Genomic DNA, 54,598 nt, shown 5'->3' with positions numbered 1-54,598 from the left:
CGCCCTCGATCACGGTGTCCTCGCCGATCACGAGCTCCACGCCGCGCTCCCCCGCCTCGGCGGACTTGCCGAGCAGCAGCGCGGCCAGCACCGGCTCGCCGACCGAGCCGACGACCCGGTCGGTGAGCCGCTGCGCGCTCGCCAGCTCGGCGGTCGCGAACTCCACGGCCTGCCCGGGACGGCCCAGCTCCACCAGCGACACCACCGTGTGCAGGCGGTTCGCGGCCTCGTGCGCCTGCGAGCGCAGCGACTCGGCGAACCCGCGCACCGTGTCCAGCTCGCCCGTCAGCGCCTGCAGCTCGGTGTGGTCCCGCAGGGTGACGACGTTGCCCATCACCCGGTCCCCCGACCGGACGGGCGAGGTGTTCACCACGAGCACCCGCGTGTCCCCCACATGGATCTCGTCCGACCGAGGCTCCGCGGACACCAGCGTCGCCACCAGCTCCTCCGGCAACCCCAGCTCCGCGACGTCCCGCCCCTGCGGCTCCCCCCGCGCCCGCCCGGGGATCGCGGCGGACGGGAAGGGGCCGTGGGGGGCGTCCAGGTCGAGGAGGTGTCTCGCGGCGTCGTTGCAGAGGACGACGCGGCCGGTGCGGTCGAGGATGAGGAGCCCTTCGCGGACGGCGTGCAGGATCGCCTCGTAGTACTCGAACATGCCGCGCAGCTCGTCGGGGGCGACGCCGCGGGTCTGGCGGCGCAGGCGGGCGGAGACGAGGTAGCTGCCGGCCATCCCGACGGCGAGGACGGCCCCGGCGACGGCGCCGAGGGCCAGCAGGCGCTGGCGGAGCTCCGCCGAGATCGCCTTGACCGTGATGCCGACTGCGACCAGGGCCACCACGCGGCGGTCGTCGCCGAAGACGGGCGCGACGGTGCGCACGGACGGCCCGAGCGTGCCGGTGTAGGTCTCGGTGAACGTCCGTCCGGCGAGCGCGGGGGCGGTGTTGCCGACGAACGTCCCGCCGATGCGCGCGGGGTTCGGGTGCGTGTAGCGGATCCCGGCCGGGCTCATGATCGTGATGAAGTCGACGCCGGTGTCGTGCCGGACGCGTTCGGCGTAGGGCTGCAGGAGGCGGGTCGGGGCCGGGTCGGCCAGCGCGGCCCGGACGGTCGGGGCGTCGGCGATGCTCGCCGCGACCGCCGAGACGGTCTGGGCGGCGCTGTCGTCCACGGCCCGGCCGGAGTCGAGGAAGGCCAGCGCCGCGCCGGCCGCCACGAGGAGCCCGACGATCGCCGCCTGGAGCACGAGCAGCTGCCGGGCCAGGCTCCAGCGGCCCGGCGCCGCCCATCGAGGACGCACTCCCGCCCCTCCCCCTCGCATCTCGCCGCCACCCCGTCGCACCTTGCCGTGAACGAAATGTACACAAGGGTGACCCCGGTCACAGAACCGCGCATAGTCACGTGGGGACAGACCCCCAGCCCCCGCCCGACCTGCGAGCTCACCTCCAGAGCGGCGCCCACGGTGTGCATGCTCCGGCTCCGGCCGGAGGATGGGCGCCGCCGCGGGGCGGCGGCCCGCCCGCGGATCCGACCGGACCGGGCGGGCGCCGCCCCTCGCACCGATGCCGGGGTCCTGAGCCGAGGAGGTCCCCCGTGGCCCCGTCCGCCTCCCAGCCGGCGCGCGACCGCGTCCACTACCTGTACCTCGCCGTCGTCGCCGCCGTGGTGGCGGGGGCCGTGGTCGGCCTGGCCGCGCCGGACTTCGCGCAGGAACTGAAGCCGATCGGCACCGCCTTCGTCAACCTGATCAAGATGATGATCTCGCCGATCATCTTCTGCACCATCGTCCTCGGCATCGGCTCGGTCGCGAAGGCGGCCGAGGTCGGCCGGATCGGCCTGGTCACCATCGCCTACTTCCTGGTGATGTCGACGCTGGCCCTGGCCATCGGGCTGGTGGTGGGGAACCTGCTGCACCCGGGCTCCGGGCTGCACCTGGACCCGTCGTCCGTCGCCGAGGCGAAGTCGCAGGCCGAGGGCGGCGAGGGCACCACCGACTTCCTGCTCGGGATCATCCCGGACACGCTGGTGTCGGCGCTGACGGAGGGGCAGGTGCTGCAGGCGCTGCTCGTCGCGCTGCTCACCGGGTTCGCGCTCCAGGGGATCGGCCCGGCGGGCGCGCCGATCCTGCGGGGCGTCGAGCACCTGCAGCGGCTGGTGTTCCGGATCCTCTGGATGATCATGTGGGCGGCGCCGGTGGGGGCGTTCGGCGCGATCGCGGCGGTGGTCGGGTCGAGCGGCTGGGACGCGCTGAAGAGCCTCGCCGTGATCATGCTGGGCTTCTACGCGACGTGCGCGGTGTTCGTGTTCGCGGTGCTCGGCGCGGTGCTGTGGGCGGTCAGCCGGATCAGCGTGTTCGCCCTGCTGCGCTACCTCGCCCGCGAGTTCCTGCTGATCCTGTCGACGTCCTCGTCGGAGTCGGCGCTGCCCCGGCTGATCGCGAAGATGGAGCACCTCGGGGTGAGCCGCCCGGTCGTCGGCATCACCGTGCCGACCGGGTACTCCTTCAACCTGGACGGCACCGCGATCTACCTGACGATGGCGACGCTGTTCATCGCGTCCGCGCAGGACCAGCCGATGTCGGTCGGCGCGCAGATCCCGCTGCTGCTCTTCATGATCGTCGCGTCGAAGGGCGCGGCGGGCGTCACCGGCGCCGGGCTCGCCACCCTCGCGGGCGGCCTCCAGTCGCACAAGCCCGCGCTCGTCGACGGGGTGGGGTTCATCGTCGGCATCGACCGGTTCATGTCCGAGGCCCGCGCGCTGACGAACTTCGCGGGAAACGCCGTCGCCACCGTGGTCATCGGCACGTGGACGAAGGAGTTCGACGCCGAGCGGGCCCGCGGCGTCCTGTCCGGCGAGGACCCGTTCAACGAGGACACCCTGCTGGACGACCACGGTCCGGCCGCCGAGCCCTCCGGTTCGCGGAAGGAACCGCTCCCCGCACCCGGCGGCGCACCCGCCTGAGAGGCCCGGCCGCCCGGCGTCGCGCGTCCCCGCTCCGGCGCCGGGCGGCCGGCTCAGGCGGACTCGGGCTGCGGACGGCGCCCGCGCGGGCGCCTGCGGGGCCGCTCGGCCTCGGGCCAGAAGCGGATCACCACCGGGAGGTCGGGCATGCCGACCGCGCGGCGGTACCGCTCGACCGGGCCCGCGCCCAGTTCCCCGTACACCTCGCTCACGAGGGCGTCGCCCGCGCAGGCCACGTTCAGCCGCAGGCGCGGCCGGTCGGCCGTCCCGGTGAGGCGGGCGCGGGCGTCCTGGACGCCGGGCAGCCCGCGCGCGTCCCGGTGCAGGACGTCGGCGGCGGCGCGGGCCCGGGCGCGGGTCTCGGGGTCGAGGTCGGGCCACCGCTGGTGGACGACGGCCCGCACCTGCATGACCAGCCACAGCTGCCCGGCGAGCGCGAGCACCTCCGCGGCGCCCGCCGCGGAGGGCAGGAACCAGCCGGTCTCGCGGGCGAAGCGCGCCAGCGCGGGGTCGAGCAGCGGCCGCCCCGACAGGGCGCCGAACGCGTCGAAGGCGCCGAGGCCGAGGGCGAGGCCGGCCGCGCCGGCCAGCAGCAGCACGGCCCCGGTCACCGCGATCGCGATCCTCATCGTCAGTCCTTCCGTCGGCACCGTCGGTCGTTGCGCAGCACTGCCGGACCTCCCGCGTGCGTGGGCGGCCCTCCCGCCGGCACCTCAGTCCTTCCGCCAGCCGAGGCGGACGTCGACCGGCGGCCGGCGCATCGGCTCGATCCGGTCCAGGCGCGCGTCGACCGCGTCGTGGACGAGGTCGGCGAGGTTCGCCGGGTTGCGGTAGTGGGTGGCGGCCCGCACGAGCAGGCCCCGGCGGAAGAACCCGAGGCCCCGGACGCGGGCGCGCTCGATGCCGGGCACCTCCATCGCCGCGGCCGCGAGCGTGCGGCGCAGCGCGGCGCGGCCGATGACGCCCGCCAGCCGCGGATCGGCGCCCGCCAGCGGCACCCCGCGCAGCTGCCCGGGCAGCGCGGACCAGATGAAGGCCGCCCCGAGAGCGGCCACCGCGCCCGACGCCGCCAGCACGTCCGGATGGTTCCACGCGTGCCGCCGCAGTGCCTCCACCACCGGGGCGACGCCCGGCACCGGGTGGACGGCCGAGCCGAGCGCCCCGGCGAGCAGCTCGATCGCGGCCGTCCCGCCGAACGCGGTCACCAGCAGCGCCGCGGCGAGCCCGGCGAGCGCGCGGCGGGGCCGCAGCTCGCGGACGGCGAGCCGGCGCGCCAGCCGCCTGCCCTGCGCCTCCTCGATCAGCTCCTTGACCAGCGTCTCGGCCATGGCCACCCCCCGTGAGCCTCGGCACCTACGGCTTCGTCACCCATGGTGCGCGAAAGTCACGCGGAGTGAAACACGCCATGCCGACATCTCACGCGTTCATCGGCCGGGAACCCGCAGGTCAGCGGAAGACGACCGTCCGGTCTCCGTTGAGCAGCACGCGGTGCTCGGCGTGCCAGCGGACGGCGCGGGCGAGCGCGAGGCACTCCACGTCGCGTCCCACGGCCACCAGCTCCTCCGGGCTGTGGGTGTGGTCGACGCGCGCGACCTCCTGCTCGATGATCGGCCCCTCGTCCAGGTCGGCGGTGACGTAGTGCGCGGTCGCGCCGATCAGCTTGACGCCGCGCGCGTGCGCCTGGTGGTAGGGGCGGGCGCCCTTGAAGCTCGGCAGGAACGAGTGGTGGATGTTGATGATCGCGCCGGGCAGCTTGGCGCAGAAGTCGTCGGACAGGATCTGCATGTACCGGGCGAGGACGACGAGGTCGGCGCGGTAGTGCTCGACCAGCGTCAGGATCTCGGCCTCCTGCGCGGCCTTTCCTCCCGGCCCGACCGGCAGGTGGTGGTAGTCGATCCCGTACGACTGGGTGAGCGGCCGCAGGTCGGGATGGTTGGACGCCACCGCGACGATGTCGATGTCGAGCAGCCCGGACCGCGTCCGGTACAGCAGGTCGTTGAGGCAGTGCCCGCCCTTCGACACCATGATCAGCACGCGCGGGCGCTCGGCCAGCGGGTGCAGCCGCCACTCCAGCCCGAGCTCGGGCACCAGGGACGCGAAGGCGCCGCGCAGCTCGTCGGGGTCGGTGTCGGCGAGCGCCGCGAACTGCACCCGCATGAAGAAGGTGCCGGTCTCGCCGTCGCCGAACTGCTGGCTCTCGACGATGTTGCACCCGCGCTCGGCCAGCAGCCCCGAGACGGCGGCCACGATGCCGGGCCGGTCGGGGCAGGACAGGGTCAGCACGTACTCGTTCACGGGTTCGCTCACGGGTCTCATTCTTGCCTCGGCGCGGGAAGCGCCAGCTCACGACGGGTCCCTCCCGAGCTTACGCGGCGGCGTCCCCGTCCCGCCGCCGTACCGGCCGGTCGGCCCGGCCGGACGCCGCCGGCCTTGTCTACCCGTGAGTAGTTTGAAGCCCCGCCTTGGGGTTACCTTTGCCCGCATGCGGCGAATCGCGCTCGTGGCGCTGGCGGTCACCCTGGCCCTGGCGGGCTGCACCGACAAGACCGGCGGGAAGGGCGGCGAGGGCGGGAAGGGCGGTCGTCGCCCCGCGACCGTCGACGGCGTCCCCACCTCGGAGGGGACGCACAAGCAGAAGCTCGACGTGGGGACGGTCGGGCACCGCGAGTACCTGCTGCACGTCCCGTCCAAGGTCGCGGACGGGAAATGGAAGGACGGCAGGCCGGCCGACAGGCCCGCGCTGGTCATCGCCCTGCACGGCGGCCTGGCGACCATGGCGAAGATGCGGGACCTGACCGGCTTCGACAAGCTGTCGGACGAGCACGGCTTCCTCGTCGCCTACCCCGACGGGTTCATGACCACGTGGAACGCGGGCGACTGCTGCGGCGCGGCGAAGATCGGGAAGGTCGACGACGTCGGGTTCCTCGGCAAGCTCATCGACAAGCTCACCGGCGCCGGGCTGGCCGACCCGAAGCGCGTCTACGTCACCGGCTTCTCCAACGGCGCCGGGATGGCGTACCGGATGGCCTGCGAGAAGCCGGGCAAGGTCGCGGCGATCGGGGTGGTCGAGGGCGCGCTGGTGACCAGGTGCGACCCGGGCCGCCCGGTGTCGGCGATGATCTTCCACGGGACGGCGGACGGGAACGTCCCCTTCAACGGGGGCGGCGACCGCGACTTCAACGACAAGCGCCCGTTCCCGCCCGTCTCGGACGCGGTGGACTTCTGGCGCAAGGTCGGAGGGCTGCCCCAGCCGCGCGAGCGGGTGAAGGCGCTCAGCGGCGACACCCGGTGCGAGAGCACGGGCAAGGGCGAGCGCGGCGTCGCCGTGACGTTCTGCAGGATCGAGGGCGGGCGGCACCAGTGGCCGAAGGAGGCGAGCCCGATGCTGTGGAGCTTCTTCGCCGCCCATCCGCGCACCGGGACGTGAGATCTTTTCACATTCCCCCGGTAGTGTGGCATCGTGACGAGCATGAACCTCCGGGACCGCTATGACGCCGCGACCGCCGGGCTGGAGGCGCCGTTCGCCGTCGTCGACCTCGCGGCCTTCCGCGCCAACGCCGCCGACCTCGTGCGCCGCGCCGCCGGCAAGCCCATCCGCGTCGCCAGCAAGTCGGTGCGCTGCCGGGCCCTCCTGGAGGACGTCCTCGCGATGGAGGGCTTCGCCGGGGTCATGGCGTTCACCCTCCCCGAGGCGCTCTGGCTGGCCGCCGAGGGCGTCAGCGACGACATCCTCGTCGCCTACCCCACGGCCGACCGCACCGCGATCGCCGCGCTCGCCGCCGACCCCCGCGCGGCCCGCGCCGTCACGCTGATGGTCGACTCCCCCGAGCACCTCGAGCTGATCGAGTCCGCCGCGGGCGACCAGCGCGTGCGGGTCTGCGTCGACATCGACGCCTCGTACCGCACGCTCGGCGGCCGGGTGCGGATCGGCGCGCTGCGCTCCCCGCTGCACACCGCCGCCGACGTCCGGGCCTTCGCCGAACTGGTCCTCAAGCGGCCCTCGCTCGACCTCGTCGGGCTGATGGCCTACGAGTCGCAGATCGCGGGCGTCGGGGACGTGCCGCCCGGCCGGCCCGCGCGGGGCCGCGTCATCCGCGCCATGCAGCGGCAGTCCCGGGCGGAGCTGGCCCGGCGCCGCGCGGCGATCGTCCGGGCCGTCCGGGAGCTGACCGACCTGGAGTTCGTCAACGGCGGCGGCACCGGCAGCGTCGAGACGACGGCGGCCGAGCGCGCCGTCACCGAGGTCGCGGCCGGCTCCGGCCTCTACCAGCCGCACCTGTTCGACCAGTACTCCAACTTCGCCGGACGGCCCGCCGCGCTGTTCGCGCTGCCCGTCGTCCGGCGCCCCGCGCCCGGCGTCGTCACGTGCCTCGGCGGCGGCTACCTGGCGTCCGGGCCGGCCGACGCCGTCCGCCTCCCCCAGCCCTACCTGCCGACGGGCCTGTCCTACAGCGGCGAGGAGGGCGCGGGCGAGGTGCAGACGCCGCTGCTCGGACGCGCCGCCGACCTGCTGTCGGTGGGCGACCGCGTCTGGTTCCGCCACACCAAGGCCGGGGAGCTGTGCGAACGGTTCGACGCGCTGCACCTCATCGAGGACGGCCGGCACGTCCGCACCGTCCCCACCTACCGGGGCGAGGGCCGCACGTTCCTGTGAGCGCCGCCCCCCGACCGTCTAGGTTGGGGGCATGAGCGACGCTCCCATGATCAGTGTCCGCGGCGAGGCGGTGCTGGAGGCCGAGCCGGAGATCGCGCGCCTGTCGGTGCACGTCGAGTCGCAGGAGTCCGACCGGCGCGCGGCCCTCGACCGGCTCACCGAGCGGAACCAGCAGTGCCTCGACCTGGTCAAGTCCTACGGCGAGGCCGTGGAGAAGCTGGAGACGGGCGGCCTGTCGATCACGCCGCTGCTGAAGTACCGGCGGCGCGAGGGCGACATCCGCGCCTACCGCGGCACCGTCTGGATCAAGATCACGGTCAGCGACTTCGCGGTGCTGGGCGAGCTGGTCGCCCGGCTCGGCGACCTGGAGCGCACCTACGTCACCGGGCCGCAGTGGGAGCTGCGGCACGACAGCGAGGTGTACCGGCGGGCCGCGCGGCAGGCGGCGAACGAGGCCGTCGAGCGCGCCCGCGGCTACGCCGAGGCGCTCGGGGCCCGGCTCACCGGGCTGGTGGAGCTGTCGGACGAGGGGCTCGGCCGCGACGGCGGCTCCGGCGGGCCCGTCGCGCTCGCCGCGGCCTACGGGCGCGCGCCGGGCGGCGCGGCCGAGGAGCCCGAGCCGATCGACCTGGAGCCGGAGACGCAGATCGTCCGCGCCACCGTCGAGGCCAGGTTCACCGCGACGGCCCCCGACCTCGGCTGACCCGGCCCCCGCTGAACGGCCGGGCCGCCGCGCCCGTACTCCGGGACGTGGGAGGAACGGAATGCGGGGCGTACCGGACCGGGCTCGGCGTCTACGCCATCGGACGGCTCGCCGGCGCCGAGGCGGACGCGCTGTCGGCGCACCTGGGCGGCTGCCCGCAGTGCCGGGACGAGCTCGACCGGCTGCGCGGCGTCGCCGAGCTGCTCGCCCGCTCCGCCCGGCAGTGGAACGCAGCCGCCCCGCAGCATTCCGGCGGCGCCCCGCCGCGCCCGGGCCCCGCCCGGAAACGCGGAAGCGCCGGCCGCGGACCGCGGACCGGCGCCTCGGGGACGGGGCTCAGCGCCTCCTGCGCCTGCGGCGCCGCAGGACGAGGGCGGTCACGATGACCGCCGCGCCGACTCCGGCGAACACCAGCCGCCGGTCGATCTGAGGACCCTCGCCGTCGTCGTCCTCGGAGGGGCGCACCATCGCGCCGAGGGCCTTGGCGACCTGGTCGGCCTCCTCCTTCAGCCGCTCCGCGCCCCGGTGCGCGACGTTCCTCGGGCTGACCCGGTCGGCGAGCTCGTCGATGGTGCGGGCCAGTTGCCGCCGGCTGCGCTCTATCTCCCGTTCCAGCGCCTCCGGGTCGCGGCTCTTGTCAGCCATGCCGTGTCCTTATCGTGTCGGGCGTACTCGCGCGGGCCGGAACCGTGACGAGCCGAGCGTGATCCGCACAGTCTTGCAGGTCTTCCCGCCGGATGCCCGCCGCACCCCAGCCGGTACCGTTGGACCCACCATCCGAGCGAAAGGCGGGACAGGGTGTCCGAGCGGCTGCAGCCGGGCGACGTCGCCCCCGATTTCGAGCTACCCGACGCCGACGAGACCGCGGTGTCGCTGGCCTCGCTGCGCGGCAAGCGCGTGATCCTCTACTTCTACCCGGCGGCCATGACCCCCGGCTGCACCAAGGAGTCGGTCGACTTCGAGGGAAGCCTGCCCGAGCTGGAGGCCGCGGGCGTCGCCGTCGTCGGCGTCTCCCCCGACAAGCCGGCCAAGCTCGCCAAGTTCCGGGACAAGGAGGGGCTCACGTTCCCGCTCCTGTCCGACCCGGACGCGGAGGTCCTGCAGGCCTACGGCGCCTACGGGGAGAAGAAGCTGTACGGCAAGGCCGTCGTCGGGGTCATCCGGTCGACGTTCGTCATCGACGCCGACGGCCGGATCGAGAAGGCGTACTACAACGTGAAGGCGACGGGGCACGTGGAGCGCCTGCGCCGCGACCTCGGCCTGTAGGCACCGCGCCGGCCCGCGCTCGGCGCGGGCCGGGGTGGGCCGGGGTGAGACCGGTGCGGGCGGGGGGATTCGAACCCCCACGGTGTCACCACCAACAGGACCTAAACCTGCCGCGTATACCTGATTTCGCCACGCCCGCCCGCGCCCTCGTCCGGGCTCCCGTTCGGGCTTCCCTCTGAGGGCGCGTTCAGCTTAGCGTCCTGATCGGCGGGCGCGGGGACGGATTCCGCCGCCTCCCGGCGGGGCGTGCGGTACAGGGCGGCGACGACGACCGCGGTGACGGCGAGCGCGACCGACGCGGTGAGGAACGCCGTCTGGAGGCCGTCGCTGAAGGCCGTCCGCGCGTGCTCGGCGGCCTGCGGGCCGAGCCGCACCGCCGCCGCGACCGACGTCCTCGCCTGCTCGGCGGCCGGGCCCGGCAGGTTCCCGAGGTCGAGGTTCGCGCGGTAGGCCGACTGCAGGAGGCTGCCGAGGACGGCGATGCCGAGCGCGCCGCCGAGCTCCCGGGCCAGGTCGTTCATCGCCGACCCCACGCCCTGCTTCTCGGCGGGCAGCGCGTCGGTGATCGCGGCCGTGGACGGGGTCATGGCGAGGCCCATGCCGGCGCCGAACGGGACGAGGCCCGCGAGCAGCAGCCAGTAGGTGCTGTCCTCGTCCAGCAGCGAGAAGACCAGCATCCCGACGCCGACCAGGAGCAGGCCGGCCGTGATGACGCGGCGCGGGCCGAGCCTCGCGGCCAGCTTCGGCGCGGCGACCCGCGCGGACGGCATCATCGCGAGCGCCATGGGCACGAGGCTGAGCGCGCCCACGAGGGCGCTGTCGCCCTTCACCAGCTGCAGGTACTGCAGGATGATGAAGACGAAGCCGAAGAAGGCGAAGAACTGCACGGTGACGGTGAGGGAGCCGGCCGAGAACGCCCGGATGCGGAACAGCCGCGGGTCGAGCAGCGGGTTCGGCCGCTTCAGCTCCCACCCCACGAACCCGGCGAGGACGACGAGGGCGGCGGCGAGGCCGAGCAGCGTCCGCGCGGAGGCCCAGCCGTGCGTCGGCGCCTCGATGATCGAGTAGACGCCGGCGCCGAGACCGGCCACGGTGATCAGCGCGCCGGTCACGTCGAGGCGCGGCGCGTCCGGCTCGGCCGACTCGGGGACGAACGCGAGCGTCGTGACCAGGGCGACCGCGGCGAGCACCACGTTCATCCAGAACACCGAACGCCAGGTCCAGAACTCCAGCAGGGTCCCCGACACCAGGAGGCCGAAGATGGCGCTGGCCCCGGCGACGCCCGCCCAGGCGCCGACCGCGCGGGTGCGCTCGGCGGCCGGGAACGTCGAGGTGATCGTGGACAGCGTCGCCGGCATGACCAGGGCCGCGCCGACGCCGAGCACGCCGCGCATCGCGATCAGCCATTCCGGGTCGCCGCCCAGCGCCGCCGCGGCCGAGCCCGCGCCGAACACGAGGAGCCCGGCGGTGAGCGCGCGGCGCCGCCCGTAGCGGTCGCCGACGGCGCCGCCGAGCAGCAGCAGGGCCGCGAAGACCAGCGCGTAGGCGTCGATGATCCACGACAGCTCGGTGAGGCCGGCGCGGGTGTCGCGGGCGATGGAGGGCACCGCCGTGTTGAGGGAGGCCACGGCCGACACCACCGTGGCGAGGGACAGCATCACGGCCGGCAGCACCGCTCGGTGGACGGCGCCCGGCCCCTGCTTCGTGGTGTTCATACCTCGACGGTGGCCCCGGCACGCACTATATTTCAACCTTGATGAATAAATCCGGGGGCGGGCGGGGGCGGCGGCGCGGCGGCCCCGACACCCGCGAGGAGATCCTCGCGGTCGCCCGCAGGCGGTTCCTGGCCGACGGGTACGGGCCGGTCACGATGCGGTCCCTCGCCGCCGAGGCGGGCGTGGACGCCGCGCTGATCAGCTACTTCTTCGGCTCGAAGAAGGGCCTGTTCGGCGCGGTGCTCGGGCTGGTCGCCAACCCGCCCGAGGTGCTGGCGGGCGCGCTGCCCGGCGACCCCGCCGAGCTGCCCGAACGCGTCCTGCGCGCGCTGGTCACCGCGTGGGACGACCCGGAGAACGGCAAGCAGCTGCTGCTCATGGTGCGCGCCGCCGTCCAGGACCCGGACCTGAGCCGGCTGGTGCGCGACCTGGTCGAACGCGAGATCGTCGGCCGCATCGCCGACCATCTGGGCGGCCCCGACGCGACCGCGCGGGCCGGGGCGCTGGGCGTCCAGCTCTCCGGGCTGATCTTCGCCCGCTACGTCCTCGCGGTGGAACCCGTCGCCTCGATGCCGCCCGATGAATTAATCCGGTACCTCTCCCCGGGCTTCCGCGCCGCCGTCCACGGTCCTCCCCGCCGCCCCCGGACGCGCTGACCCCGGTAGCGGACATGCCCGCGGCGGGGTTGCGGACGACACTTCGGACGAATCGGGCAGAGAATCCCGGCGCCGCGGGGGCGGGCGTCCTAGGCTGGCCGCGTCCTTTCGCCACGCGCAGCCGGTGACATCATGACCACACGTCTGGCGGTCCCCTCGTGAGCGCCGCCCCCGGGAGCCCCGGCTCCCCGGGCGCCGGATTCACGCACCGCCTGCTGCCCTTCTCCGGGGCGGAGGAGTTCCTCGGCGGCGCGGTGCCGTTCCTGCGCGCCGGCCTCGACGCGGGCGACCGCGTCCTCGCGGTCTGCGGGCCCGGCCGCGAGGCGCTGCTGCGCGACGCCCTCGGACCCGCCGCGGCGGGCGTCGAGTTCACCGAGGCCGCCGCCTGGTACGCGCACCCGTCCCGCACGCTGGCGGACTGCGTGGGCGACGCCTTCGAGACCGCGCGGCGCGGACGCCGGCTGCGCGTCCTCGGCGAGCCCGTCTGGGCGACGCGGCCGCCGCTGGAGGTCGTCGAGTGGCAGCGGACCGAGGCCGTGCTGAACGAGGCGTTCCGCGGCACCGGCGCCGCGATCATGTGCCCCTACGCGGCGTCGCTCCCCGCGTCCGTCGTCGCGGCCGGGCGCAGGACGCACCCCGAGACCGTGCGCGGCGCGCGGGCCCTCCCCAACCCCGGCTTCCTGAGCCCCGCGGCGTACTGCGCCCGGTGCGACGGCGAGGCGCTGCCCCCGCCGCCGGACGGCGCCGAGACCCTGGAGATCGAGCGCCCCGACCTGTACTGGCTCCGCGTGTGGGTCACCGACTTCGCGCGGCGCACACCGCTGCCGGACGGCGAGAGGCAGCGGCTCCTGGTCGCGGTCACCGAGGTGGTCACGAACGCGTTCCGGCACGGCGAGCCGCCCGTCGTCCTGCGCATGTGGACCGACGCCTCGCCTGGCGCCGCCGCCCTGGTCTGCGAGGTCACCGACGGGGGGCGGTGGGAGCCGGGCGGCGGGTTCGGCCTCGTCCCGCCGAAGCCGGACGGCGGTCCGCCCGGCGACGGGTTCGGGCTGTGGGCGGTGCGCCTGCTGTGCTCCTTCGTCCAGATCCGGACGGGCCGGAACGGGACCGCCGTGCGGCTGCTCATCGCCCTGCCGGGCGCGACCACGGCGAACCGGCGAGGCGGCCGCGGCGGCTCGGACGGAGCGTGAGGAACTCCATGCGTTGGGCTTCCAAAGGCACCGGACCGGCGTACGCTGAACAGATCCGCCTCACACCGATGGGCAGGCCATGGACACATCCTGGTTCGCCGAACGCCCCGTAAGCGAACTCCGTCCCGGAGATCACGGCTGGCTGGCCTACAGCAGTCAGGAGGAGCGCGACCGCGTCATCGGGCCCTTCGTCCGGGAGGGTCTGGAGACCACCGAGAAGGTCGTGTACGTCACCGACGTCCCGGTCGAGCGGCTGCCCGGCCTCGGCCCGGGGCGGCCGATCGACGTGGACGCCCTCGTCAGGTCGGGCCAGCTGCGGGTCATCCCGCCGCGGGAGGCGTGCCTCGACCGCCGCGGCTCGTTCGAACCGGCCCGGATGGCCGACACCGTCGCCCGCGAGCTCGGCGCCGCGTTCGGGCAGGGCTTCCGCGCCGTGCGCCTCACCACCGACCACAGCTGGCTGCTGAACGGGCCCGGCGGGCCCGACCTCGGCCCGATGCTCGGCTGCGAGCACCGCGTCGGCGACACCGTCTCGCCGAGCACCATGGCGATGGCCATCTGCCAGGTCGACCGGCGCTCGTGTCCGCCCGCCGCGCTCGCCGCCCTCCGCGACACACACGAGGTCCTCGTGGAAGTGAACCCCGAATTCGACGACGGGATACTGAAGATCGTGCGCACGTTCGAGCCCGACGGGCTCCGCGTCGAGGGCGAGCTGGACGCCGCGCGGCACTCGGTGTTCGCCGAGCAGCTCCGCCGGCTGCGGCCCGGACGCAGCGTCCACCTCGACCTGTCCCGGCTCGGGTTCATCGACCTCGGCGGGCTGCACCTGCTGGCCAAGCACGCCACCCGGCTGCCCGCCGACGCCGCGCTGATCCTCGACCACCTGTCGCCCGACGTCGAGAGCGTCATCGACATGGTCGGCTGGCACCGGCTGCCCGGCCTCGCCCGCGGGCGGCGGCTCGCGGAGACGGAGGGCATCGCCTGATGGCACTGGAGCACAAGGCGTTCATGTACCGGGGCACCGAGGACTTCCTGTCCGTCACCGTGCCCTACCTCGAATCGGGCGTCCAGCGCGGCCAGGTCGTGATCGCCGTCGCCTGCGAGCCCAACCTGACCGCCCTGCGGGACGTCCTCGCCCCGCACGGCGACGCGGTCACCTACTTCGACTCCGCCGGCTTCTACAAGCACCCCGTCCACACGCTGCGCGACTACCAGACCATCGTGAAGCAGAGCGCCCCGCGCACCGTCTGCGCGCTCGCCGAGCCGCTCTGGCACGGGTGGGACGAGCGCCAGACGCTCGAATGGGTCCGGTACGAGTCCCTCATCAACGTGGTCTTCGGCGACTCGGGAGCGCGGGCCCTGTGCCCCTACGACGCCGAGGAGCTGCCGCCCCGCATCCTCGACGAGGCGCGCCGCACCCATCCCCTGCTGCTCGCCCCGGACCACGACGGCGAGAACGGCGACTACATCGACCCGGTGAGGTTCGGGTCCAGTTGCGACGGCCGGCTCCGCTCCGACCGCCCGGCCGGCGCCGAGTACTTCTCCATCGACGGCGACGACCTGCACGCGCTGCGCAGGTTCGTCGGCGAGCGCGCCCTCAGGCACGGCCTGGCCAAGCAGAAGGCGCAGAACCTCGTCACCGCCGCCAACGAGGTCGCCGCGAACGCGCTCCAGCACGGCACTCCGCCGATCGGGCTCTGGACGTGGCAGGACGGCGCCGACCTCGTCTGCGAGATCGGCGACCACGGCTTCTGGCGCCCCGGGCCCGACCCGCTGACCGGCTTCATCCCGCCCGACTCCGCCCTCCAGCGCGGCTTCGGCCTGTGGACCGTCCGCCTCCTGGTCGACCTGATGGAGCTGCGCGCCGGCTGGGACGGCACCTTCGTCCGCCTGCGCTGCGGCTGACCGCCCCCGCGGGCGGGGGTCAGGCCAGGCCGGCGGCCCGGAGGGCGTCGGGGACGATCTCGGCGAGCGCGCGGAAGGCGCGGCCGCGATGGCTGATCGCGTCCTTCTCGGCGGGCGCCAGCTCCGCGGTCGTGCGGGTCCCGCCCTCCGGAAGGAAGATCGGGTCGTAGCCGAAGCCGCCGGCGCCGCGCGGCTCCCGGATGACGGTGCCGTGCATCCGGCCCTCGACGCAGTGCTCGGCGCCGCCCGGGACGACCAGTGCGGCCGCGCACACGAACGAGCCGCCGCGCCGGTCGTCGGCCACGTCGGCGAGCTGGTCGAGGACGAGCCGCAGGTTGGCGGCGTCCTGGTCGCCGGCGCCGAACCGTCCCGACCAGCGGGCCGACAGCACGCCGGGCATGCCGTTCAGCGCGTCCACGCACAGGCCGGAGTCGTCGGCGACGGCGGGCAGCCCGGTGAACGCGGCGATCGCGCGGGCCTTCAGCAGCGCGTTGCCCTCGAAGGTCAGCTCGGTCTCGGGCACGTCGGGGGCGCCGGGGAAGGCGTCGAGGCCGACGACGTCGAGGTCGCCGAGGATCCGGTGCAGCTCGGCGACCTTGCCCTGGTTGCGGGTGGCGAGGACGATCCGGCTCATCGGCCGAGGGCCTCGTTCTGGATGCGGGTCAGCTCGGCGCAGCCGGCGGCGCCGAGGTCGAGCAGCTCGTCCAGCTCCGCCCGGTCGAACGGGGCGCCCTCGGCGGTGCCCTGCACCTCGACGAACCGGCCGTCGCCGGTGCAGACGACGTTCATGTCGGTCCCGGCGGCCGAGTCCTCTTCGTAGCAGAGATCGAGGCGGGGCTCGCCGTCCACGACGCCGACGCTGACCGCCGAGACCGAGGTGATGAGCGGGTCCCCCCGGAGCAGGCGGCGCTCGCGCATCCAGCTCACCGCGTCGGCCAGCGCGACGTAGGCGCCGGTGATCGCGGCGGTGCGGGTGCCGCCGTCGGCCTGCAGGACGTCGCAGTCGAGCTGGACGGTGTTCTCGCCGAGCGCCTTGAGGTCCAGGCACGCCCGGATCGACCGGCCGATCAGCCGGGAGATCTCGTGGGTGCGCCCGCCGATCCGGCCCTTGACGGACTCGCGGTCGTTGCGGGTGTTCGTCGCGCGCGGCAGCATCGCGTACTCGGCGGTGACCCAGCCGAGGCCGCTGTCGCGCCGCCAGCGGGGCACCGAGTCCTGCACGGACGCGGCGCACAGCACCCGGGTCGCGCCGAACTCGACGAGCACCGACCCTTCCGCGTGGTCGAGCCATCCGCGCTGGATGCGGACGGGACGGAGCCGGTCGGGTGCACGATCATCGGGGCGAGCCATGCGCCCACCCTAGCGGGCGGGCCCCCGCCGGACCCGGCCTACCGCCGGTGACGCCGCACTCACCGCGGCGGGCCCCGGAAGCGGACGGCCCCCGGAAGCGGCGGCCCCTCAGAACTCGTAGACGGCGCCGACCTCGGCCAGCTCGACCGGGCCGCGGAACCCGCTGGCCTTCGCCTCGGAGAGCGTCTCGGACGGGTCGTTCCACGGCAGCAGGTGCGTCAGGACCAGCCGCCCGACCCCGGCCCGCTCGGCGTGCTCGCCGGCCTCCCGTCCCGTCAGGTGCATGTCCGGCGGCAGGTCCGGGCGGTCGGCGAACCCCGCCTCGCACAGGAACAGGTCGGAGTCGCGGGCCAGCCGGACCAGGTCGTCGCTGTGGCCGGTGTCGCCGGAGTAGGTCATGACGCTGCCGCCGTGCTCGATCCGCAGGCCGTACGCCTCGACCGGGTGGTTCATCAGCGCGGTGGTGACCGTGAACGGGCCGATGGGCACCGGCCCCGGCTCCAGCGGACGGAAGTCGAAGGTGGCGGTCATCTCCGGGTTCGGTTCCAGCTCGTACGCCTTGATCATGTGGTCCGCGGTGTCGCGGGGGCCGTACACCGGGATGCGCGGCGCCGGGCCGTCCGGGCAGTACGTCCGCGCGATCCAGTAGACGGTGAGGTCGAGGCAGTGGTCGGGATGCAGGTGCGAGATGCAGATGGCGTCGATGTCCAGCAGGCCGTGGAAGCGCTGGAGGCTCCCGATCGCGCCGTTGCCGATGTCGACGAGCATGGAGAAGCCGTCCGCCTCGACCAGATAGCTGGACGCGGGGCTGTCCGGCCCTGGGAAACTGCCGGAACAGCCGATCACAGTGACCCGCACGCTCACTCCTCCTCCGCGGTCCGAGGAATCAGGTCGTCAAAGCCTTGCTCAACGTGCTCTCCACCGAACCGATCTCCGGCCCGAGGAAGCGTCGGCCGAGCTCGGCGAACACGGCGGGGTCGCCGGTGGCGCGGAACCGGTGCCGCGGCCGGGGCGTCGCCTCGGCGCGGGCCAGTCCCCGATCGTGCAGCACTCGGTACACGTCCTTGGCGGTCTCGTCGGCGCTTGAGACCAGTGTGACCCCGTCTCCGACCACATACGAGATGACGCCGGTCAGAAGCGGGTAGTGCGTGCAGCCGAGGATCAGGGTGTCGCAGCCCGCGTCCACGATCGGGCCCAGGTACTCGCGGGCGGCGTCGAGGAGGTCGTCGCCCATCGTCACGCCCGCCTCGACGAAGTCGACGAAGCGGGGGCAGGCGGCGCTGACCAGCTCGATGTGCGGCGCGGCGGCGAACGCGTCCTCGTAGGCGCGGCTGTTCACGGTGGCCTCGGTGGCGATGAGGCCGACCCGCCCGTTGGAGGTGGCGCGCGCCGCGCGCCTGGTCGCGGGGTTGATGACCTCCACGACCGGGACGTCGTAGCGTTCGCGGGCGTCGCGCAACATCGCCGAGCTGGCGCTGTTGCAGGCGATCACCAGCATCTTCACGCCCTCGTCGACCAGCTCGTCCAGCATCTCCAGCGCGAACGCGCGGACCTGGGCGATCGGGCGCGGGCCGTACGGCTGGCGGCCCGAGTCGCCGAGGTAGACGATCGGCTCGTTCGGCAGCTGGTCGAGGATGGCGCGAGCCACCGTGAGGCCCCCGAAACCGCTGTCGAAGATCCCGATGGGCGCGTCGGGGAGGCCGTCCCCCCGGGATGGATCTGACATGGTGCACAAGGCTAGGCGACATGGCCCCGCCCGGGTGTGTCATGCGTTGGACATCACACCGTCACACGCTGGAAAACCGTCCAGCTCACGCCGCCGGCGCATGATCCGGTGGTTCGGCGGTCCGAAACGCCGGTGCGCCGCGCCGGCTAGGAGCGGGCGAGGGGGACGCGGGCGATCTGCCGGCTCTGTGCCACGAGGCGCCCGGCGGCGTCCCACACCTCGACCTCCTCGTCGAACCAGCCGCCGGCGAGGAGCCGTCCGGTGCCGTGCACGGCGAGCCACCCGGGCGCCGGGACGGCCCGCATGTGCCAGGTCAGCTCGACGGTCGGGGCCCAGCCCTGCGCGCCGAGGTTGAGCGCCACGGGCGGCAGCGCGTCCACGGCGAGGGCCAGGGAGTAGCCGTCGGGCTCCTGGCCGCAGCCGTGCCGGAACCAGGCGCGGATGTCCGGGCGCCCGCTCGGCCGCCCGTCCAGCCAGCCCATCGTCTCGGGGTCGAAGCGCATGTCGACCTGGTCGGCGAACCCGCCGCCGGTGGCGGCGGGCGGCCGGAACCCCGTGCACTCCTCCAGCGGCGGCAGCGCGGCGGGCGGCCCCGCGGCGAAGTCGGGCTCGGCGGACGGGTCGAGCGTGCCGGTGGTGATCAGGGCGTCCACGACGGGACGGCCGTCCTGGACGAGGGTGACGAACGACGAGGCGGCCGTGCGCCCCACCTTGCGGGAGTCGACGACCAGCTCGGCGGGGCCGGCCTTGGCGACGCGGTGGAAGTTCGCCGCGGTCGAGACCGGGTGCTCGTGCGGGGAGGCGTCCACGGCGGCGCGGGCGAGCACGGCCATCAGGTAGCCGCCGTTCAGCGCCTGGGCGATGCCGTAGCCCCCGTCCAGGACGGCCTCGTACCGGCCCTCACCGACGGGCTTCACCGCGGTGGAGTCCCCGAACCCGCTCATCCGCACTCTCCCGGGACGATTCTAGAATCACGTTCGAGTACGCACTCTACCCCGGCCGCCTGGGGCGTGCGTGAACCTGGCCGTCCTCGCCGGGCAGAGTCCGAACCTCGTGCAGCGCAGTAAAACGGTATCGCGGCCCGGCGCCGGCGATTACCGGCCGCGAACTGGCGCGCCTTATCAGTCGGCGTTCAGTTTCCGCAGGGCCCGGTTTCGTTCTGTCGCCCCTGCGCCTGTCGACGCTCCACCCTCATGTGAAGCTTGGTGGGCACAAGGGTCGCCGAAGGACGCACCGCCGTCTCGCCCGCCGGGAGAAGGCGATAGCGTTCAGCGATCGTCTGGACGACCGCGACCATTTCGGTAGTGGCGAATCTGGCGCCGATACAGTTGTGCGGTCCTGCGCCGAACGTGAGAAACGCGTACGGAGAGGGTGCCGGAGACGCCCCGGGTTCCCACCGTTCAGGACGGAAAGCATCAGCTGATTCATAGATCTCCGGAGAACGATGAAGCAGGTACGGGCTGAAGAACACGAGGGATCCGACGGGAAGTTCACAAGGCCCCAGGTTGAGAGCCTTCACGACGCGACGCGGAATGAGCCACGCCGGTGGGTAGATTCTCAGCGCCTCCTTGATCACCCACCCGAGGTACTCGCCGTCTCCTTCGGTGGCCGCGAGGTGGACCCTGGCTTCGACCTGCGGGTGCCCGGCGAGCAGGTGCCAGACCCAGCACAGAGCGTTGCCGGTGGTCTCGGTGCCGGCGAGCAGTAGATTGATCGCATCGTCACAGACCCGCGCCTGTGCCTCCGCATCGTCGCCGTAGGCGCGAATGAGAAGGTGGATCAGGTCGTCGCCAGATCGATCCTGGCGCGAGCGCTTCGCCACCAGTTCGGCGATGCCCGTGCGCAGCCGACGGGTCGCACGACCGAACTCCTGGTTCGCGGGAAGCGGTATTCGCTCCAGTACGGGAAACGGGTTCAAGGCTCGCCACGTCAGGCCGTTGAGAATCCGTGGCAGATCCTGCTGAACCGTCAGGGTGGTCCGTTCTCCTGGAACTGTCGAACAGAGGGTTCGTGCGGCGACGTTCAGGGAGATGCTGCGCATGGCATCATCGACGGCGACGATCTCGCCGTCTTTCCAGCCATCGATGGCTTCCAACGTCGCCGCTCGCATCAAAGTGGTGTACGAGTCCACCCGGTCGTGATGGAAGACGGGCTGAAGCAGACGGCGACGATCTCTGTGCGCCGGGCCTCTGGCGAGGGAGACGGCATCGCCCAGCAACGGTCGGAGCCTGTCATATTGGGCGCCCTTGTCGAAATGCGCGACATCACGGATCAGTATGCGGCGGATCAGTTCCACATCGTTGACCACGAACACCGAGGGCCCGGGCAGGTTGATCCGGCTGACCGGAGCGCCGGCCGACTCACGGGAAAGATATGCCAGAGGATCTCGAACGAAGGAGGCGAGGTTGGCGAGCTGGCGCAGCTTTCCCGGCAGTGCGGCCACGGCCTTCATGATTGCTCCGCAGCGACCTGAGCGCCTGCGTCCTGCCGTTTCAGGCCAAGGCTCGCGAGCGCATTCGGTTGAATGCTGTCCGCGCCAAAGCGTGCCTGTGCATAGCGTTCGTTGTCGGTGGACCAGGCGAAGCTGCCGCTGATCCAGTCATGCATTCCCTGGATGAAGTTGCGAAGATCAAGGGCCTTCTCATCGGAGATGCCGCGGTGAGTTCGCCACTGGTCGAGGCCGGAACGGTATCTTTCGAAGTCGGCCACCCGCACGGCAACCATGTCGATAACCTCGTTCCGGCAGGCGTCCATTGTGCCGCCGCGCTCGGCATGGAGCACGACGATGAGGTTCGGCGTGCGTTCCTGCACGTCCACCTCGAAGGAGAAGACGTCGTTTCCCCAAAGAGCGATGTCACCCAGTGCATCCATCAGTCGGACCACGTAGGGGTCTTCGTGAAGCGTGACCGGCAGTTCGAAGTCTCGGCTCACCTCCACCAGCGCCATCGCCTCCTTGATTCCGCCGTACGCCCTACGGCGTTCGATGAAGGTCGCGACGTCGGGCGGCCTCTCGGCCTGGCGCATGGCCGCCTCCCAACGGCAGCCGTCCAGGTAGTCGGCCACCGTGGACACGTACCGCCGCCGCCAGTCGATGGACCGCGCAGCGGCCATCTGGTGCCAGACTTCAAGGAATGCGGCGCCGAACGGCTGCAAATGAGCAACCGCCTGCGTCGCGGCGGCCGAATCCGTCGACAGTGTCGAGAGCAGCGCCGCACTGGCGTTTTCGAAGGCGGCCGGGTTCTCCAGGGGCAGTTGTTCCAGCTGATCGTCGAAGATCGCCCAGGTGAGGAGCCATTCGGCCAGCAGTGTGAGCGTGGTGCGACTCGAGTGCGGATAGACGCGGGCGGCGAGATCGCCGAAGTTCGACCGATCGTAATGGCGCATCGCCGCCGGCGTGCTCAGAAGGCCGTGACGGCGCGCGAAGCTGCGCACCTCCCGCTCAGCATCGGGTCCGTAGGGGCTGGGCTGTGAAGGGAATCGCTGGGCGATTGCTGCGAGGGCGGAATGCATGATGGCCCCTCGAAAGAATGTGACACAAAAACGATCGTGATGTTTCCGATTCCGAACGTCGAAACCCAGGAGTCGAGGCGCATTCGACTGACCGCACGGTGCAACGCACCTGCGATCCAGGCGATGATCTCGTTACAGGAAGCCTGCGGTTACCCAATTAAGCTGTTGACTAGGAAGGCCAGTGCGTCGCGGTGGGTCACGCCGCCACCTCCTCCGCTTGGGCGGTCCGCTGGTCATTCATCTACCGACCGCTGGACGGCAGGGGCCCGCGTTCTCGAAGTTCAGGCCTCGGTGTCCGGCTCTGGGGGGATGAATGCCGATGTGAGGGCGCGACCGTCCGGAATCACGAAGCTTGCAGGGACTTCATGATCTTTGGGGGAGGTCATGCCCCTTCTGTCCATCATCGTTGATTGAGCCGTTGCCGACAACCCCTGGCAGGGCTCGCTCCGGTGGATCCAGGGGGCAGGCGGGGCGGGTGTGGTCGCCCATCGTGCTCGCGTTGCCCGGCCCGCAAGGAGCGGCCGCGACCCGTCAGGCCCAGAGCTGGCCTTCGAGCCGGGCCTCGGCCTCCTCCAGGGTGCCGCCGTACGCGCCGGTCGACAGGTACTTCCAGCCGCCGTCGGCGACGACGAACACGATGTCGGCGCGCTCCCCGGCCTTCACCGCCTTGTTCGCCATCCCGATCGCCGCGTGCAGCGCCCCGCCGGTCGAGATCCCCGCGAAGATGCCCTCCTGCTCCAGCAGCTCGCGGGTACGGCGCAGCGCGTCCAGCGACCCGACCGAGAACCGGGTCGTCAGCACGGAGTCGTCGTACAGCTCGGGGATGAAGCCCTCGTCGATGTTGCGCAGCCCGTACACCAGCTCCCCGTACCGCGGCTCCGCTGCGACGATCTTGATGTCCGGCACCCGCTCGCGCAGGAACCGGCCGACGCCCATCAGCGTCCCCGTCGTGCCCAGCCCGGCGACGAAGTGCGTCACCGACGGCAGGTCGGCGAGGATCTCCGGGCCGGTCGTCTCGTAGTGCGCGAGCGCGTTGGCCTCGTTGCCGTACTGGTACAGCATCACCCAGTCGGGGTTCTCCTTCGCCAGGCCCTTGGCCACCCGCACGGCCTCGTTCGAGCCGCCCGCCGCCGGGGAGGAGATGATCCGCGCGCCCCACATCTCCAGGAGCTGGCGGCGCTCGGCCGAGGTGTTCTCCGGCATCACGCACACCATCGAGTAGCCGCGCAGCTTGGCGACCATGGCCAGCGAGATGCCCGTGTTGCCGGACGTCGGCTCCAGGATCGTGCAGCCGGGCGTCAGCAGCCCCTCCTTCTCCGCCTTCTCGATCATGTGGAAGGCGGGCCGGTCCTTCACCGAGCCGGTGGGGTTGCGGTCCTCCAGCTTGGCCCAGAGCCGCACGTCCTCGCTCGGCGACAGCCGCGGCAGCCCGACCAGCGGGGTGCCGCCGAGCGAGTCCAGCAGTGAGTCGAATCGCATGTGGCGCTCGTCCCGACCGGCTCAGCCGCCGGCGACGGCCGGCAGAATCGTGACGCTGTCGCCGTCGGCGACCTCCGTCTCCAGCCCGCCGAGGAAGCGCACGTCCTCGTCGTTCAGGTAGACGTTGACGAACTTGCGCAGGCCCTTGTCGTCCACGAGCCGGTCGCGCAGGCCGGCGTGCCGGGTGTCCAGGTCGGCGAACAGCTCGTCGAGCGTGCCGCCCTTGCCCTCGACGGCCTTGGCGCCGTCGGTGAGGTTGCGCAGGATCGTCGGGATCCGGACCTCGATCGCCATCGCGATGATCTCCTTAAACGTCGTACGGGACTGCCCGCCCCTGGTGGTGGAACCGGGCGGGCGACGGGATGATTCCAGGCGTGATCAGCGCGTCAGCGACAGTCGTAGACGACCTCGGCGCGCGAGTGCCCGAACAGGAAGCTCTGCACGGGCGGCACCGCTGGGGCCCCGGCGCGGCGCCCGGCGCCGCCCGTCCCATGCCCGCTCGTCCACATGTCGACCAGTTTACCGGCCGCGAGGCCGCCGATCCCGCCCGCCTCCGCCCCTCCGGCGTCGCGTGTCCCGCCGTCAGGATCCCTCGACGACGGCGACCTCCTCCTCGGTGACCTCGCCGTCCACGATGCGGAACGAGCGGAACTCCGTCTCGCCCTCCTCGCGGGTCGAGACGAGGACGTAGTGCGCGTTCGGCTCGGACGCGTAGGAGATGTCGGTGCGGGAGGGGTAGGCCTCGGTCGCGGTGTGGGAGTGGTAGATCACGACGGGCTCCTCGTCCCGGTCGTCCATCTCCCGCCACACCTTCAGCTGCTCCTGGGAGTCGAACCGGTAGAACGTCGGGGAGCGCTCGGCGTTGACCATCGCGACGAACCGGACGGGCCGGTCGGAGCCGACCGGGCCCGCGATGATGCCGCACGCCTCGTCGGGGTGGTCCGCGCGCGCGTGCGCGATGATCTGGTCGACCAGGGCCCGTTCAATCGTCAGCATGGCCGCAAGCTTAGGCGGCGCCTACTCCAGGGCGCGGACGAGACCGTCCTGCAGCATCGTCAGCCAGTCGTAGGCGGCGAACATGGGGGCGCGCGGGTCGCGCGGGTCTATGCCGCCCGCCTCCTCGTACCAGTCGTCGGTGATGTCGAGCCGGGTGCCGAGCGCCAGCCGCACGTCGTTCAGCGCCCGCAGCCACTCCTGCATCCGCTTCTCGTCGAGGACCGTGTCGGTACCGCCCTCGCCCAGCGCCCCGAGGACCGCCCGGGCCGCCTCGCGCTTGCCGTCGCGCAGGCCCATCTCGGTGTAGCGGCGGAACTCCCCGGCGGCCTCGCCGTCGTCGCGGTAGGCGTCCGGGAACAGCCGCGCGAGGACCGGGTCGTCCGACTTCGTGGCGTTCTCGGCGATGCCGAGGGACGCCAGTTCGCCTCCCTCGCCGGACTCCTCCCCGAGGAGGGCGAGCATCTGCTCCATGAGGGCGCGCAGCAGCGCCGTCTCCTCCGGCTCCAGCCGCACCCGGAAGCCGTCGCGTCTCTTCTTCACATGGCTCATCGGCTCAGTCGTCCCGTTTCACGGTCGCCCACAGGCCGTAGGAGTGCAGGATCTCCACGTCCCGCTCCATCTCCTCGCGGGTGCCGTTGGCCACCACGGCGCGGCCCTTGTGGTGCACGTCGAGCATCAGCTTCTCGGCCTTGGACTTGGGGTAGCCGAAGACGGCCTGGAACACGTACGTGACGTACGACATCAGATTGATCGGGTCGTTCCAGACGATCGCCAGCCAGGGCCGGTCGGCGCTCACGTCCTCCGCCGCGTCCGGCCGCTCCAGCTCCACCGGTGCGGGCGCCGTGCTCATGGCGCTCATTGGCCGGGCCTCCTCCTCTCTCTCGCGCGGGGTCCCGCCCTGGAGGACGCGGCCGCCCGCCGCATCCGATGCTATGCGCCTCGTCCCCGCCGCGTGTGACGGCCCGCGTCACCATGGTGCCCGCACTCGGCCCTAAAGTTCCACTTGTGGACCTTGGTGACGGCACGGCCCTGCTGACCGACCAGTACGAGCTGACCATGCTGCAGGCCGCCCTGCGCAGCGGGACGGACGGCCGCCGCGCGGTCTTCGAGGTGTTCGCGCGGAGCCTTCCCGCCGGCCGCCGGTACGGGGTCGTCGCGGGCACCGGGCGGCTCCTGGACGCCATCGAGGCGTTCCGGTTCGGCGACTCCGAACTGGAGTTCCTCAGCGAGAACCGCATCGTGGACGAGCCCACGCTGCGCTGGCTGGAGAAGTACCGCTTCACCGGGAACGTCTGGGGCTACGCCGAGGGCGAGTGCTACTTCCCCGACTCGCCGATCCTGATGGTCGAGGGGACGTTCGGGGAGGCCGTCCTGCTGGAGACCCTCGCCCTGTCGATCCTCAACCACGACTGCGCGATCGCGTCCGCCGCGTCCCGGATGGTGCAGGCCGCGCAGGACCGCCCGATCATCGAGATGGGGTCGCGGCGGACCCACGAGCGCGCCGCCGTGGCCGCCGCCCGCGCCGCCTACATCGCCGGGTTCACCACCACCTCCAACCTGGAGGCGGGACGGCTCTACGGCGTCCCGACCGCCGGGACGAGCGCGCACTCCTTCACCCTCCTGCACGACAGCGAGCGGCACGCGTTCGAGGCGCAGCTCGCGGCCCTGGGCGACGGCACGACGCTGCTCGTCGACACCTACGACGTCGAGCGGGCCGTCCGGACGGCGGTGGAGCTCGCGGGACCGGACCTCGGCGCCGTCCGGATCGACAGCGGCGACCTCGGCGTGGTGGCGCGGCGCGTCCGCGAGCAGCTCGACTCCCTCGGCGCGCACGGCACGCGCATCGTGGTGACCGGCGACCTCGACGAGTACGGCATCGCGGCGCTCGGCGCGGCGCCCGTGGACGGGTACGGCGTGGGGACGTCACTGGTGACCGGTTCCGGCGCCCCCACGGCGTCGCTCGTCTACAAGCTCGTCGCGCGGGCGGATGGCCCGCGGGAGGACGCGCCCATGCGCCCGGTCGCCAAGCGCTCGACGGGCAAGCCGAGCCGTGGCGGGCGCAAGACCGCCGTCCGCCGCGTCGACGGGCACGGCGTCGCCTACGCCGAGACCGTGTTCACCACCGAGCCGACGCCCGGCCCCCACGACCGCGTCCTCCAGGTGCCGCTGGTGCGGGACGGCGAGGTCGTCGGCCGCGAGGCGCTCCGCGACGCCAGGGAGCGCCACGCCCGCTCGGTCGCCGAACTGCCCCCCACGGCGCGCCGGCTCTCCCGGGGAGAGCCGGCCGTCCCGACCGAGTTCGTCAACGGCGGGCCACGCCGTTGAGCCGTCCGGCGTGGGGGAACGAGCCTGGGGTACGGTCGGTGCAGAGCCGGTGGGGCAACCGGTAGAGGGAGCAGCGGTCATGGGCAAGAAGGCTCTGATCATCGTGGACGTGCAGAACGACTTCTGCGAGGGCGGGTCGCTCGCGGTCGGCGGGGGCGCCGCCGTGGCGACCGCGATCTCCGAGTACGTGGCCGCGCACCGGTCCGAGTACGCGCACATCGTGGCGACCCGCGACTTCCACCTCGACCCGGGCGGCCACTTCTCCGCCGAACCGGACTTCGCCGACACCTGGCCGCCGCACTGCGTGATCGGCACCCCCGGCGCCGACTTCCACCCCAACCTCGCCCTCGCCCCCATCGAGGCCGTGTTCAGCAAGGGCCGCGAGACCGCCGCCTACAGCGGGTTCGAGGGGTTCTCCGACGACGAGACCCCGCTCGCCGACTGGCTCGCCGCCCGCGGCGTCGACGCCGTCGACGTCGTCGGCATCGCCACCGACCACTGCGTCCGGGCGACCGCCGTGGACGCCGTCCGCGCGGGCCTGCGCACCACCGTCCTGCTGGACCTGACGGCCGGTGTGAGCAAGACCACCGTCGACAAGGCGCTGGACGAGCTCGGCCAGGAGGGCATCGTCCTGTCCGGCGCCCCGGTGGTCACCGCCTGACCATGCCCCCGCCTCCTCCCCCGAACGCGGCCGGGCCCACGGTCATCCTGGTCGCCGGCGTGTCCGGCAGCGGCAAGACCACCATCGGCACGCTCCTCGCCGAACGCCTCGGCTGGGAGTACGCCGAGGCCGACGCGTTCCACTCCGAGGCCAACGTCGCCAAGATGCGCGCGGGCCGGCCCCTCACCGACGAGGACCGCCTCCCCTGGCTGCGCGCCATCGCCGCGTGGATCGCCGACCGCGTCGCCACCGGCCGCCCCGGCGTCGTCACCTGCTCCGCCCTGAAACGCGGGTACCGCGACATGCTGCTCGACGGCCACGCGGGCGTCCGCCTGGTCCTCCTGGACGGCGACCGCGACACGATCGCCGCCCGCATGCGCTCCCGCAAGGGCCACTTCTTCAAGGCCGAGCTCCTCGACTCGCAGTTCGCCGACCTCGAACCCCCGGGCCCCGACGAGAACATCGTCACCGCCCCCATCACGGGCACCCCGGAGGAAACGGTCACCCACATCCTCAAGGCCCTGGACCTGTCCCCCACCTCCCCCTGACCGCCACCGGTCGCGGTGGGCGGGCTGGGCGTGATCGGCCAGCACCTCCGCGGACGAGGCATGGCGGGAACGCGTGCTCACCGGCTTGCACGGTGCGCCTCGTCACGGACAGTGCCCGGTAGGCACCTCACCTCACGAGAGGTGCGACTCACAACCGGAGGGTTCTCATGATCACCGGAGACTTCACCAACTTCGAACTCCGTGTCAGGAACGCCGCGGGCCTCGCCGTCTGGCCCTTGATCGGCGGCGTCTTCGGCGCCCTGGTCGGGATCATCCTCGGCTTCGTCATCGGGGGGTCCGTCCCCCTGAGCCTCGGCGTGGCCATCGGCGCCGGCTGCGTGGCACTCGGCGCCATCGCGGGCGGCGCGTTCACCATCTGGATCGAGGTCCGCCTCATTCGTTCCCCTTCCAGGAGCAACCGGGTCGCCTGACAGGGCGGCCTCGTGTGAGGAGGCTCGCGCCTCTTCGCACCGTTGACGGGGGCCTGGCCGAGCCAGGTCCCCGTCCTTGCCCGGCGGCGCTCGCCCGAAGGAGCGGCGAGGTGAAGGGCGCGGCTAAGCCTCAGCGGGCGGCGAGTTCGGTCGCGTAGATGCGCTGTTACGAAGCAACCAATGCGCGACGACCATGGGAATGACGCCTACGGGATACCAGGCCACGTCGACGAGATCGAACTGGGCGCCCAGCAATTGGCGCGCGAACCAGCTGCGTTGGGAGATTTCGCCGGGCAAGGGGGGTGAGCTGCGCAAACTCGATGAACCAGCAGTATGCGACCGCGGCGCCGGCGGCGGGCAATGGAGAAATCCGCGGCCGTATGAAGAGCACAATCGTGTAGACGATGGCCGCGGACAAGGCGGCACCGGAATACTGGTCGATCGGCCCGTCTCCCACCGCGCGGATCGCATATGCCGCGCCGGCGAGACCGGCCGCCGATACGACCATCAGCAACCGAACCCAGCGCGCCGCGAACGTCATCGCACGATCTTAAGCGGCAACCCACGCCCGATACCCCACAGCGCCTACGCCCGCCTGTACTGCTGGGGGGCCGTGGGCCTACCGGGTCGCAGGGGCGATGCGGCACCCCCTGCGACGGCCCTCAGCGCGTGGCGGGCGCCCTCGGGGATCGCCTGGGCGCGCGGGGCGCCGCAGGCTCTGCGGCGGGCTCAGGCGCGGCGGTGAGGCGTCAGTGGCGGCGCTTGGCGGCCCAGTCGCGGATCTTGGCGATGCGCTCGCGGATCTCCTCGGCGCTCGCCTGGGGGACGGGCGGGCCGCCGCAGGAGCGGCGCAGCTCGTTGTGGATGACTCCCTGCGGCTGGCCCGTCCGGTGGTTCCAGGCGTTGACCAGGCCGTTCAGCTCGCGGCGCAGGGTCGCGATGTCCTCGGCGGCGGTGCGGTCGGCGCGGGGGTCGCCGGTCTTGCGCCGGCGCTCGTTGGCGATCTGCTCGGCCTGCCGCTTGCGCAGCAGCGCCGACACCTGGTCGGGCTCCAGCAGGCCGGGGATGCCGAGGAACTCCTCCTCCTCGGCCGACCCCGGCTCGGCGTTCATGCCGAACTCGCCGCCGTCGTAGAGCACGCGGTCGAACGTCGCGGACGCCTCCACCGTCTCGAACGGCAGCTCCTCGCCGACGTCGGGCGTGTCCTTCTCGCGGTTGGCCTCGGCGAGCAGATCGTCGTCGAGGCCGTCCTCGCGGACGGGGCGGTCGAGGACGTGGTCGCGCTCCTCCTCCATCTCGGAGGCGTGGCCCATCAGCGTCGGCACCGACGGCAGGAACACCGACGCGGTCTCGCCGCGCTTGCGGGCGCGGACGAACCGGCCGATGGCCTGCGCGAAGAACAGCGGCGTGCTGGTGGAGGTGGCGTAGACGCCGACGCACAGGCGCGGGATGTCGACGCCCTCGGACACCATGCGGACCGCGACCATCCAGCGGTCGTCGGTCTCGCCGAACGCCTTGATCTTCTTGGACGCGGTCGGGTCGTCCGACAGCACGATCGTGGCGCCCTGGCCGGTCACCGCGCGCAGCATCTTGGCGTAGGCGCGGGCGGCCTCGTGATCGGTGGCGATGACCAGGCCGCCCGCGTCGGGGATGACGCGGCGCAGCTCGGTGAGGCGGCGGTCGGCCGCCGCCAGCACCTGCGTGATCCAGTTGCCCTTGGGGTCGAGCGCGGCCCGCCACGCCTGGGACGTCTGGTCCTGGGTGAGCGGCTCGCCGAGGGTCGCGGTGATCTCGTCGCCCGCGCGGGTGCGCCAGCGCATCTCCCCCGCGTACGCCAGGAAGATCACCGGTCGGACGACCCCGTCGGCGAGGGCGGGCCCGTAGCCGTAGGTGTAGTCGGCCTGGCTGCGGCGGACGCCGTCAGGCCCCTCCTCGTACTGGACGAACGGGATCGGGTTGATGTCGGTGCGGAACGGCGTGCCGGACAGGGCGAGCCTCCGCGTCGCCGGCTCGAACGCCTCCCGGACGGCGTCGCCCCACGACAGGCCGTCGCCCGCGTGGTGCACCTCGTCGAAGATGACCAGCGACTTGCGCGCCTCGGTGCGGTTGCGGTGCAGCGCCGGGCGCGCGGCGACGGTCGCGTACGTGACGGCGACGCCGTGGAAGTCCTTGCCGACGGGGCCCTGCCCGTTCTGGTACTCGGGGTCGATCCTGATGCCGACCCGGGCCGCCGACTCGGCCCACTGCCGCTTGAGGTGCTCGGTCGGGCACACGATCGTGAGCGACGAGACGACGCGGCGCTCCATCAGCTCGCGGGCGAGCCGGAGCGCGAACGTCGTCTTGCCGGCGCCCGGCGTCGCGACGGTGAGGAAGTCGCGGGGGCCGGGCGCCGTTCCGTCCGCGCCGAAGTACGCCTCCAGCGCCTGCTGCTGCCAGGCGCGCAGGGAGGACGCGGTCCCCCAGGCGGCCCGCTCGGGGAAGGCGGGGGGCATGCTCGATGCGGCGAAGGTGCTCACGGTCATTGAAGGCTACCGAGCCGCACCGACAGATCGTGCCGCTCCCGGCGCCGCTGTGCCGAGATCCACACGGTGGCCGCCGGTCTTGCGGGACCGGTACGCCGCCCACGCCGCCCGGATGCGACGGCCCTGACCTGCGGTGAAGCCCCGCATGCAGGCGTCGTGGGCGTAGTCCATGAAATTGTGGATCGGATCGCGGCCCCGCTGCGGGCACGAGTCGCGGCCCTGCGGGCAGCCCTGCGCCGGCTCCGCCTCGTACGGGGTGTCGGTGACCCCGTCGCCCGGCGACACGCACCCGCCCTCGAACGTGTGCATCAGGCCCAGCCAGTGCCCGATCTCGTGGACGGCCGTGTACCCGTGGTTGAACGGCGCGTACGACCCGTACGGCAGGCTGCGGAAGTCGACGATGACGCCGTCGAGGCGCGGGTCGCGCCGGTACCACTGCGGGAAGGTGGAGAAGCCCAGCACGTCCGAGCCGACGGCCGCCGTGTAGAGGTTCAGCGTCCCGCGCCCGCCCTTGCGGAGGCGCCGCTTCATCGGCCCCTCGTAGTGCTGCGGGTTGCGGAACCAGGCCGAGTTGTCGGTGCGGTCCAGGGAGTCGAGCCGGAACCGCACGTGGGTGTCGGCCCCGCCGAGACGGCCGCCGTAGGCCGCGTTGAGCGTGGCGATCTGCCGCTGGACCGCCGCCGTGGACAGCCGTCCCGAACTCCCGCTGTGGACGACGTGGAACCGCACCGGGACGACCAGGGCCCCCGTGGCGCGCCGGGCCGGGTCGGGGCGCGTCCCGCCGAGGAGGGCCGGGTCGAGGAGGGCCTCGTCGGACGTCCCGAACCGGTCGAGGAGCGTGCGGCGGAGGTCGGCGAGCATGGCGGTGGCCTGGTCGTGGCCGAGATCGGCCCGGTCGCGGGCCTGGGCCGACCGCGCCCTTCCGCCCGAGGCACCCCTCCCGCCCACGGCGGCCGTCCCGCCCGGCGTGCCCGCGTGGCGGTGGACGCAGTCGTCGCCGCGTGCGGCCGGAGCGACCCGTGCCCGTTCCCACTCCCCCTCACTCACCGAACCCGGAACAGCACACACCGTGACCGCCAGTGCGCACAGTGAAACCCCGGCCAAGCGCCGCATTCAATCCCCCGATTGTTCAGGGACGTCCGTTTCGGGCCGTCCCGCGATAAGAAAGGCCGAGGTCCTGCGGCACATGACCGCAGGACCTCACACGCGCGCGCCTATCCGGCGGCGCGCCCTCGACCGCCGTTCAGCGGCCGGTCACTCCTCGCCCTTGCCCCCGCCCGGCTGCATGGACTCGTAGATCTCCTTGCACTCCGGGCAGACGGGGTACTTCTTCGGATCCCGGTTCGGCACCCAGACCTTGCCGCACAGCGCGATCACCGGCGTGCCGGTCACCGCGCTCTCGGTGATCTTGGCCTTCTTCACGTAGTGGGCGAACCGCTCGTGGTCGCCGTCACCGTGGGAGAGGTCCGGCTTGACATCGCTCTGGGTGTCGCTGTCGGGAAGGATCTGCGTACTCACACCAGTCACCTTAGTTCAGCGTCGGGTCCTCGGGGAAAGTGGAGACGAAGGCCAGGTCGCCGCCCTGCCTGCGCAGCACGTGCTGCCACAGCCGCTCCGGGTCGCCGGCGAACACGTCCCCGGCCTCCGCGGGCACCAGGTACCACGAGCCGTCCTCGACCTCGGAGCGCAGCTGGCCGGGCGACCAGCCCGCGTATCCGGCGAACACGCGCAGCTGCAGGAGCTCCGCCGCGAGCAGGCCGGGCGGGGCCTCCAGGTCGACCAGCCCGACCCGGGCGACCTCGGCGCCGCCGTCCAGGGCGCGCCATCCGAGCGGCTCGTCCTCGCCGGGGAGCCGGGCCAGGGCGAGCGCGTTCTCCAGCGCGACCGGCCCGCCCTGGAAAACCACGGCGGGCCCTGTGACGAGTTCCGCCCACGGCGGCAGCACGCGGTCGACCGGAACCTCGGTCGGCCGGTTGAGGACGACACCGAGGGTTCCCCCGTCGCCGTCGTGCTCGACCAGCAGGACGACGCTGCGCCGAAAGTTCGGATCCTCCAGCTGCGGGGTGGCCACCAGCAGGAGCCCGACCCTGATCCCGTCTTCCATGGGTCCCATGATGCGTTGCCCGGACCTCCGGCGGCACGCCTCCTCGCTCGTTAGCCTGTTACGCATTCCTATCGATGGGGATATCGGCACCACAAGGTCCTGGGTTAAGAATGATCTAGGACAATCGGCCACCCGCTTGGTGCGCGCCGGGAGGACAGCGATGCAGTTGCCCAGGGTCGTCATCGCCGCCGTGTTCATCGTCATCGGGGCGCTGATCGCGATCCCGGCCCTGTTCAGGTCGGACGGCTCCGCGTCGCCGACCTCGGCGACGGAGTCCACGAGCCCGAGCCCGTCCGGCGGCTCGCCGTCGGCCTCGGGCAAGCCCACCCGGACTCCGACGCACAGCCCGTCCCGCACGCCGTCCCGCACCCCCTCGCACACGCCGACCGCCGCTCCCGCGCGGCCGGTGACGGCCACGATCGGCTCGGTCTCCTGCCCGGACCGCACCGTGAACGTCAGCGTCCGCAACACCGGAACGCAGACCGAGGACTTCTCCGTCGAGAAGAACGACGACACCGCCGCCGTCCCCGGCAAGATCGGTCCGGGCACCACCCGGACGGTCGCGGTGAAGCTGCGCGAGGACCGCGGCACCCGCATCACCGTCCGGTGGGCGAACCGGCAGATCGAGAGCACCGCGGTCAAGGCGAACTGCAAGAAGGCGGGCGGCGCCGCGCCGCGCGAGACGCCGCCCGGCAAGCTCCCCCACACCGGCCCCGACACCGTGCTGTGGGCGCGGGCCGTGACCGGCGTCGCCGTCATCCTGACCGGCGCGATCATCTTCTGGTGGGGCGGCACGTGGCCCCGCCGCCGCGAGCAGGTCTTCGCGGGCAGGAAGTCGGACTGAGCGCGGCGGCGGGCCCGCCTTCCGGGCCCGCCTCCGCCGGCGCCTAGGCCTCGGTGCGGGGACGGCCGCCCGCGGCCTCGCGGACCGCGCCGGCCACGCGGGTGCTGACGTCCGGGTGGAAGACGCTCGGCACGATGTAGTTCGGGCCGAGCTCGTCGGGCGTGACGACCTCGGCGAGGGCCTTGGCCGCGGCCGCGAGCATGTCGAGGGTGACGCCGCTGGCCTGGGCGTCCAGCAGGCCGCGGAACACACCGGGGAACGCCAGCACGTTGTTGATCTGGTTCGGGTAGTCGCTGCGCCCGGTGGCGACCACGGCGGCGTGCTCGCGCGCCTCGTCCGGCGAGACCTCCGGCTCGGGGTTGGCGAGCGCGAACACGATCGCGTCGTCGCTCATCGTCGCGATGTCGTCGCCGTTCAGGATGCCGGGGGCGGACACGCCGATGAACACGTCGGCGTCCTTCACCGCGCCGCGCAGGTCGCCGGAGTAGCCGCCCTCGTTGGTGTGCTCGGCGATCCAGCGCAGCGAGTCGTCCAGGTCGTCGCGGCCCTTGTGCACGGCGCCGGCGTAGTCGCAGACGACGAGGTTGCGGGCGCCGGCGTGCATCAGCAGCTTCAGGATGGCGGTGCCGGCCGCGCCCGCGCCCGCCATCGCGATGCGCACGGCGCCGATGTCCTTGCCGACGACGCGCAGCGCGTTGGTCAGCGCGGCGAGCACGCAGATCGCGGTGCCGTGCTGGTCGTCGTGGAAGACGGGGATGTCGAGCAGCTCGCGCAGCCGGGCCTCGACCTCGAAGCAGCGCGGCGCGGAGATGTCCTCCAGGTTGATGCCGCCGAACGCGGGCGCGAGGATCTGCACCGTCCGGACGATCTCGTCGGTGTCCTGCGTGTCGAGGCAGATCGGCCACGCGTCGATCCCGGCGAACCGCTTGAACAGCGCCGCCTTGCCCTCCATGACCGGCAGCGCGGCCTCCGGGCCGATGTTGCCGAGGCCGAGCACCGCCGAGCCGTCGGTCACCACGGCGACGCTGTTGCGTTTGATCGTCAGCCGGCGGACGTCCTCGGGGTTGCGGGCGATGGCCAGGGAGACGCGGGCGACGCCCGGCGTGTAGGCCATCGACAGCTCGTCGCGGTTGCGCAGCGGCACCTTGGACTGCATCTCGATCTTGCCGCCGAGGTGCATCAGGAACGTCCGGTCGCTGACCTTGTGGATCTTGACGGACTCGATCCGCTCCAGCGCGCCCGCGATCGCCTCGGCGTGCTGGGTGTCGCGGGTGGCGATCGTGACGTCGATGCGGAGGGTCTCGTGGCCGGCGGTGTTGACGTCGAGGGCCGTGACGATGCCGCCCGCGTTCTCGACCACGTGGGTGATCTGGCTGACGGCCCTGCCGCCGGCGGGGACCTCCAGCCGGACGGTGATGGAGTACGACACGCTTGGCACGCTCGCCACGACAGCTGCTCCCTATTTATACGGGTTTGTCCACATCCGAGCGCGCCGCTTCCAGGGGACGGTGCGTCCGGGGCCGCCGCCCGGTCCCGTCCCGCGGCCCGCAGAGCCCGGGCCGCGGCGACGATCGCTCGACGGTCGCGGGACGGGCGCCCCCGTGGTGTCGATCGCAGGACGGTGTCGATCACGAGGTGGCGGAGCCGCGGACCGGCCGGATCGGCCGTGGAAGTGCTTCACCGGGAAGTGCTTCACGCGGCCGCACGGGCGCGGTCATCAGTCAACGAGCATACGCTCACCACCGCGGTCAGGTGTCCCGCTCGCCCCAGCTCACCGCCCTTCGCCCGTCACCCGGCCGTGACCCGGGCCGGAGCAGCGGTGGCGCCTGTCAGAACAGGGCGGACTGGAGACCGCGGCGGGCCTTGCCGACGCGGGGGTCGTCCGGCGGCAGGAGCTCGAACAGCGACAGCAGGTGCTTGCGCGCCGCGTCGCGGTCGTCGCCCGCGCCGCGCCGCACCGCGCCCACCAGCCGGTCGAAGGCGTCGTCGATGCGCCCGGACACCATCTCCACGTCGGCCGCGCTGATCTGCGCCTGGACGTCGCCGGGCTTCTCGTCCGCCTCCTGCAACGCGCGCTCGGGGTCGAGCGACCGCACGCGCAGGCTCAGCTCGACCAGCGCGAGGCCCTGCTTGGCCTGGTCGTCCCTGGGGTCGGCGGCCAGGACGCGCTCGAACGCGGCCTTGGCGCCGTCCAGGTCTCCGCGCTGCAGGGCCTCCTCGGCCTCCGAGAACACGGGCTCGGCGGGGGCCTCCGCGCCGGGCGCCGGCTGCTCGCCCTCGGGGGCGTCCGGCAGGATGCCCTCCTTGCGCAGCGCGTCGAAGAGCTGGTCGATGGCCTGGCGGACCTGCGGTTCGGGGGCGGCGCCGTTCAGGAACGGCAGCAGCTGCCCGGCGACGACCGCCGCCACGAACGGGATGCCGCGGACGCCCATCTGCTGCATGTAGGCGCCGAGCTGCGGGTTCGCGTCGATGTCGACCTTGGCCAGGATCCACTTGCCGGCCGCCTCGGTGGCGAGCTTCTCCAGGATCGGGCCGAGCTGCTTGCACGGACCGCACCACTCGGCCCAGAAGTCCACCAGGACGGGGACGGACTGCGACCGCTCCACGACCTCGGTGTTGAACGTCTGGTCGGTGACGTCCACGACGTAGGGACCCCCGGGGGCGTCCGCGGCCGGCGCCGCGCCGCCGCCGCCCTGGGTCCGGCGTTCCTGCTGCTTCCTTGCCGCGGCCTGGCGCGCTCCCAGGTCGATGGCCCCGTGCAACGAAAAGTCCCGAGAAGGCATGGGTCCATCCTGCCCCATGACCGCCCCCTGCCGTACGTCCGTACGCTCCCAGCGGAGCGCGGCGCGGCGCGGGGCGGTCGGCGCGTTTGCACGGCCGGTCCCCAGAGCCGTCCCTATGGACGGCATATCAAGAGAATTGTCCGCCTTTTCTATTCTCTTTCGGCCGCGCCCCGGGCAAAGAGTTCCGTCGTCCTGCCGTAAAGGCGATTAGATTGCTGACAGCCATCACCAAGCCCGGTTATAGTCACGATGTCGATGCATTGCGGCCCGGCAAAAGCGACCGGGCCGGCGCCGCCGGGGGGCGGCCCGGCCTGCGGGCCGCGCCGCGTGGCGGGTTGGGGGACCCGAGGCCACCGGCGCGGCGGGCGCACCGTCCGGCCGCCGCGACAGCATGACGAACAACGGGGGGAAACTTGTGATCGCGGAGCATTCCGTGATCGTGGCCCGAGGAATGGGTGTCCGCCGCGGGGGGCGGTGGCTCCTGCGCCCGGTGACCTTCGGCGTGCCCGAAGGCGTGGTCGGCCTGGCCGGTCCACCGGGTGCCGGTAAATCCACTCTGCTGGCCACGTTCGCGACCTTGCGCAGACCGAACACCGGCGCGCTGCACATTCTCGGACACGACATCACGAACGCCGCCGGGCAGCGGGCCGCCCGGGCCGGAATCGGTTACCTGCCGGCCCGGTTCTCGCGCGCGGAGGGAATGACGGCCGGCGAGTTCGTCGCCTACGCCGCGTACTACAAGCGGACGAGCGCGTCCGCCGCGCAGAGCATGATCCGCCGCTTCGACCTCGCCGAGGCCGCCGGGACCGAGCTGGCGCTGCTGCCGCCTGACGTCCGGCTGCGCGCCGGGCTGGCCGCGGCCTGCGTCCACGAGCCCGGCCTGGTGCTGCTCGACGACCCCTTCGGCGAGCTGTGCGCCGCCGCCGACCCCTGGCCCACCGGCGCCGCCGGCCCCGGACGGCACTCGCTGACCGCGGCCATGGCCGAGCTGATCCCCGTGCTGCGCACGCTGGCGCCCACCGTGGTCGTCACCGCCGACGCCACCGAGACGCTCACCGGCTGGTGCGACCGCCTGTTCACCCTCGCCCGCGGCCGGCTCGCCGAGCAGCCCACGCACTCGGCCGCCGCCCGCCGCGGCCGCTCCCCCGTCGACCGGCGCGGCGCCGCCGCCCAGCGCGGCGCCCTCCATCCGCAGACCGTCGACGCGATGCCCCGGCGCCGCCCGCCCCGGCGCGCGCTGCCGCAGATGTCCCTGCCGTCGCTCGCGCTGCCGCACCTGCCCCTGCCCCTGCCACAGCTCGCGAAGGTGCGGCCGGGGCGGTCGCCCGCCGAGAGCGCCACCGGTGTCTGACCTCGGGCGGGTGCTCCGGCTGGACGCCCGCCGCACGGCGCTGCTCGTCGCCGTGCCGGTCCTCACCGTGCTCGGGACGGCGGCGGCGTGCCTGTCGCTGAGCCCGGCGGTCGCCTACTGGGACAACAGCGTCGTCGCGCTGGTCAACGCCGTCCGCCTCCTGGGCCCGGCCGCCGCGGGCCTGGCCGCGTGGACGGCCGTCCGGGAACGCCCGCTCGACTACCTGCGCGACCTCACCGCCCGCTCCCCCGCGACGGGCGTGCTGTTCGACCTGCTGCTGCTGTCGTCCGCCGCGCTGGTCTCCTACGTCGCGGTCACGGCGGTGGTCGTCGCCGTCACCCTCGTGCACCCCCACGCCGGGCACCCCCACCCGCTCGGCGCGCTCTCGGGCGCCGGCGCGCTCGTCCTGCACGTCGTCGCGGGCTACCTCACGGGACGCGTCGCACCGCACCGCGCCACCGCGGCCCTCGTCCTCGCCGCGACCTCCCTGTGGGCCGCCCTGCGCATCCCCGGGACGTCCTGGTGGAGCCTGCTTCCCCCTGCCGCGTTCTCCCGCGTTCAGCTGTTCACCACCCTGCGTCCCGAGGTGTTCGCCGTGCAGGTCCTCTGGGCCGCGGGGCTGACCACGGCGCTGATCCTCGGCTACGTGATGTGGGCGACGCGGCGCTTCCTGCTCGTCCTGCCCCTGGCGCTCGCTCTCGCCGCGACTGTCTCCGCCACCCTCGCCCTGCACCGCTCCGGCGGGACGGTGGCGCCCGCCCAGGCGGAGCCGGTGTGCCGGACGTGGCCCCTCACCATCTGCGTGCACCCCGCCCTGCGGGAGGCGCTGCCCCAGCTGATGGCGGCGGCGACCCCGCTCGCCGCGCGGCTGAACGGCACGCCGGGAGCCTTCACGATGGTCGAGCAGCGTCCCGCCTGGATGCCCGTCGCGGTGGCGAACGGCGTCGCCGCCGTCCACCTCGACGAGGACCTCGCCCCCGGATACGCGTCCCGGGCCGTCCGGCAGATCAGCGAGGCGCTCAAGGACGAAGGGGCCTGCGCCTCCGGCGACGGCTACCGCGCGCTGGTCGACGCGTGGCTTCTCGGCGACGAGCCCCCGGCCGCGGCCGGCACGCGCGCGGGCCACCGGTTCGCGTCCTGGACCGAGCAGCGGCGGCGCGACTGGCTACGGCTCCACTTCGCCGAGTACCGCGCCTGCGCGCTGGGCCCGCGGGACTTCCACGCCCCCCGCACGACGGAGAGCCGCCTCCACGACGTCCTGGACACCCGTCCCGCGTGACCGCGGCAGGACCCCCCGGCCCACCGCGGTCACGCAGGAGGTCAGGCGCCCCGCCCGGCCGGTGCCGGCTCGGCCGCGGGCCGCGTCCAGTGGCGCTCCACGAAGAACGGCGCGACGGGCAGGACCGCGGCGCCGAGCGCGAGCACCGTGCGCTTGAGGTCCCAGCCGAGCTGCTCGCGGACGAGGAAGACCAGGCCGACGTAGGCCATGAACAGGACGCCGTGCACCGGCCCCATCACCTGCACGCCGACCGGCGCGTCCGCCCCGTACTTCAGCGGCATCGCGACCAGCAGCAGGAGGAGGAACGAGAACGCCTCGGCGACGGAGACGAACCGGAAAGCACGAATCATGTCCACGCCCCGCTCAACGGCACGGCGTCGGCCCGCGGTTTCCGCGCCGGATATGGCGTTGCTCACACGGCGCTCGCACGACCGTGCGCAAACCGTGACGTATGCGGACCCCGGATGGCCTCTAGGGTGTCCGCGTGGACTGGAGCCTGCTGACCTGCGCGCGCAAGGGACACATCACCTACGCGCCGGACGAGGAGAGGCTGCGCGAGCGGCTCGTCGTCTCGTCCCCCATCGGCGCCGCGTGGCGATGCCTGCGCTGCGGGACCTACGTGCACGGCGAGCCGCACGGGACCGGCCCGGCCGACCGCGCGCCGCTGGTCAGGCGCGGCCGGGAGCTGCGCGACGCCTTCGTCATGCGGTTCTTCGCGGTGGAGCGCGGCATCCGCGGCCTGATCGTGCTGGTCGCCGCGTACGGGGTGTGGCGCTTCGCCGGCAGCCGCGGATCGATCGAGCGGATCTTCGAGAAGGAGATCCCGCTGCTGCGCCCCATCGCCGAGCAGGTCGGCTGGGACCTCGACCACTCCAAGGTCGTCACGTCCGTCCGGCACGTGTTCGACCTGGACGCGCGGACGCTGCGCTGGCTGGCCGTCGGCCTCATCGTCTACGGCGCGATCGAGCTGATCGAGGCGGTCGGGCTGTGGCTGCTGAAGCGCTGGGGCGAGTACTTCGCGGTCGTCGCGACGTGCTTCGGGCTGCCGATCGAGATCTACGAGCTGGTGGAGAAGGTCACCGTGCTGCGCGCCGGCGCGCTGGTGCTCAACATCGGTCTCATCGTCTACATCGTCGTCACCAAACGGCTGTTCGGCGTGCGGGGCGGCCGGGCCGCCCACGAGGCGCATCTCCGCAGCGAGTCGCTGATCGAGGTGGAGCAGGCGACCCACGAGTCGGACCTGCGGCACCCGTCCCCGCCCGAGCCCGAACCCGCCGGATGAGGTAGCGGACGCCGCTGCCGGGAATGTCGATTACATGGCTCGCTCGGAAACGAAGAACGACGCGAAGAACGGCGGGAAGCACGACGCGCCCGCCAAGTCGTCCCCCGATCGGTCCCGCCCCCCGCGGCGCGGCCTGCTCACCCCCCTCGCGATCATCGTCGCCACCGTCGCGCTCGTCCTGGTCGCCCAGCAGGCGCTGCACGGCCTCCCCCACTGGCTCAACCCGTTCAAGGAGGAGACGAAGGACCGCAGCGGTCCCGTCCTGCTGAAGTCGATCCGCGACCTGCACCGCTACGAGGCGGCGAGCGGCAACTTCCAGGTCGTCGTGGACCTGGAGAAGGACGCCAAGTTCCTGCCGTCCTCGCTGCGCGGCAAGCGGACCCTGTTCGTCGGCAACGGCTCGGTCGACGCCTACGTGGACTTCTCCCGGCTCGGCTCGGGGGCCCTGAAGGTCAACGCGGACCGCACGGTGGCGACGGTCACCCTCCCGCCCGCCCAGCTGGAGAAGACGAACCTCGACACGAAGAACAGCTACGTCTACGCGACGCAGCGCGGCGTCTTCGACCGCTTCGGCGACTTCTTCAGCAGCAACCCGAACAACCAGCAGCAGCTCTACGTCCTGGCGTCCCAGAAGATCCAGACGGCCGCGGCCCAGAGCGGCCTGAAGGAACGCGCCGACGCCAACACCAAGTCGATGCTGGAGAACATGCTCAAGGCCCTCGGCTTCACGACGGTGACCATCACCCCCGCCTCCCAGTGAGGCGGGGGTCCTCCCCGGCCCTCGCTACCGGGCCGGGACGTGAATGATCAATCCATCTCCTTGGCCGCCGCCGCCGCACAATGCGGCGGCGCCGGTGCCGCCGCCGCGGCGCTTCAGCTCGTAGGCCAGGTGCAGGAGGATGCGGGCGCCGGACATGCCGACCGGGTGGCCGACCGCGATGGCGCCGCCGTTGACGTTGACCTTCTCGGGGCCGACGCCGAGGTCGCGCATCGACTGGATGCCGACGGAGGCGAACGCCTCGTTGATCTCGATGAGGTCGAGGTCGTCGACGGTGAGGCCCGCCTTGCCGAGGGCGTGCTTGATCGCGTTGGACGGCTGGGACTGCAGCGCGTTGTCCGGGCCCGCGACGTTGCCGTGGGCGCCGATCTCGGCGAGCCAGGTCAGGCCGAGCTCCTCGGCCTTGGCCTTGGACATCACCACGACCGCCGCGGCGCCGTCGGAGATCTGCGAGGACGAGCCGGCGGTGATCGTCCCCTCCTTGCTGAACGCCGGGCGCAGCCGGGCCAGGCCCTCGGCCGTGGTGTCGCCGCGCACGCCCTCGTCGGCGGAGAACACCACGGGCTCGCCGCGCCGCTGCGGGATCTCGACCGGGGCGATCTCCTCGTCGAACACGCCGTTCTTGATCGCCTCGGCGGCGCGCTGGTGGGAGCGGGCGGAGAACTCGTCCTGCTCCTCCCGGGAGATGCCGAGCCTCGCGTTGTGCCGCTCGGTGGACTCGCCCATGGAGACGCCGTCGAAGGCGTCGGTGAGGGCGTCGTAGGCCATGTGGTCGAGGACCTCGACGGAGCCGTACTTGTAGCCGCCGCGCGACTTCGGCAGCAGGTGCGGGGCCTGGGTCATCGACTCCATGCCGCCCGCCACCACGATCTCGAACTCGCCCGCCCGGATGAGCTGGTCGGCCAGCGCGATCGCGTCCAGCCCGGAGAGGCAGACCTTGTTGATCGTGATGGAGGGGACGCTCATCGGGATGCCGGCCTTGACCGCCGCCTGCCGGGACGGGATCTGGCCCGCGCCCGCCTGCAGCACCTGGCCGAGGATCACGTACTGCACCTGGTCGCCGGACACCCCGGCCCGCTCCAGCGCCGCCTTGATCGCGTGCGCCCCGAGGTCGGCCGCGGAGAAGTCCTTCAGCGAGCCCATCAGGCGCCCGATGGGGGTGCGCGCTCCGGCGACGATCACGGACGAGGTGGTCATGTGGGGGCCTCCAGGAAGGTGCTGCGGCGACGTTTGCCACGATACCCACGGGAGCGCCGTTCGGTTCCGTTCGCCCCCGCCTGGCCGTCCGAGGAGGGACAAAGCCCATGCTGACCCGTATCGACCACATCGGCATCGCCTGCCGCGATCTGGACGCGACCGTCGAGTTCTACAAGGCGACCTACGGCTTCACCGACGCGCACTTCGAGGTGAACGAGGAGCAGGGCGTGCGGGAGTGCATGCTCAAGATCAACGACACGGGGGACGGCGCGGCGAGCTACCTGCAGCTCATCGAGCCGATCCGGGAGGACTCGGCCGTCGCCAAGTGGATGGAGAAGAACGGCGAGGGCGTCCACCACATCGCGTTCGGGACGGACGGGACGGTCGCCGACGAGGCCGCCGGGATCGCGGGCAAGGGCGTGCGCGTCCTGTACGACGCGCCGCGCCACGGATCGATGGGTTCCTTGATCAACTTTTTGCACCCCAAGGACTGCCACGGGGTCCTGACGGAGCTGGTGCAGAAGCGCCCGAGCGCCGAATGATCTTGTAACGCGGGCCCCGGCGGGGGTGCGCCAGGATCGTGACGTGTTCGATATCACGGTGACGCAGCGCGCGGCCTGGACCGCCGCTCTGTGACCGTTCGGACACATCTGGTGTATTTGCACCCCCAACACCTGGGCTGCTGCGGGCCGGTCGCATGCCCGAACAAAAAGGACATTCCACGCAGCGCGTCAAGATGAGCCCCCAACACGGCAGTGTCCGGAGTACGCTTCATTCGCCGGAAGAGGTCTGGGGCAAGTGCGTCCGTCATGCCAGGCGATCAACCGGTCCCCGGAACCACCCGTAGCCCCGTCACATCAGGATTGAGCCACATGCAGTCCGACATCGACGCCCAGCTCAGCAACTTCTTTGAAGACACGCCCCCGCGCGAGTTCGACGTGGTGCTTCGCGGCTACGACCGGCACCAGGTCGACGAGCACATCAAGCAGCTCGACAACGAGGTGCGGCAGACCCGCGAGCAGACCCAGGCCCTGCAGCGCGAGCTGTCGGACGCCCACCGGCAGCTGCAGGAGCAGGAACGTCCGACCTACTCCGGCCTCGGCGCCCGCATCGAGCAGCTGCTGCGGCTCGCCGAGGAGCAGGCGACCGAGCTGGTCCAGGCGGCCCGCTCGGAGGCGAACGAGATCAAGGCCGCGGCCAAGGTCGACGCCGCCGAGCAGCGCGCCACCGCCGAGAACGACGCCTCCGAGCTGCGCGCCAACGCCCAGCGCGAGGGCGACGACATGCGGCAGGCCGCCGAGCGCGAGGCCGAGGAGGTGCGCACCTCCGCCCGCCGCGAGGCCGACGAGCTGACCTCCACCACCGAGCGCGAGGTCGCCAAGCTGCGGGCCACCGCCGATCACGAGGTCGCCGAGAAGCGCGCCGCCGCCGAGCGTGAGATCGCCAAGCTCCGCACCACCACCGAGCGCGAGGTGGCGCAGCTGCGCGCGTCCACCAAGCGGGAGCGCGACGAGATCCTCACCACGGCCAAGCGGCAGGCCGACGAGATGCGGGCCCAGGCCCAGCGCATCCTGGAGGAGAGCGAGGCCCAGCGCGCCCAGGCCGAGGCCGAGTTCGAGATCCAGCTCGCCGCCCGCCGCGAGGAGGCCGACCGGCAGGACGCCGAGCGCCACTCCGCCGCCCAGGCCGCGACGCAGAAGCTCGTCGCCGAGGCCGAGCAGCGCGCCGCGTCCGCCGAGCAGCGCGCCGCGAAGGCGACGCAGCAGGCCGAGCAGACCCGGCGCGAGGCCGACTCGCACGCCAAGCAGCTGATGGCGAACGCGCGCAAGAACTCCGACAACGTGATCGCCGAGGCCAAGTCGCAGGCCGAGCAGCTGCTCGCCGAGACCAAGTCCGAGGCCGACCGCGTCCGGACGGCGGCGCAGCGCCAGGTCGACGAGCTCACCCGCCAGCGCGACAGCATCACCAGCCACCTCAACCAGCTGCGTCAGCTCATCGGCGGCGTCGCGCCGACGATGAGCCCCGAGCCCGAGCTGGCCGCGCCTCCGGAGAAGCCCGCCATCCCGGCGGCCGAGCCGAAGCCGGCCCCGGCGCAGCAGGCCCCCAAGCAGCAGCCCGCCGCCAAGGCCGCGCCCGCCAAGCCGGCCCAGGCCAAGAAGTCCGACGAGGACGACGAGGACTGGTGGCAGGAGTGACCCCTTAACGGTCGGGCATGACGGAAAGCCTGGAGGCGGTGAAACGCCTCCGGGCTTTCCGTCGTCTCAACCCCGTAGACGCACGACAGAGGAGAGCGGCGTGCCCGACGAGACCCCCCAGCACGACGGCCGCGAGCCCGCCCCCGGCGAGGGACGGTCCGCCACCGGCCGCCGGGTCCCCGCTCCGGCTCCCCCCGCCGACGACACCGACGAGGCGGACCGCGACACCGACACCGGCCCCACCAAGACCGACTCCACCGACACCGACTCAAGCGAGAACGGCTCCGGCGGCACCGGCTCAAGCGCGACCGGCTCTGCCGAGACCGACTCCAGCACGACCGACTCCAGCACGACCGACTCCACCGAGAACGGGTCCGGCACGACCGGCTCCGGCACGAGCGGGCCGGGCGGGAGCGGTGACGACGACGGTGTCGCGCCGAGTGGGGCGTTGAGGCCCGAGGAGATCGAGCAGCCCGTGGGAGAACGCGATCCGGCGACCGGCGCTCCGGTCACCCTCCCGGCGGCGCGGTCGGGCGCCGAACCCGTGGCGCCCGAGCCCGGCGCGCCCGACCCGGCGCACGACGTCGAGCAGCGCAAGCGCGAGGCCGGCGTCGACCACCTGTTCCCGTTCGGCAAGCCCGGGCAGCCGCTCGGCCGCGCGCACCCGTTCGTGTTCGGGTTCACGGCGGCGCTCGGCGTCATCACCGCCTGGATGCTGGTGAAGGCCGCGACGAACGCCAAGTCGGTGCTCGTCATGATCGTGGTCGCGATGTTCCTCGCGGTCGGCCTCAACCCGGCGGTGGAGCGGCTGCGCAGGTTCGGCCTGCCCCGCGGCGCCGCGGTCGCGACGGTGTTCCTGATCGTGATCCTGTTCTTCGCAGGGTTCGTCGCCTCCCTCGTCCAGCCGGTTTCCGAGCAGGTCACCGAGCTGCGCCACAACATCCCCGAGTACGTCCAGCAGCTCCAGAACAACAAGACGCTGGCCGACTGGGACAAGCGCTACGGCCTGCTGGAACGCGCCGAGAAGACGGTGAACGGCGACGGCTTCCAGAAGGGCCTCACCGACACCGCCACCGGCATCGGCAAGGTCGCGATCAACGGCATCTTCCAGACGATCACGATCCTGATCCTGACGCTGTACTTCCTCAGCTCGCTGCCGCAGATCAAGACGTTCTTCTACCAGCTGGCCCCGCGCACCCGGCGGGCCCGGGTCGCCCTGCTCGGCGACGAGATCCTCGACCGGATCGGCGGCTACGTCGCCGGCCAGTTCACGATCGCGCTCATCGCGGGCGTGTGCTCGTACATCTTCCTGTCGATCCTCGGGGTGAAGTACGCGCTCGCGCTCGCGCTGATCGTCGCGGTGACCGACCTCGTCCCGCTGATCGGCGCCACGATCGGCGCGGTGATCGTCTCCCTGGTGGCGTTCCTGACCGGGACCACGACCGACCTCATCGTGTGCGCGATCTTCTATGTCGTCTACCAGCAGGTGGAGAACTACCTCGTCTATCCGCGGGTGATGAAGCGGACCGTGGACGTCCAGCCGGCGGTGACGATCGTGGCGGCGCTGGTCGGCGCTGCCCTGCTCGGCGTGGTCGGCGCGCTGCTGGCGATCCCCACGGCGGCCGCGATCTCGCTGCTGATCCGCGAGGTCGTCATGCCGCGCCAGGAGACGCTGTAGGACGCCGGCCCCGGCGCGTCCGCGCCGGGGTCAGCGGGACGTCCGGGCGAGGGCGGCGGCGAACTCCGCCACCGCCTGGTTGAACAGCTCGGGCTGCTCCACCGCGCACAGGTGCCCGGCGCGCGGGATGACGAGCGTCTCGGCGTTCGGCATCGCCTCGGCCATGGCGCGGGCCTCGTCCTCGGTGGCCAGCGCGTCCTCGTCCCCGATCATGACGAGCGCGGGGGCGCGGAGGCCGCGGAGCGTCTCGGTGGAGTCCGCGCGTCCCGCCATGGCGCGCTGCGCCCACGCGGCGGCGAGCGGCGGCGCCGCCTGGACGAGGCCGCGGACCCGCCCGTAGATCAGCGCCCGCTGCCGGTAGGTGGTGGGGCCGACGAGGCCGGGCAGCACCTCGTCCACGAGGACGCGGGTGCTGCGCTCGGCTTCGAGGGCGCCGGCCTGCCGCAGCCGGTTCTCCCGGACGGGGGCGGTGTCGGCGGTGGCGCGGGTGGCGGCCAGCACGAGGCCGAGGACGAGGTCGGGGTGCCGCCGGCACAGCGCCATCGCCACGTACCCGCCCATGGACAGCCCGCCGACGACGGCCCGCCGGACCCCGAGCGAGCGGCACGCGCGGGCGACGTCGTCGGCCATCGTGTCGACGGACGGCTCGTCGTCGCCCAGCCGGGAGCCGCCGAAACCGCGCAGGTCCGGGGTGATGACCCGGAACCGGCCCGCGAGGCCCTCGCGCTGGGCGAGCCACATCGCCGACGACAGCGGGAAGGCGTGCAGCAGCACGAGCGGTGTGCCGGTCCCGACGTCCCTTGCGTACAGCTGCACCGTCATTGGGCAATGGTCGCCCGCCGGCGCGGCCGGTGGGACGGAGTGGCCGCGATCGGCCGCCCGTGTTTATCTGTCCGTTTCATCCCATTCAGTGGGGAGCGGGTATGCGGCCGGCGCGACCCGCTTGACGATCTCGTTCAGCACGATCCGGACGTAGGGTTCGCCCACCCAGAGGTGCTTGGCGTTGTCCACCGCGACCACCTCGGCCTGCGGGACGCGCTTGAACCGCTCCCGCGCCTCCGCCGGGCGCAGGTAGTCGTCGAACTCCGGCACCAGCGCCACGAGGGGCCGCCCGTCGGCGCCCCACGCGTCGAGGTCGGCGTCGCCGGCCCTCTTCAGCGGAGGCGACAGCAGGATCGCGCCCTCGACCAGCGGGTCCCGTCCCCATCTGAGCGCCAGTTCGGTGCCGAACGACCAGCCGAGCAGCCACGGCCGCGGCAGGTCGTGGTACTCGGTGTACTCCAGCGCCGCCGCCACGTCGAACCGCTCGGTCTCGCCGTCGCCGAACTCGCCCTGGCTCGTGCCGCGCGCCGACGTCGTCCCCCGCGTGTTGAACCGCAGGACGGCGAGGTCGGCGAGCGCGGGCAGCCGGAAGGACGCCTTGCGCAGGACGTGGCTGTCCATCATGCCCTCGGCCGTGGGCAGCGGATGCAGGCAGACCAGCGTCGCGACCGGCGGCCGCTCCGGCGGCAGCGCCAGCTCCCCGACCAGCTCCAGGCCGTCGGACGTGTGCAGCGTGATCTCCTCGCGCCGCGCCGGCAGCACCGAGGCCGCCCTGATCTCCGCCATCGATCCCTCTTCTCTCACTCGGCCGGGCGGCGTCCGCGCTCGGGACGCCGGTCGTCAGTACCGCGGGGCGTTGCGCGACCGCAGCACGCGCGGCGACCGGCGGTTCCGGGCCTGCCAGCAGGGCCGGTGCCAGTGCCGCCGGTCGTCCCCGCCGTCACCCGCCCGCCACGCGACGACATGGCCGACGCCCGGCGGGATCTCCTGGTCGCAGCCCGGGCAGCGGTACGGCTTGGCCGCCCCGGCCCCGGAGACCGACCGGACGATCCACTCGCCGTCCGGCCCCTCCTCGGTCTCCTGAGCCCACGAGGTGCCCCCGCCCCGGGCGGAACGTCCGGATGCGGCACGGCGGTTCTTGCGGGGGCTCATGCCCTAAAGCATATGAACCCGGCCACCCCGGCGGGCCGCCCGCGCGGGGACGGGAGGGCTAGCGCAGGGGCTTCCCGGCCGTCGCGTGCTCCACCAGAAGGGGGGCCGGGGCCAGGGCCGGGTCGCGGGTCTCGGCGTGCAGGGCGCGCAGGACGGTGACGGCGCGGCCGGGGCCGATGCGGTCGAGGTCGGCGATGGGGCCGGTCGGGTAGCCGCAGCCCAGCGTCATCGCGGCGTCGATGGAGTCGGCGTCGGCGTATCCGGCGCCGAGCATGGCGGCCGCGTCGTTCAGGTAGGGCAGGCGCAGGGCGTCCACGATGAACCCGGCGCGGTCGCGGCAGCGCACGACGGTGAGGCCGAGACGCGCGAGGAGGCCGGCGGCGCGGTCGGCGACGTCCGGTGCGGTCGCGACCGTGGCGGACATCTCCGCCAGGGCGCCGGCCGGGTCGGGGAGGTGCAGCCCGACGACGTCGGCGGGGCGTCCGGTGGCCATGGCCTGCCGGATCGCGGAGCCGTCCACCGAGGTGACGGCGATGACCGTTCCGGGCCTGGCGGCCTGGACGGCGGCGGACAGCAGCGCCCGCGCGGCCTCGGGGTCCTCCGCGGCCTCGACGATCAGGTCGCAGCCCGCGAGGTCGGCGGCGGAGTCGCCGACCCGTGCGCCCGCCCGGGCGCACAGCGCGGCGACCGCGTCCGCGAGCGGCCCGACGCCGACGACGCCCACGGTCGGCGCCGCCGCGGCGGACGTCTCCTCCTCGGCTTGGCCTGACTTGTCGTAGGAGTAGAAGCCGCGGCCGGTCTTGCGGCCGAGCAGCCCGGCGGTGACGAGCTCGCGGAGCAGCGGCGAGGCGGCGTGGCGGCGGTCGCGGGACTCGGCGTAGATCGCGTCCAGCACCTCGAGGCAGGTGTCGAGGCCGATCAGGTCCATCAGGGTGAACGGGCCCATCGGCAGCCCGGCGCCCGCCTTCATCGCGGCGTCGATGTCGTCGCGGGTCGCGTGCCCGGTCTCCAGCATGGTCGCGGCCTGGTTCAGGTAGCCGAACAGGAGGCGGTTGGCGACGAACCCGGCCCGGTCCCCGACCGTCACCGGCGTCTTGCCGAGGCCCTCGACCAGCCCGGCGACCCGGGCGACGGCCTCCGGCTCGGTGAGGACGGTCCCGATGACCTCAACGAGCTTCATGACCGGCGCCGGGTTGAAGAAGTGCACCCCGACGATCTTGGTGGGCCGGCCGGTGGTGACCGCGATGTCGGTGACCGACAGGGAGGAGGTGTTGGTGGCGAGGACGGCGTCGTCCCGGCACACGCGGTCGAGCTCGGCGAACACCGTGCGCTTCAGGTCGAGCCGCTCGGGGACGGCCTCGATGACGAGGTCGCAGTCGCCGAGGTCGGCGAAGTCGGTCGACAGCGCGATGCGGCCGAGGATCTCGCGCTGCGCGTCCTCGCCGAGCCTGCCCCGCTTGACGGCCCGTCCGGTCGAGGACTCCAGGTTGCCGCGCCCGCGCTCCAGCGCCTCCCGGTTCACCTCGATGCCGACGACCGCGAGGCCGCCCCGCGCCAGCACCTCGGCGATGCCCGCGCCCATCGTGCCCAGTCCGACGACCCCGACCCTGCTGAACGAACCACCAGTCATGGACCGCAGTCTTGCAGAGCGGTCGCCCGTCCCCCATGGCGGGTACGACGGGGACGTGCGCCTCGGAATCTTCCTCCTCGCCGCCCGTTTCCCCGGCCAGGACGACGCCGCAGCCCTGTCCCGCACCGTCGAGGCCGCCCTCGCGGCCGAGCGCGCCGGGTTCGACGACGTGTGGCTCGCCGAGCACCACTTCATGTCGTACGGGGTGGTGCCGTCCGCGACCGTGCTGGCCGGACATCTGCTGGCCGCCACCACGCGGGTCGGCGTCGGGACGGCGGTGAGCGTGCTGTCCACCCAGCATCCGGTGGCGCTGGCCGAGCAGTCCGCGATGCTGGCGCTGCTGTCCGGCGGCCGCTTCCGGCTGGGAGTCGGGCGCGGCGGGCCGTGGCGCGACCTGGAGGTGTTCGGCACGGGCCTCCCCCGCTACGAGCACGGCTTCGCCGAATCCCTCGATCTCCTCCTGGCGTGGCTGCGTTCCGACCGTCTCGGCTGGTCGGGCGAGCACTTCGCCTTCCGCGAGGTGCCGGTCGTCCCGCGGGCGCCGGTCCCGCCGCCGGTGACGGTCGCCTGCACGTCCCCCGCGACCGAGGCGCTCGCGGCGGAACGCGGCCTGCCGATGCTGCTCGGCATGCATGTCGGCCCGGACGAGAAGGCCGCCGCGATCGCCCGGCACGGCGACCCGTCCCTGCCGCACGTCTCCACCCATGTGGCCCAGGTCGCCGACTCGCGGGAGCAGGCGGTCGCCGCCCTCATGGACGGGATGCCGCGCTGGCTCGGCCCCGGCCTGGAGGGGTACGTCGCCGTGGACGACCGCCCGCGCCCGTCCCGCGACCCCGTCGCCTACACGCGCCTGATGTGCGACCTCCACCCGATCGGCTCACCGGACGACTGCGCCGAGTCCCTCCTGGCCACGGTCGAGCGAACCGGCATAAGGCACCTGGTCCTCCTGGTGGAAGCCGCCGGCTCCCGCGCCGCCACCCTGGAGAACATCGCCCGCCTGGGCCGAGAAGTCCTTCCCAAAGTCCGCGCCGCCACCTGACCGCGCACCCCACCAGCAGGCCGCGCGGATCGGCGGGACGTGACGGTCGGCCATCGCTGCCAGTCATGCACTCGGGCGCCCAGACAGCCGCCGGGGGCCGCTGCCCACATCGCGATACGGCGCGCCGACCGGAGTCGGCGCGCCGCACGGGGGGAGCGGGTCAGCAGTCGCGGAGTTCGGGGGACTGGTTGAGGATCTGTTCGCGGGCCGTGACGAACGTCCGGTAGGCGGAGGAGTCCTGGGTGGGGAAGACCGCGACGCGGTGGCAGTTCTGGAACGCGAGTCTCACCCCGAAGTAACGCTCCAGCGCGCTTCGCATGGCGTCGCTGGCGAGGACGCGGAGGAGCTGGCCGCGCGCCGTCTCGTCCGGCGGCGGGGTGAGGTTGTCGGCGAAGTCTCCGCCGTCCACCTGGAGCCGGGCCACGAGGCCGCTGATCATGTCCCAGGCGTAGGGGAGGGAGGTCCTGATGCACTCGACGAAGTCCGCGTCGCCGACCTCGCCCTTCTGCGCCGTCTCCAGCAGTTCCGGGGTCACGTCGAGAGACATGGGGGTCCTTTCGCAGACGGAGGATGAACACCCACCCGCAGACGGTAATCACGGACCCGGGAGAATTCCAGGCTTGACAAAGGTTTTCATTCCGCTATGACGGCGGCCCCGGCCGACCGGCCGGGGCCCCGGTCACCGGGCGGGCGCGGCGCCATGCTGGCGCCGCCGCCGCGCGCCCGTCCGAGCGGCGATCCGCTCGGCCAGCTCGGCCCAGTACTCGCGGGCCCGGCGCACCAGTCGCGCGTCCCGCTCGGCCCCGGCCTGCTCGCGCAGCGCGCGGGCCCTCTCGCTCATGAGCGACTGCATGATCTCGTGGTGGTACACGGCCCCTCCCGAATGGTCCGGGCCGATCGGCACGGCCCGACATCCAAGAGACTCTCGCTAAGGCCCCCGTCCCCACATGGGCACGACGCCTTATATCGCCCGGTCAGTGGTCTTAGGCCTGCTTAGGGCGGACGGTCCGGTGCCGGTGGCATGATCGCGGCATGGGCGAACCGCTGGCGGGGCTGGACGGCATCGACTGGGCGGGCCTCGACCACGCCTACGGGTCAGCGGAGGACGTGCCCGACCTGCTCCGCGCCCTTTCCTCCTCCGACGAGGACGAGCGGGAGGCGGCGCTCGGCGAGCTCTTCACCACCGTCTTCCATCAGGGGAGCCGGTACGGCGCGTCCGCCGCAGCGGTCCCGTTCCTGCTCGGGCTGGCGTCCCATCCCGGCACTCCCGAACGCACCTGGCCGCTCTATCTGGCGGCCGCGCTTGCCATCGGGTACGACGAGGCGCATCTGCCGTCCGGCGTCGACATCGCGACCTGGCGCGAGGAGGCCGCGCGGCTGCGGGAGACCGGCGACCGGGACCACTTCGACTTCGCGTGGACGCTGCGCTCCGTCGAGGCGGAACTCGCCGCCTACGACGCCGTCCGCGCCGGTCTGCCCACCGTGCGGGCCCTGCTCGGTGATGACGACGCCGGAGTGCGGGCCGCCGCCGCGTACACGGCGGGCTGGTTCCCCGAGGAGGCGGCGGCCACCCTCCCCGCGCTGGAGGCGCTGCTCGACGCCGAGCAGGACCCGGTCGTCATCGCGCATGCGCTCGTCGCCGCCGGGCTCCTGGAGGGCCGGGCGCTGCTCCCCCGGTTCCGCGAGCACCTGGCCGCCGCCGAGCCACTGCCGCGCTGGGCCGCCGCGATCGCGCTCGCCCGGCTGGGGGCGGCCGACGCATCCGTCATCGCCGAGCTGGCGGCCTCCAGCGCGTCCCCGCCCGAGGGCGAGGCGGCCTTTCTGGAGGGCGACCTGCGCCTCTACTCGGCCCTGACAATGGCCGCGCTGGACGGGGCGCCGCCCGAAGCCGTCGGCGCCGTCCTCGACGGTCTGTCCCGCACGTCCGGCGAGGCGTCGTTCCCGATGGCCGAGGCGGCGCTCCGGCTGACGTTCCGCACACCGGCCCTCCCGCTCCCCCGGTTCGCCGCCCTCGCCTCCGCGCAGCAGCGGACCGTCCACACGATCGCCGAACTGCCGCCCGAGAGCTGGCGATGGGGAAATCTGCTGGAGATCCTCCGCGCTTGGGGCCTGCCCACCGACCACGACGAGTGCCGCCGGTACGCCGGTCTCGCCTGAACCAGGCCTGACGTCGCACTAAGGTGATGCACCGTGCGTCTCGTTATCGCCCGCTGCAGCGTCGACTACGCCGGCAAGCTCACCGCCCACCTGCCGATGGCCCTCCGCCTGATCCTGATCAAGGCGGACGGGAGCGTGAGCGTGCACGCCGACGACCGCGCCTACAAGCCCCTCAACTGGATGAACCCGCCCTGCTCGCTGCGCGAGGAGGTCTACGAGGAGAACGGCGCCATCGCACGCTGGACGGTCACGCACGGCAAGTCCGGCGAGCGGCTGATCCTCACCATCGAGGAGCTCGTGCACGACACCAGTCACGAGCTCGGCATCGACCCCGGCCTCCAGAAGGACGGCGTGGAAGCGCACCTTCAGGAACTGCTCGCCGAGCACATCACCACCCTCGGCGACGGCTACACCCTGATCCGCCGCGAGTTCCCCACCGCCATCGGGCCGGTCGACATCCTCTGCCGCGACGCCACGAGCGCCACCGTCGCCATCGAGATCAAACGCCGAGGCGAGATCGACGGCGTCGAGCAGCTCACCCGCTACCTGGAGCTGCTGAACCGCGACCCGCACCTGGCCCCCGTCCGCGGCGTCTTCGCGGCCCAGGAGATCAAGCCCCAGGCCCGCGTCCTCGCCACCGACCGCGGCATCACCTGCGTCACCCTCGACTACGACGCCCTGCGCGGCATCGAACACGAGGGCACCCTCTTCTGACGCCCCTCCCGGGTCGCGGTCACGCGGCCCGGGGCGTCCGGTGACGGTGCAGGTCACGCAACGGGGAGCCTGGCCGCGAACTCGGGCTTGAAGAGGTCCTTCACCTTCCCGTACGGGATGGCGAAGTCGTAGCAGCTCGTGCGGCCCAGATCGAACGCCGAGGTGGCCGGGCCGTCGTCCAACCCCGCGTAGATGAGATCGAACCGGTTCTTTCCGAAGAACGGCTGCGCCCACGGCGGCGACTCGGGCTGCCGGGCACTCGGGAAGAACGACGAGCGGTGGAAGGGGTTGAAGAAACCGCCCGATCCGGAGTTGCCGCGCATCAACTGCAGCTTGTCGTCTCCCTCCGGAAGCCCGTCCCACAGCCGTTTCATGCCGGCCACGCCGAATGAGGCGGGCTTGAAGACGTCGTCGGCCGTCAGCGCGCGGCCGGTGCGCAGGTCGACGGTGACGACGAACCCCGGAAAGTGTCCCGGCCCTTCGCCGCACCTGCGCTGGAACTTCGGAACGTAGCGCACCGACACGAGGTCCGGGCCGGTCAGCCCCTTGACGACGGTCGTGCTCAGCAGGTTCGGCCGGCCGCCGCAGGCGGCGCGCGCGGCGGCCGTCCTGCCCCACTCCTTGTAGAACGTGACGGCCTGGTCGAGAGGGACGCGCAGCGCCCTGTTGGCCGCGGTCTGGACCGACGCGTTCTTCATCCCCTTGACCTGGGCATACTGGCCGCCCTTGACCTCCAGAACCCCGTCGGCGTACGTCCGGTTCAGGGCGGCGAGAGTGACCGCGGGCGCCTCCGCCGCCTCCGGGCGCGTCGTCTCGTAGGTGACCACACCGACGGTGCCCGCCGCGGTCGCCCCCGCGACGACCAGCGCGGCCTTGACCACGCTCGCCTTGGCGAGGAAGCCCGCCGCGGTGTTCCCGGCGCCCGCGGCGACGGTCCCGGCCGTTCCGGCGCCGCCCGCGACGGCGGTCCCGGCGGCGGCGCCCGCCGCGGTGGTGCC

The 54,598-nt window shown here is 72.9% G+C and carries 60 protein-coding genes and 1 tRNA gene (1 of these 61 cut by a window edge); 25 read left to right on the top strand and 36 right to left on the bottom strand.

Annotation, left to right across the window (positions count from 1 at the left end; translation table 11 throughout):
• Positions 1–1,297, bottom strand: partial view of a sensor histidine kinase gene (locus ABD944_RS34990; protein WP_345184223.1) — the 5' portion only. Its footprint begins 392 nt before the window's first position; 1,297 of the gene's 1,689 nt are visible here — the first part of the coding sequence; it begins with the start codon at positions 1,295–1,297; its stop codon lies beyond the left edge, outside the window.
• 293 nt (positions 1,298–1,590) lie between these two features.
• Here ABD944_RS34990 and ABD944_RS34985 point away from each other — a divergent pair, with 293 nt between their 5' ends.
• Positions 1,591–2,958 (top strand): cation:dicarboxylate symporter family transporter, encoded by a 1,368-nt coding sequence (locus tag ABD944_RS34985; protein ID WP_345184221.1) that lies wholly within the window; start codon positions 1,591–1,593, stop codon positions 2,956–2,958.
• A gap of 53 nt (positions 2,959–3,011) precedes the next feature.
• Here the strand turns inward: ABD944_RS34985 and ABD944_RS34980 are convergent, their stop codons facing one another.
• The 3 genes from ABD944_RS34980 to purU all read right to left on the bottom strand — a co-directional run bounded on the left by ABD944_RS34980 (position 3,012) and on the right by purU (position 5,274).
• On the bottom strand, positions 3,012–3,587 hold the full coding sequence (locus ABD944_RS34980) for a hypothetical protein (RefSeq protein ID WP_345184219.1): 576 nt from the start codon (positions 3,585–3,587) through the stop codon (positions 3,012–3,014).
• Positions 3,588–3,671: 84 nt separating this feature from the next.
• The gene (locus tag ABD944_RS34975) at positions 3,672–4,286 is read right to left on the bottom strand and encodes a DUF6286 domain-containing protein (RefSeq protein WP_345184216.1); all 615 of its coding nucleotides are present in this window, start codon (positions 4,284–4,286) and stop codon (positions 3,672–3,674) included.
• A gap of 118 nt (positions 4,287–4,404) precedes the next feature.
• Positions 4,405–5,274, bottom strand: coding sequence for a formyltetrahydrofolate deformylase (purU, locus tag ABD944_RS34970; protein WP_425550324.1), 870 nt, complete (start codon positions 5,272–5,274; stop codon positions 4,405–4,407).
• Between the two features lie 166 nt (positions 5,275–5,440).
• Here purU and ABD944_RS34965 point away from each other — a divergent pair, with 166 nt between their 5' ends.
• Genes ABD944_RS34965 through ABD944_RS34950 form a run of 4 tightly spaced genes read left to right on the top strand, consistent with a single transcriptional unit; the run spans position 5,441 to position 8,701 of the window.
• Positions 5,441–6,385: a CE1 family esterase gene (locus ABD944_RS34965; RefSeq protein WP_345184211.1), complete on the top strand. Its 945-nt coding sequence runs from the start codon at positions 5,441–5,443 to the stop codon at positions 6,383–6,385.
• 42 nt (positions 6,386–6,427) lie between these two features.
• Entirely contained in the window at positions 6,428–7,612 is a 1,185-nt protein-coding gene (locus ABD944_RS34960; protein ID WP_345184264.1) for an amino acid deaminase/aldolase, read from the top strand.
• A gap of 31 nt (positions 7,613–7,643) precedes the next feature.
• On the top strand, positions 7,644–8,315 hold the full coding sequence (locus tag ABD944_RS34955) for an SIMPL domain-containing protein (protein WP_345184209.1): 672 nt from the start codon (positions 7,644–7,646) through the stop codon (positions 8,313–8,315).
• A gap of 47 nt (positions 8,316–8,362) precedes the next feature.
• Positions 8,363–8,701 (top strand): anti-sigma factor family protein, encoded by a 339-nt coding sequence (locus tag ABD944_RS34950; RefSeq protein WP_345184207.1) that lies wholly within the window; start codon positions 8,363–8,365, stop codon positions 8,699–8,701.
• Here the strand turns inward: ABD944_RS34950 and ABD944_RS34945 are convergent.
• Positions 8,652–8,960, bottom strand: coding sequence for a DUF3618 domain-containing protein (locus ABD944_RS34945; protein ID WP_345184205.1), 309 nt, complete (start codon positions 8,958–8,960; stop codon positions 8,652–8,654). The two genes, ABD944_RS34950 and ABD944_RS34945, sit on opposite strands and share 50 nt — an antisense overlap.
• 153 nt (positions 8,961–9,113) lie before the next feature.
• Here ABD944_RS34945 and bcp point away from each other — a divergent pair, with 153 nt between their 5' ends.
• Complete coding sequence (bcp, locus tag ABD944_RS34940; RefSeq protein ID WP_345184203.1) at positions 9,114–9,581, top strand: thioredoxin-dependent thiol peroxidase; 468 nt, start codon at positions 9,114–9,116, stop codon at positions 9,579–9,581.
• Between the two features lie 54 nt (positions 9,582–9,635).
• Here bcp and ABD944_RS34935 read toward each other — a convergent pair.
• A tRNA-Leu gene (locus tag ABD944_RS34935) sits at positions 9,636–9,720 on the bottom strand.
• Complete coding sequence (locus ABD944_RS34930) at positions 9,683–11,296, bottom strand: MFS transporter (RefSeq protein WP_345184201.1); 1,614 nt, start codon at positions 11,294–11,296, stop codon at positions 9,683–9,685. Before ABD944_RS34930 ends, ABD944_RS34935 begins: the two co-directional genes overlap by 38 nt.
• Positions 11,297–11,337: 41 nt before the next feature.
• Between ABD944_RS34930 and ABD944_RS34925 the strand changes: the two genes are divergently transcribed.
• The 4 genes from ABD944_RS34925 (at position 11,338) to ABD944_RS34910 (ending at position 15,047) form a co-directional block, all read left to right on the top strand.
• On the top strand, positions 11,338–11,952 hold the full coding sequence (locus tag ABD944_RS34925; protein WP_345184199.1) for a TetR/AcrR family transcriptional regulator: 615 nt from the start codon (positions 11,338–11,340) through the stop codon (positions 11,950–11,952).
• A 158-nt stretch (positions 11,953–12,110) separates the two neighbouring features.
• The gene (locus tag ABD944_RS34920; RefSeq protein ID WP_345184197.1) at positions 12,111–13,142 is read left to right on the top strand and encodes an anti-sigma factor RsbA family regulatory protein; all 1,032 of its coding nucleotides are present in this window, start codon (positions 12,111–12,113) and stop codon (positions 13,140–13,142) included.
• 79 nt (positions 13,143–13,221) lie between these two features.
• Positions 13,222–14,127: an MEDS domain-containing protein gene (locus tag ABD944_RS34915; RefSeq protein WP_345184195.1), complete on the top strand. Its 906-nt coding sequence runs from the start codon at positions 13,222–13,224 to the stop codon at positions 14,125–14,127.
• Positions 14,127–15,047, top strand: coding sequence for an anti-sigma factor RsbA family regulatory protein (locus tag ABD944_RS34910; RefSeq protein ID WP_345184192.1), 921 nt, complete (start codon positions 14,127–14,129; stop codon positions 15,045–15,047). The genes ABD944_RS34915 and ABD944_RS34910 overlap by 1 nt, the downstream gene beginning before the upstream one ends.
• A gap of 19 nt (positions 15,048–15,066) precedes the next feature.
• Here the strand turns inward: ABD944_RS34910 and rdgB are convergent, their stop codons facing one another.
• The 13 genes from rdgB to clpS all read right to left on the bottom strand — a co-directional run bounded on the left by rdgB (position 15,067) and on the right by clpS (position 24,958).
• A complete protein-coding gene (gene rdgB, locus ABD944_RS34905; protein WP_345184190.1) occupies positions 15,067–15,681 on the bottom strand; it encodes an RdgB/HAM1 family non-canonical purine NTP pyrophosphatase in 615 nt (204 codons plus the stop codon).
• Complete coding sequence (rph, locus tag ABD944_RS34900) at positions 15,678–16,397, bottom strand: ribonuclease PH (RefSeq protein ID WP_345184188.1); 720 nt, start codon at positions 16,395–16,397, stop codon at positions 15,678–15,680. Before rph ends, rdgB begins: the two co-directional genes overlap by 4 nt.
• Positions 16,398–16,505: 108 nt before the next feature.
• The gene (locus ABD944_RS34895; protein WP_345184186.1) at positions 16,506–17,255 is read right to left on the bottom strand and encodes an MBL fold metallo-hydrolase; all 750 of its coding nucleotides are present in this window, start codon (positions 17,253–17,255) and stop codon (positions 16,506–16,508) included.
• A gap of 28 nt (positions 17,256–17,283) precedes the next feature.
• Positions 17,284–18,123, bottom strand: a complete 840-nt coding sequence (gene murI, locus ABD944_RS34890) for a glutamate racemase (RefSeq protein ID WP_345184184.1) — start codon at positions 18,121–18,123, stop codon at positions 17,284–17,286.
• 146 nt (positions 18,124–18,269) lie between these two features.
• Positions 18,270–19,067, bottom strand: a complete 798-nt coding sequence (locus ABD944_RS34885; RefSeq protein WP_345184182.1) for a thioesterase family protein — start codon at positions 19,065–19,067, stop codon at positions 18,270–18,272.
• 188 nt (positions 19,068–19,255) lie between these two features.
• Positions 19,256–20,575 carry a cytochrome P450 gene (locus ABD944_RS34880; RefSeq protein ID WP_345184180.1) on the bottom strand — a complete coding sequence of 440 codons (1,320 nt, stop codon included), beginning with the start codon at positions 20,573–20,575 and terminating at the stop codon, positions 19,256–19,258.
• Positions 20,572–21,633, bottom strand: coding sequence for a terpene synthase family protein (locus tag ABD944_RS34875; RefSeq protein ID WP_345184177.1), 1,062 nt, complete (start codon positions 21,631–21,633; stop codon positions 20,572–20,574). Before ABD944_RS34875 ends, ABD944_RS34880 begins: the two co-directional genes overlap by 4 nt.
• A gap of 531 nt (positions 21,634–22,164) precedes the next feature.
• Positions 22,165–23,112 carry a PLP-dependent cysteine synthase family protein gene (locus tag ABD944_RS34870; protein ID WP_345184175.1) on the bottom strand — a complete coding sequence of 316 codons (948 nt, stop codon included), beginning with the start codon at positions 23,110–23,112 and terminating at the stop codon, positions 22,165–22,167.
• Positions 23,113–23,133: 21 nt separating this feature from the next.
• Entirely contained in the window at positions 23,134–23,406 is a 273-nt protein-coding gene (locus ABD944_RS34865) for a MoaD/ThiS family protein (RefSeq protein ID WP_345184173.1), read from the bottom strand.
• Positions 23,407–23,498: 92 nt separating this feature from the next.
• On the bottom strand, positions 23,499–23,621 hold the full coding sequence (locus tag ABD944_RS34860; protein ID WP_281258271.1) for a hypothetical protein: 123 nt from the start codon (positions 23,619–23,621) through the stop codon (positions 23,499–23,501).
• A 73-nt stretch (positions 23,622–23,694) separates the two neighbouring features.
• Positions 23,695–24,108: a M67 family metallopeptidase gene (locus tag ABD944_RS34855; protein WP_345184170.1), complete on the bottom strand. Its 414-nt coding sequence runs from the start codon at positions 24,106–24,108 to the stop codon at positions 23,695–23,697.
• A gap of 21 nt (positions 24,109–24,129) precedes the next feature.
• On the bottom strand, positions 24,130–24,657 hold the full coding sequence (locus tag ABD944_RS34850; RefSeq protein ID WP_345184168.1) for a DUF2017 domain-containing protein: 528 nt from the start codon (positions 24,655–24,657) through the stop codon (positions 24,130–24,132).
• Between the two features lie 4 nt (positions 24,658–24,661).
• The gene (gene clpS, locus ABD944_RS34845; protein WP_345184262.1) at positions 24,662–24,958 is read right to left on the bottom strand and encodes an ATP-dependent Clp protease adapter ClpS; all 297 of its coding nucleotides are present in this window, start codon (positions 24,956–24,958) and stop codon (positions 24,662–24,664) included.
• 122 nt (positions 24,959–25,080) lie between these two features.
• On the opposite strand from clpS, the gene ABD944_RS34840 reads away from it, so the two are divergent.
• From ABD944_RS34840 to ABD944_RS34825, 4 genes are all read left to right on the top strand, one after another.
• Positions 25,081–26,433, top strand: a complete 1,353-nt coding sequence (locus ABD944_RS34840) for a nicotinate phosphoribosyltransferase (protein ID WP_345184260.1) — start codon at positions 25,081–25,083, stop codon at positions 26,431–26,433.
• A 79-nt stretch (positions 26,434–26,512) separates the two neighbouring features.
• Positions 26,513–27,094, top strand: a complete 582-nt coding sequence (locus ABD944_RS34835; RefSeq protein WP_345184166.1) for a nicotinamidase — start codon at positions 26,513–26,515, stop codon at positions 27,092–27,094.
• A gap of 2 nt (positions 27,095–27,096) precedes the next feature.
• Positions 27,097–27,642: a gluconokinase gene (locus ABD944_RS34830; RefSeq protein WP_345184164.1), complete on the top strand. Its 546-nt coding sequence runs from the start codon at positions 27,097–27,099 to the stop codon at positions 27,640–27,642.
• A 167-nt stretch (positions 27,643–27,809) separates the two neighbouring features.
• The gene (locus tag ABD944_RS34825) at positions 27,810–28,073 is read left to right on the top strand and encodes a hypothetical protein (RefSeq protein WP_345184162.1); all 264 of its coding nucleotides are present in this window, start codon (positions 27,810–27,812) and stop codon (positions 28,071–28,073) included.
• 166 nt (positions 28,074–28,239) lie between these two features.
• Here ABD944_RS34825 and ABD944_RS34820 read toward each other — a convergent pair whose 3' ends face one another.
• The 5 genes from ABD944_RS34820 to ABD944_RS34800 all read right to left on the bottom strand — a co-directional run bounded on the left by ABD944_RS34820 (position 28,240) and on the right by ABD944_RS34800 (position 32,699).
• A complete protein-coding gene (locus ABD944_RS34820) occupies positions 28,240–28,614 on the bottom strand; it encodes a DUF2809 domain-containing protein (RefSeq protein ID WP_345184160.1) in 375 nt (124 codons plus the stop codon).
• Positions 28,615–28,822: 208 nt separating this feature from the next.
• Complete coding sequence (locus tag ABD944_RS34815; protein ID WP_345184258.1) at positions 28,823–30,565, bottom strand: DEAD/DEAH box helicase; 1,743 nt, start codon at positions 30,563–30,565, stop codon at positions 28,823–28,825.
• 36 nt (positions 30,566–30,601) lie between these two features.
• Positions 30,602–31,642, bottom strand: coding sequence for a zinc metalloprotease (locus tag ABD944_RS34810; RefSeq protein ID WP_345184158.1), 1,041 nt, complete (start codon positions 31,640–31,642; stop codon positions 30,602–30,604).
• A 207-nt stretch (positions 31,643–31,849) separates the two neighbouring features.
• Complete coding sequence (locus tag ABD944_RS34805; protein WP_185027553.1) at positions 31,850–32,113, bottom strand: DUF3039 domain-containing protein; 264 nt, start codon at positions 32,111–32,113, stop codon at positions 31,850–31,852.
• Positions 32,114–32,123: 10 nt separating this feature from the next.
• Positions 32,124–32,699 (bottom strand): YqgE/AlgH family protein, encoded by a 576-nt coding sequence (locus ABD944_RS34800; RefSeq protein WP_345184155.1) that lies wholly within the window; start codon positions 32,697–32,699, stop codon positions 32,124–32,126.
• 160 nt (positions 32,700–32,859) lie between these two features.
• Here ABD944_RS34800 and ABD944_RS34795 point away from each other — a divergent pair, with 160 nt between their 5' ends.
• Complete coding sequence (locus ABD944_RS34795) at positions 32,860–33,543, top strand: hypothetical protein (protein ID WP_345184153.1); 684 nt, start codon at positions 32,860–32,862, stop codon at positions 33,541–33,543.
• A 43-nt stretch (positions 33,544–33,586) separates the two neighbouring features.
• Here the strand turns inward: ABD944_RS34795 and ABD944_RS34790 are convergent, their stop codons facing one another.
• Entirely contained in the window at positions 33,587–34,990 is a 1,404-nt protein-coding gene (locus ABD944_RS34790) for an NAD-dependent malic enzyme (protein ID WP_345184151.1), read from the bottom strand.
• A 382-nt stretch (positions 34,991–35,372) separates the two neighbouring features.
• Complete coding sequence (locus ABD944_RS34785; RefSeq protein WP_345184149.1) at positions 35,373–36,326, bottom strand: tetratricopeptide repeat protein; 954 nt, start codon at positions 36,324–36,326, stop codon at positions 35,373–35,375.
• A gap of 391 nt (positions 36,327–36,717) precedes the next feature.
• Between ABD944_RS34785 and ABD944_RS34780 the strand changes: the two genes are divergently transcribed.
• Complete coding sequence (locus tag ABD944_RS34780) at positions 36,718–37,677, top strand: ATP-binding cassette domain-containing protein (RefSeq protein ID WP_345184146.1); 960 nt, start codon at positions 36,718–36,720, stop codon at positions 37,675–37,677.
• Complete coding sequence (locus ABD944_RS34775; RefSeq protein ID WP_345184144.1) at positions 37,670–38,956, top strand: hypothetical protein; 1,287 nt, start codon at positions 37,670–37,672, stop codon at positions 38,954–38,956. The genes ABD944_RS34780 and ABD944_RS34775 overlap by 8 nt, the downstream gene beginning before the upstream one ends.
• Before the next feature lie 41 nt (positions 38,957–38,997).
• Here ABD944_RS34775 and ABD944_RS34770 read toward each other — a convergent pair whose 3' ends face one another.
• Complete coding sequence (locus tag ABD944_RS34770; protein WP_345184142.1) at positions 38,998–39,306, bottom strand: DUF3817 domain-containing protein; 309 nt, start codon at positions 39,304–39,306, stop codon at positions 38,998–39,000.
• A 134-nt stretch (positions 39,307–39,440) separates the two neighbouring features.
• Between ABD944_RS34770 and ABD944_RS34765 the strand changes: the two genes are divergently transcribed.
• Both ABD944_RS34765 and ABD944_RS34760 read left to right on the top strand, forming a co-directional pair.
• Positions 39,441–40,238, top strand: a complete 798-nt coding sequence (locus ABD944_RS34765) for a DUF2127 domain-containing protein (RefSeq protein ID WP_345184140.1) — start codon at positions 39,441–39,443, stop codon at positions 40,236–40,238.
• A 34-nt stretch (positions 40,239–40,272) separates the two neighbouring features.
• Entirely contained in the window at positions 40,273–40,998 is a 726-nt protein-coding gene (locus ABD944_RS34760; protein WP_345184138.1) for a DUF4230 domain-containing protein, read from the top strand.
• A gap of 24 nt (positions 40,999–41,022) precedes the next feature.
• Here the strand turns inward: ABD944_RS34760 and ABD944_RS34755 are convergent, their stop codons facing one another.
• Positions 41,023–42,213, bottom strand: coding sequence for an acetyl-CoA C-acetyltransferase (locus tag ABD944_RS34755; protein ID WP_345184136.1), 1,191 nt, complete (start codon positions 42,211–42,213; stop codon positions 41,023–41,025).
• A gap of 107 nt (positions 42,214–42,320) precedes the next feature.
• Here ABD944_RS34755 and mce point away from each other — a divergent pair, with 107 nt between their 5' ends.
• The 3 genes from mce (at position 42,321) to ABD944_RS34740 (ending at position 46,086) form a co-directional block, all read left to right on the top strand.
• Positions 42,321–42,755 (top strand): methylmalonyl-CoA epimerase, encoded by a 435-nt coding sequence (gene mce / locus ABD944_RS34750; protein WP_345184134.1) that lies wholly within the window; start codon positions 42,321–42,323, stop codon positions 42,753–42,755.
• A gap of 330 nt (positions 42,756–43,085) precedes the next feature.
• Positions 43,086–44,408 (top strand): DivIVA domain-containing protein, encoded by a 1,323-nt coding sequence (locus tag ABD944_RS34745; protein WP_345184132.1) that lies wholly within the window; start codon positions 43,086–43,088, stop codon positions 44,406–44,408.
• 100 nt (positions 44,409–44,508) lie between these two features.
• Positions 44,509–46,086: an AI-2E family transporter gene (locus ABD944_RS34740; protein WP_345184130.1), complete on the top strand. Its 1,578-nt coding sequence runs from the start codon at positions 44,509–44,511 to the stop codon at positions 46,084–46,086.
• Positions 46,087–46,116: 30 nt separating this feature from the next.
• Here the strand turns inward: ABD944_RS34740 and ABD944_RS34735 are convergent, their stop codons facing one another.
• The 4 genes from ABD944_RS34735 to ABD944_RS34720 all read right to left on the bottom strand — a co-directional run bounded on the left by ABD944_RS34735 (position 46,117) and on the right by ABD944_RS34720 (position 49,690).
• Positions 46,117–46,908 carry an alpha/beta fold hydrolase gene (locus tag ABD944_RS34735; RefSeq protein WP_345184129.1) on the bottom strand — a complete coding sequence of 264 codons (792 nt, stop codon included), beginning with the start codon at positions 46,906–46,908 and terminating at the stop codon, positions 46,117–46,119.
• A 63-nt stretch (positions 46,909–46,971) separates the two neighbouring features.
• Complete coding sequence (locus tag ABD944_RS34730; RefSeq protein WP_345184127.1) at positions 46,972–47,694, bottom strand: alpha/beta hydrolase; 723 nt, start codon at positions 47,692–47,694, stop codon at positions 46,972–46,974.
• Positions 47,695–47,748: 54 nt separating this feature from the next.
• Entirely contained in the window at positions 47,749–48,060 is a 312-nt protein-coding gene (locus ABD944_RS34725) for an ATP/GTP-binding protein (protein ID WP_345184125.1), read from the bottom strand.
• Between the two features lie 58 nt (positions 48,061–48,118).
• Entirely contained in the window at positions 48,119–49,690 is a 1,572-nt protein-coding gene (locus tag ABD944_RS34720; RefSeq protein WP_345184123.1) for a 3-hydroxyacyl-CoA dehydrogenase family protein, read from the bottom strand.
• Positions 49,691–49,745: 55 nt separating this feature from the next.
• On the opposite strand from ABD944_RS34720, the gene ABD944_RS34715 reads away from it, so the two are divergent.
• Positions 49,746–50,729, top strand: coding sequence for an LLM class flavin-dependent oxidoreductase (locus ABD944_RS34715; RefSeq protein WP_345184121.1), 984 nt, complete (start codon positions 49,746–49,748; stop codon positions 50,727–50,729).
• 160 nt (positions 50,730–50,889) lie between these two features.
• On the opposite strand, the gene ABD944_RS34710 is transcribed toward ABD944_RS34715, so the two are convergent.
• A complete protein-coding gene (locus tag ABD944_RS34710) occupies positions 50,890–51,276 on the bottom strand; it encodes an SCO5389 family protein (protein WP_345184119.1) in 387 nt (128 codons plus the stop codon).
• A 132-nt stretch (positions 51,277–51,408) separates the two neighbouring features.
• The gene (locus ABD944_RS34705; protein ID WP_345184116.1) at positions 51,409–51,600 is read right to left on the bottom strand and encodes a hypothetical protein; all 192 of its coding nucleotides are present in this window, start codon (positions 51,598–51,600) and stop codon (positions 51,409–51,411) included.
• 161 nt (positions 51,601–51,761) lie between these two features.
• Between ABD944_RS34705 and ABD944_RS34700 the strand changes: the two genes are divergently transcribed.
• On the top strand, positions 51,762–52,886 hold the full coding sequence (locus tag ABD944_RS34700; protein WP_345184114.1) for a HEAT repeat domain-containing protein: 1,125 nt from the start codon (positions 51,762–51,764) through the stop codon (positions 52,884–52,886).
• Between the two features lie 33 nt (positions 52,887–52,919).
• A complete protein-coding gene (nucS, locus tag ABD944_RS34695; RefSeq protein WP_345184112.1) occupies positions 52,920–53,600 on the top strand; it encodes an endonuclease NucS in 681 nt (226 codons plus the stop codon).
• A 53-nt stretch (positions 53,601–53,653) separates the two neighbouring features.
• Here the strand turns inward: nucS and ABD944_RS34690 are convergent.
• Positions 53,654–54,598: hypothetical protein (locus ABD944_RS34690; RefSeq protein ID WP_345184110.1), on the bottom strand; the 945-nt coding region annotated here is incomplete at its 5' end.

It is taken from the genome of Actinomadura verrucosospora, from assembly GCF_039540335.1.
GTDB lineage: Bacteria > Actinomycetota > Actinomycetes > Streptosporangiales > Streptosporangiaceae > Spirillospora > Spirillospora verrucosospora.
Note: the sequence above shows the minus strand (reverse complement) of the source record. Positions and strands in the feature narration are given on the sequence as shown.

Coding starts and splice junctions, on each gene's coding strand:
- ABD944_RS34980 (WP_345184219.1), bottom strand. CDS start 3,587: ATGAGGATCGCGATCGCGGTGACCGGGGCCGTGCTGCTGCTGGCCGGC.
- ABD944_RS34975 (WP_345184216.1), bottom strand. CDS start 4,286: ATGGCCGAGACGCTGGTCAAGGAGCTGATCGAGGAGGCGCAGGGCAGG.
- purU (WP_425550324.1), bottom strand. CDS start 5,274: ATGAGACCCGTGAGCGAACCCGTGAACGAGTACGTGCTGACCCTGTCC.
- ABD944_RS34965 (WP_345184211.1), top strand. CDS start 5,441: ATGCGGCGAATCGCGCTCGTGGCGCTGGCGGTCACCCTGGCCCTGGCG.
- ABD944_RS34960 (WP_345184264.1), top strand. CDS start 6,428: ATGAACCTCCGGGACCGCTATGACGCCGCGACCGCCGGGCTGGAGGCG.
- ABD944_RS34955 (WP_345184209.1), top strand. CDS start 7,644: ATGAGCGACGCTCCCATGATCAGTGTCCGCGGCGAGGCGGTGCTGGAG.
- ABD944_RS34945 (WP_345184205.1), bottom strand. CDS start 8,960: ATGGCTGACAAGAGCCGCGACCCGGAGGCGCTGGAACGGGAGATAGAG.
- ABD944_RS34930 (WP_345184201.1), bottom strand. CDS start 11,296: ATGAACACCACGAAGCAGGGGCCGGGCGCCGTCCACCGAGCGGTGCTG.
- ABD944_RS34925 (WP_345184199.1), top strand. CDS start 11,338: ATGAATAAATCCGGGGGCGGGCGGGGGCGGCGGCGCGGCGGCCCCGAC.
- ABD944_RS34915 (WP_345184195.1), top strand. CDS start 13,222: ATGGACACATCCTGGTTCGCCGAACGCCCCGTAAGCGAACTCCGTCCC.
- ABD944_RS34910 (WP_345184192.1), top strand. CDS start 14,127: ATGGCACTGGAGCACAAGGCGTTCATGTACCGGGGCACCGAGGACTTC.
- rdgB (WP_345184190.1), bottom strand. CDS start 15,681: ATGAGCCGGATCGTCCTCGCCACCCGCAACCAGGGCAAGGTCGCCGAG.
- rph (WP_345184188.1), bottom strand. CDS start 16,397: ATGGCTCGCCCCGATGATCGTGCACCCGACCGGCTCCGTCCCGTCCGC.
- murI (WP_345184184.1), bottom strand. CDS start 18,123: ATGTCAGATCCATCCCGGGGGGACGGCCTCCCCGACGCGCCCATCGGG.
- ABD944_RS34885 (WP_345184182.1), bottom strand. CDS start 19,067: ATGAGCGGGTTCGGGGACTCCACCGCGGTGAAGCCCGTCGGTGAGGGC.
- ABD944_RS34880 (WP_345184180.1), bottom strand. CDS start 20,575: ATGAAGGCCGTGGCCGCACTGCCGGGAAAGCTGCGCCAGCTCGCCAAC.
- ABD944_RS34875 (WP_345184177.1), bottom strand. CDS start 21,633: ATGCATTCCGCCCTCGCAGCAATCGCCCAGCGATTCCCTTCACAGCCC.
- ABD944_RS34870 (WP_345184175.1), bottom strand. CDS start 23,112: ATGCGATTCGACTCACTGCTGGACTCGCTCGGCGGCACCCCGCTGGTC.
- ABD944_RS34865 (WP_345184173.1), bottom strand. CDS start 23,406: ATGGCGATCGAGGTCCGGATCCCGACGATCCTGCGCAACCTCACCGAC.
- ABD944_RS34860 (WP_281258271.1), bottom strand. CDS start 23,621: ATGTGGACGAGCGGGCATGGGACGGGCGGCGCCGGGCGCCGCGCCGGG.
- ABD944_RS34855 (WP_345184170.1), bottom strand. CDS start 24,108: ATGCTGACGATTGAACGGGCCCTGGTCGACCAGATCATCGCGCACGCG.
- ABD944_RS34850 (WP_345184168.1), bottom strand. CDS start 24,657: ATGAGCCATGTGAAGAAGAGACGCGACGGCTTCCGGGTGCGGCTGGAG.
- clpS (WP_345184262.1), bottom strand. CDS start 24,958: ATGAGCACGGCGCCCGCACCGGTGGAGCTGGAGCGGCCGGACGCGGCG.
- ABD944_RS34840 (WP_345184260.1), top strand. CDS start 25,081: ATGGTGCCCGCACTCGGCCCTAAAGTTCCACTTGTGGACCTTGGTGAC.
- ABD944_RS34835 (WP_345184166.1), top strand. CDS start 26,513: ATGGGCAAGAAGGCTCTGATCATCGTGGACGTGCAGAACGACTTCTGC.
- ABD944_RS34830 (WP_345184164.1), top strand. CDS start 27,097: ATGCCCCCGCCTCCTCCCCCGAACGCGGCCGGGCCCACGGTCATCCTG.
- ABD944_RS34825 (WP_345184162.1), top strand. CDS start 27,810: ATGATCACCGGAGACTTCACCAACTTCGAACTCCGTGTCAGGAACGCC.
- ABD944_RS34820 (WP_345184160.1), bottom strand. CDS start 28,614: ATGACGTTCGCGGCGCGCTGGGTTCGGTTGCTGATGGTCGTATCGGCG.
- ABD944_RS34815 (WP_345184258.1), bottom strand. CDS start 30,565: ATGCCCCCCGCCTTCCCCGAGCGGGCCGCCTGGGGGACCGCGTCCTCC.
- ABD944_RS34800 (WP_345184155.1), bottom strand. CDS start 32,699: ATGGAAGACGGGATCAGGGTCGGGCTCCTGCTGGTGGCCACCCCGCAG.
- ABD944_RS34795 (WP_345184153.1), top strand. CDS start 32,860: ATGCAGTTGCCCAGGGTCGTCATCGCCGCCGTGTTCATCGTCATCGGG.
- ABD944_RS34785 (WP_345184149.1), bottom strand. CDS start 36,326: ATGCCTTCTCGGGACTTTTCGTTGCACGGGGCCATCGACCTGGGAGCG.
- ABD944_RS34780 (WP_345184146.1), top strand. CDS start 36,718: ATGACGAACAACGGGGGGAAACTTGTGATCGCGGAGCATTCCGTGATC.
- ABD944_RS34770 (WP_345184142.1), bottom strand. CDS start 39,306: ATGATTCGTGCTTTCCGGTTCGTCTCCGTCGCCGAGGCGTTCTCGTTC.
- ABD944_RS34760 (WP_345184138.1), top strand. CDS start 40,273: ATGGCTCGCTCGGAAACGAAGAACGACGCGAAGAACGGCGGGAAGCAC.
- ABD944_RS34755 (WP_345184136.1), bottom strand. CDS start 42,213: ATGACCACCTCGTCCGTGATCGTCGCCGGAGCGCGCACCCCCATCGGG.
- mce (WP_345184134.1), top strand. CDS start 42,321: ATGCTGACCCGTATCGACCACATCGGCATCGCCTGCCGCGATCTGGAC.
- ABD944_RS34745 (WP_345184132.1), top strand. CDS start 43,086: ATGCAGTCCGACATCGACGCCCAGCTCAGCAACTTCTTTGAAGACACG.
- ABD944_RS34735 (WP_345184129.1), bottom strand. CDS start 46,908: ATGACGGTGCAGCTGTACGCAAGGGACGTCGGGACCGGCACACCGCTC.
- ABD944_RS34730 (WP_345184127.1), bottom strand. CDS start 47,694: ATGGCGGAGATCAGGGCGGCCTCGGTGCTGCCGGCGCGGCGCGAGGAG.
- ABD944_RS34725 (WP_345184125.1), bottom strand. CDS start 48,060: ATGAGCCCCCGCAAGAACCGCCGTGCCGCATCCGGACGTTCCGCCCGG.
- ABD944_RS34720 (WP_345184123.1), bottom strand. CDS start 49,690: ATGACTGGTGGTTCGTTCAGCAGGGTCGGGGTCGTCGGACTGGGCACG.
- ABD944_RS34710 (WP_345184119.1), bottom strand. CDS start 51,276: ATGTCTCTCGACGTGACCCCGGAACTGCTGGAGACGGCGCAGAAGGGC.
- ABD944_RS34700 (WP_345184114.1), top strand. CDS start 51,762: ATGGGCGAACCGCTGGCGGGGCTGGACGGCATCGACTGGGCGGGCCTC.